This window comes from Nocardiopsis halophila DSM 44494 (genome assembly GCF_000341245.1).
Classification (GTDB): Bacteria; Actinomycetota; Actinomycetes; order Streptosporangiales; family Streptosporangiaceae; genus Nocardiopsis_A; species Nocardiopsis_A halophila.
The window spans coordinates 1-56224 of sequence record NZ_ANAD01000196.1; the positions used below are offsets into that span (position 1 = coordinate 1).

The 56224-nt window shown below is 73.0% G+C and carries 49 protein-coding genes, 5 tRNA genes and 3 pseudogenes (1 of these 57 cut by a window edge); 27 read left to right on the top strand and 30 right to left on the bottom strand.

What is annotated here, in order from left to right:
- Positions 1-282: 282 nt before the first annotated feature.
- The 3 genes from D450_RS0122200 to D450_RS0122210 form a co-directional block, all read right to left on the bottom strand.
- Positions 283-1377, bottom strand: a complete 1095-nt coding sequence (locus D450_RS0122200; protein WP_017540838.1) for a cytochrome P450 family protein — start codon at positions 1375-1377, stop codon at positions 283-285.
- Positions 1374-2711: a cytochrome P450 family protein gene (locus tag D450_RS0122205; protein ID WP_017540839.1), complete on the bottom strand. Its 1338-nt coding sequence runs from the start codon at positions 2709-2711 to the stop codon at positions 1374-1376. The genes D450_RS0122200 and D450_RS0122205 overlap by 4 nt, the downstream gene beginning before the upstream one ends.
- A 141-nt stretch (positions 2712-2852) precedes the next feature.
- Positions 2853-5099 carry a heavy metal translocating P-type ATPase gene (locus D450_RS0122210; RefSeq protein WP_017540840.1) on the bottom strand — a complete coding sequence of 749 codons (2247 nt, stop codon included), beginning with the start codon at positions 5097-5099 and terminating at the stop codon, positions 2853-2855.
- Positions 5100-5259: 160 nt separating this feature from the next.
- Between D450_RS0122210 and D450_RS0122215 the strand changes: the two genes are divergently transcribed.
- A complete protein-coding gene (locus tag D450_RS0122215; protein WP_239647491.1) occupies positions 5260-5754 on the top strand; it encodes an SRPBCC family protein in 495 nt (164 codons plus the stop codon).
- 30 nt (positions 5755-5784) lie between these two features.
- On the opposite strand, the gene D450_RS0122220 is transcribed toward D450_RS0122215, so the two are convergent.
- From D450_RS0122220 to D450_RS0122255, 8 genes are all read right to left on the bottom strand, one after another.
- The gene (locus D450_RS0122220; protein ID WP_017540842.1) at positions 5785-6384 is read right to left on the bottom strand and encodes a GNAT family N-acetyltransferase; all 600 of its coding nucleotides are present in this window, start codon (positions 6382-6384) and stop codon (positions 5785-5787) included.
- A 198-nt stretch (positions 6385-6582) separates the two neighbouring features.
- Positions 6583-8031, bottom strand: coding sequence for an alanine/glycine:cation symporter family protein (locus D450_RS0122225; protein ID WP_017540843.1), 1449 nt, complete (start codon positions 8029-8031; stop codon positions 6583-6585).
- Between the two features lie 189 nt (positions 8032-8220).
- Complete coding sequence (locus tag D450_RS0122230; RefSeq protein WP_017540844.1) at positions 8221-8544, bottom strand: GNAT family N-acetyltransferase; 324 nt, start codon at positions 8542-8544, stop codon at positions 8221-8223.
- Complete coding sequence (locus D450_RS0122235; RefSeq protein ID WP_017540845.1) at positions 8532-9497, bottom strand: DUF5996 family protein; 966 nt, start codon at positions 9495-9497, stop codon at positions 8532-8534. Before D450_RS0122235 ends, D450_RS0122230 begins: the two co-directional genes overlap by 13 nt.
- Entirely contained in the window at positions 9488-10207 is a 720-nt protein-coding gene (narI, locus tag D450_RS0122240) for a respiratory nitrate reductase subunit gamma (RefSeq protein ID WP_039820827.1), read from the bottom strand. The genes D450_RS0122235 and narI overlap by 10 nt, the downstream gene beginning before the upstream one ends.
- A 14-nt stretch (positions 10208-10221) precedes the next feature.
- Positions 10222-10869 (bottom strand): nitrate reductase molybdenum cofactor assembly chaperone, encoded by a 648-nt coding sequence (narJ, locus tag D450_RS0122245; RefSeq protein WP_017540847.1) that lies wholly within the window; start codon positions 10867-10869, stop codon positions 10222-10224.
- Positions 10869-12566 (bottom strand): nitrate reductase subunit beta, encoded by a 1698-nt coding sequence (gene narH, locus D450_RS0122250; RefSeq protein ID WP_017540848.1) that lies wholly within the window; start codon positions 12564-12566, stop codon positions 10869-10871. Before narH ends, narJ begins: the two co-directional genes overlap by 1 nt.
- A complete protein-coding gene (locus D450_RS0122255) occupies positions 12566-16219 on the bottom strand; it encodes a nitrate reductase subunit alpha (RefSeq protein ID WP_026128709.1) in 3654 nt (1217 codons plus the stop codon). The genes narH and D450_RS0122255 overlap by 1 nt, the downstream gene beginning before the upstream one ends.
- Before the next feature lie 192 nt (positions 16220-16411).
- Here D450_RS0122255 and D450_RS0122260 point away from each other — a divergent pair, with 192 nt between their 5' ends.
- Complete coding sequence (locus D450_RS0122260; RefSeq protein WP_017540850.1) at positions 16412-17617, top strand: MFS transporter; 1206 nt, start codon at positions 16412-16414, stop codon at positions 17615-17617.
- Positions 17618-17691: 74 nt separating this feature from the next.
- On the opposite strand, the gene D450_RS0122265 is transcribed toward D450_RS0122260, so the two are convergent.
- The 3 genes and pseudogenes from D450_RS0122265 to D450_RS34890 all read right to left on the bottom strand — a co-directional run.
- Positions 17692-17766, bottom strand: a tRNA-Asp gene (locus D450_RS0122265).
- 84 nt (positions 17767-17850) lie between these two features.
- On the bottom strand, positions 17851-19494 hold the full coding sequence (locus D450_RS0122270) for an ABC-F family ATP-binding cassette domain-containing protein (protein WP_017540851.1): 1644 nt from the start codon (positions 19492-19494) through the stop codon (positions 17851-17853).
- A 51-nt stretch (positions 19495-19545) separates the two neighbouring features.
- Positions 19546-19665: pseudogene (locus tag D450_RS34890) on the bottom strand (winged helix-turn-helix transcriptional regulator); the annotation flags it as partial.
- A 193-nt stretch (positions 19666-19858) separates the two neighbouring features.
- Here D450_RS34890 and D450_RS34310 point away from each other — a divergent pair.
- Both D450_RS34310 and D450_RS0122290 read left to right on the top strand, forming a co-directional pair.
- Complete coding sequence (locus tag D450_RS34310; protein ID WP_051063638.1) at positions 19859-21316, top strand: serine/threonine-protein kinase; 1458 nt, start codon at positions 19859-19861, stop codon at positions 21314-21316.
- 55 nt (positions 21317-21371) lie between these two features.
- Complete coding sequence (locus D450_RS0122290; protein ID WP_017540854.1) at positions 21372-21800, top strand: RNA-binding S4 domain-containing protein; 429 nt, start codon at positions 21372-21374, stop codon at positions 21798-21800.
- A gap of 18 nt (positions 21801-21818) precedes the next feature.
- Here D450_RS0122290 and D450_RS0122295 read toward each other — a convergent pair whose 3' ends face one another.
- Complete coding sequence (locus tag D450_RS0122295; RefSeq protein WP_017540855.1) at positions 21819-22736, bottom strand: SDR family oxidoreductase; 918 nt, start codon at positions 22734-22736, stop codon at positions 21819-21821.
- A gap of 205 nt (positions 22737-22941) precedes the next feature.
- Here D450_RS0122295 and D450_RS31960 point away from each other — a divergent pair, with 205 nt between their 5' ends.
- Positions 22942-24399: a hypothetical protein gene (locus tag D450_RS31960; RefSeq protein ID WP_051063639.1), complete on the top strand. Its 1458-nt coding sequence runs from the start codon at positions 22942-22944 to the stop codon at positions 24397-24399.
- Here the strand turns inward: D450_RS31960 and D450_RS34895 are convergent.
- Positions 24396-25331 (bottom strand): hypothetical protein, encoded by a 936-nt coding sequence (locus tag D450_RS34895; RefSeq protein ID WP_051063640.1) that lies wholly within the window; start codon positions 25329-25331, stop codon positions 24396-24398. The genes D450_RS31960 and D450_RS34895 overlap by 4 nt on opposite strands.
- A gap of 178 nt (positions 25332-25509) precedes the next feature.
- Positions 25510-26853, bottom strand: a pseudogene (locus tag D450_RS35770) (phosphodiester glycosidase family protein); the annotation flags it as partial.
- On the opposite strand from D450_RS35770, the gene D450_RS0122310 reads away from it, so the two are divergent.
- Both D450_RS0122310 and D450_RS0122315 read left to right on the top strand, forming a co-directional pair.
- Positions 26753-27418, top strand: coding sequence for an AIM24 family protein (locus tag D450_RS0122310; protein WP_017540856.1), 666 nt, complete (start codon positions 26753-26755; stop codon positions 27416-27418). The pseudogene D450_RS35770 and the gene D450_RS0122310 sit on opposite strands and share 101 nt — an antisense overlap.
- Before the next feature lie 204 nt (positions 27419-27622).
- Complete coding sequence (locus tag D450_RS0122315; RefSeq protein ID WP_017540857.1) at positions 27623-28927, top strand: M14 family metallopeptidase; 1305 nt, start codon at positions 27623-27625, stop codon at positions 28925-28927.
- 91 nt (positions 28928-29018) lie between these two features.
- On the opposite strand, the gene D450_RS0122320 is transcribed toward D450_RS0122315, so the two are convergent.
- Positions 29019-30242 (bottom strand): hypothetical protein, encoded by a 1224-nt coding sequence (locus D450_RS0122320; protein WP_017540858.1) that lies wholly within the window; start codon positions 30240-30242, stop codon positions 29019-29021.
- Between the two features lie 164 nt (positions 30243-30406).
- On the opposite strand from D450_RS0122320, the gene D450_RS0122325 reads away from it, so the two are divergent.
- Positions 30407-30718, top strand: a complete 312-nt coding sequence (locus tag D450_RS0122325; protein WP_017540859.1) for a hypothetical protein — start codon at positions 30407-30409, stop codon at positions 30716-30718.
- Between the two features lie 474 nt (positions 30719-31192).
- Entirely contained in the window at positions 31193-32320 is a 1128-nt protein-coding gene (locus D450_RS35670) for a WD40 repeat domain-containing protein (protein ID WP_394296832.1), read from the top strand.
- 56 nt (positions 32321-32376) lie between these two features.
- On the opposite strand, the gene D450_RS0122330 is transcribed toward D450_RS35670, so the two are convergent.
- The 4 genes from D450_RS0122330 to D450_RS0122345 all read right to left on the bottom strand — a co-directional run bounded on the left by D450_RS0122330 (position 32377) and on the right by D450_RS0122345 (position 34424).
- Positions 32377-32450, bottom strand: a tRNA-Phe gene (locus D450_RS0122330).
- Positions 32451-32470: 20 nt separating this feature from the next.
- Positions 32471-32545, bottom strand: a tRNA-Asp gene (locus D450_RS0122335).
- A gap of 87 nt (positions 32546-32632) precedes the next feature.
- Positions 32633-32705, bottom strand: a tRNA-Glu gene (locus tag D450_RS0122340).
- Positions 32706-32825: 120 nt separating this feature from the next.
- A complete protein-coding gene (locus tag D450_RS0122345; protein ID WP_394296833.1) occupies positions 32826-34424 on the bottom strand; it encodes a metallophosphoesterase family protein in 1599 nt (532 codons plus the stop codon).
- Positions 34425-34503: 79 nt separating this feature from the next.
- Between D450_RS0122345 and D450_RS0122350 the strand changes: the two genes are divergently transcribed.
- Complete coding sequence (locus D450_RS0122350) at positions 34504-34848, top strand: metallopeptidase family protein (protein ID WP_017540861.1); 345 nt, start codon at positions 34504-34506, stop codon at positions 34846-34848.
- Positions 34849-34982: 134 nt separating this feature from the next.
- Positions 34983-36272, top strand: a complete 1290-nt coding sequence (locus tag D450_RS0122355) for an MFS transporter (protein ID WP_017540862.1) — start codon at positions 34983-34985, stop codon at positions 36270-36272.
- 19 nt (positions 36273-36291) lie between these two features.
- Here the strand turns inward: D450_RS0122355 and D450_RS0122360 are convergent, their stop codons facing one another.
- Entirely contained in the window at positions 36292-36552 is a 261-nt protein-coding gene (locus D450_RS0122360; protein ID WP_017540863.1) for a PspC domain-containing protein, read from the bottom strand.
- Between the two features lie 178 nt (positions 36553-36730).
- Here D450_RS0122360 and D450_RS0122365 point away from each other — a divergent pair.
- Positions 36731-36803 (top strand) — tRNA-Lys (locus tag D450_RS0122365).
- A 31-nt stretch (positions 36804-36834) separates the two neighbouring features.
- Here the strand turns inward: D450_RS0122365 and D450_RS0122370 are convergent.
- Together D450_RS0122370 and D450_RS0122375 are read right to left on the bottom strand one after the other, a co-directional pair.
- A complete protein-coding gene (locus D450_RS0122370; RefSeq protein ID WP_017540864.1) occupies positions 36835-37194 on the bottom strand; it encodes an ArsR/SmtB family transcription factor in 360 nt (119 codons plus the stop codon).
- A 33-nt stretch (positions 37195-37227) separates the two neighbouring features.
- The gene (locus tag D450_RS0122375; RefSeq protein ID WP_017540865.1) at positions 37228-38595 is read right to left on the bottom strand and encodes an MFS transporter; all 1368 of its coding nucleotides are present in this window, start codon (positions 38593-38595) and stop codon (positions 37228-37230) included.
- Positions 38596-38864: 269 nt separating this feature from the next.
- Here D450_RS0122375 and D450_RS30980 point away from each other — a divergent pair, with 269 nt between their 5' ends.
- The 4 genes from D450_RS30980 to D450_RS0122395 all read left to right on the top strand — a co-directional run bounded on the left by D450_RS30980 (position 38865) and on the right by D450_RS0122395 (position 41974).
- Positions 38865-39866 (top strand): ATP-grasp domain-containing protein, encoded by a 1002-nt coding sequence (locus D450_RS30980; protein WP_051063642.1) that lies wholly within the window; start codon positions 38865-38867, stop codon positions 39864-39866.
- 234 nt (positions 39867-40100) lie between these two features.
- Complete coding sequence (locus D450_RS0122385) at positions 40101-40466, top strand: BlaI/MecI/CopY family transcriptional regulator (protein ID WP_039820833.1); 366 nt, start codon at positions 40101-40103, stop codon at positions 40464-40466.
- Positions 40463-41341 (top strand): M56 family metallopeptidase, encoded by an 879-nt coding sequence (locus D450_RS0122390; RefSeq protein ID WP_017540868.1) that lies wholly within the window; start codon positions 40463-40465, stop codon positions 41339-41341. The genes D450_RS0122385 and D450_RS0122390 overlap by 4 nt, the downstream gene beginning before the upstream one ends.
- Before the next feature lie 195 nt (positions 41342-41536).
- Positions 41537-41974, top strand: coding sequence for a universal stress protein (locus D450_RS0122395; protein WP_017540869.1), 438 nt, complete (start codon positions 41537-41539; stop codon positions 41972-41974).
- 21 nt (positions 41975-41995) lie between these two features.
- Here the strand turns inward: D450_RS0122395 and D450_RS0122400 are convergent, their stop codons facing one another.
- The gene (locus D450_RS0122400) at positions 41996-42433 is read right to left on the bottom strand and encodes a nuclear transport factor 2 family protein (protein ID WP_017540870.1); all 438 of its coding nucleotides are present in this window, start codon (positions 42431-42433) and stop codon (positions 41996-41998) included.
- A gap of 88 nt (positions 42434-42521) precedes the next feature.
- Here D450_RS0122400 and D450_RS0122405 point away from each other — a divergent pair, with 88 nt between their 5' ends.
- Positions 42522-42962, top strand: a complete 441-nt coding sequence (locus D450_RS0122405; protein ID WP_017540871.1) for a MarR family winged helix-turn-helix transcriptional regulator — start codon at positions 42522-42524, stop codon at positions 42960-42962.
- A 27-nt stretch (positions 42963-42989) separates the two neighbouring features.
- Here the strand turns inward: D450_RS0122405 and D450_RS35300 are convergent, their stop codons facing one another.
- Positions 42990-43583, bottom strand: a complete 594-nt coding sequence (locus D450_RS35300; RefSeq protein ID WP_017540872.1) for a TetR/AcrR family transcriptional regulator — start codon at positions 43581-43583, stop codon at positions 42990-42992.
- Positions 43584-43681: 98 nt separating this feature from the next.
- Here D450_RS35300 and D450_RS0122415 point away from each other — a divergent pair, with 98 nt between their 5' ends.
- The 3 genes from D450_RS0122415 (at position 43682) to D450_RS0122425 (ending at position 45191) form a co-directional block, all read left to right on the top strand.
- Positions 43682-44371, top strand: a complete 690-nt coding sequence (locus D450_RS0122415) for a nitroreductase (protein ID WP_017540873.1) — start codon at positions 43682-43684, stop codon at positions 44369-44371.
- Positions 44372-44513: 142 nt separating this feature from the next.
- Positions 44514-44768, top strand: a complete 255-nt coding sequence (locus D450_RS0122420; RefSeq protein ID WP_017540874.1) for a PLD nuclease N-terminal domain-containing protein — start codon at positions 44514-44516, stop codon at positions 44766-44768.
- Between the two features lie 63 nt (positions 44769-44831).
- Positions 44832-45191, top strand: a complete 360-nt coding sequence (locus tag D450_RS0122425; protein ID WP_026124572.1) for an MmcQ/YjbR family DNA-binding protein — start codon at positions 44832-44834, stop codon at positions 45189-45191.
- Positions 45192-45347: 156 nt separating this feature from the next.
- Here the strand turns inward: D450_RS0122425 and D450_RS34910 are convergent, their stop codons facing one another.
- The 3 genes and pseudogenes from D450_RS34910 to D450_RS0122435 form a co-directional block, all read right to left on the bottom strand.
- The gene (locus D450_RS34910; RefSeq protein ID WP_338037995.1) at positions 45348-46088 is read right to left on the bottom strand and encodes an MFS transporter; all 741 of its coding nucleotides are present in this window, start codon (positions 46086-46088) and stop codon (positions 45348-45350) included.
- A 73-nt stretch (positions 46089-46161) separates the two neighbouring features.
- Positions 46162-46581: pseudogene (locus tag D450_RS34915) on the bottom strand (MFS transporter); the annotation flags it as partial.
- Positions 46582-46655: 74 nt separating this feature from the next.
- On the bottom strand, positions 46656-47579 hold the full coding sequence (locus D450_RS0122435; protein WP_017540879.1) for a LysR family transcriptional regulator: 924 nt from the start codon (positions 47577-47579) through the stop codon (positions 46656-46658).
- Positions 47580-47950: 371 nt separating this feature from the next.
- On the opposite strand from D450_RS0122435, the gene D450_RS0122440 reads away from it, so the two are divergent.
- From D450_RS0122440 to D450_RS0122470, 7 genes are all read left to right on the top strand, one after another.
- The gene (locus tag D450_RS0122440; protein WP_017540880.1) at positions 47951-49018 is read left to right on the top strand and encodes a methyltransferase domain-containing protein; all 1068 of its coding nucleotides are present in this window, start codon (positions 47951-47953) and stop codon (positions 49016-49018) included.
- Positions 49019-49156: 138 nt separating this feature from the next.
- Entirely contained in the window at positions 49157-50176 is a 1020-nt protein-coding gene (locus D450_RS0122445; protein ID WP_017540881.1) for a LacI family DNA-binding transcriptional regulator, read from the top strand.
- Positions 50177-50330: 154 nt separating this feature from the next.
- The gene (locus D450_RS0122450; RefSeq protein WP_017540882.1) at positions 50331-51560 is read left to right on the top strand and encodes a sugar ABC transporter substrate-binding protein; all 1230 of its coding nucleotides are present in this window, start codon (positions 50331-50333) and stop codon (positions 51558-51560) included.
- A gap of 37 nt (positions 51561-51597) precedes the next feature.
- Positions 51598-52542, top strand: a complete 945-nt coding sequence (locus tag D450_RS0122455; RefSeq protein WP_017540883.1) for a carbohydrate ABC transporter permease — start codon at positions 51598-51600, stop codon at positions 52540-52542.
- Positions 52539-53357 carry a carbohydrate ABC transporter permease gene (locus tag D450_RS0122460; RefSeq protein ID WP_017540884.1) on the top strand — a complete coding sequence of 273 codons (819 nt, stop codon included), beginning with the start codon at positions 52539-52541 and terminating at the stop codon, positions 53355-53357. Before D450_RS0122455 ends, D450_RS0122460 begins: the two co-directional genes overlap by 4 nt.
- Positions 53358-53397: 40 nt before the next feature.
- Complete coding sequence (locus tag D450_RS0122465; RefSeq protein WP_017540885.1) at positions 53398-55377, top strand: glycoside hydrolase family 31 protein; 1980 nt, start codon at positions 53398-53400, stop codon at positions 55375-55377.
- A gap of 13 nt (positions 55378-55390) precedes the next feature.
- Positions 55391-56224, top strand: partial view of a glycoside hydrolase family 3 protein gene (locus D450_RS0122470; RefSeq protein ID WP_017540886.1) — the start only. 2100 nt of this gene lie beyond the right edge of the window; only the first 834 of its 2934 coding nucleotides appear in the window; the start codon lies at positions 55391-55393; its stop codon lies off the right edge, out of view.

A 56224-nucleotide genomic window follows, 5' to 3' on the forward strand; every position in this document is an offset into this window, starting at 1 on the left:
GCCGGTCGAGCAGCTCGTCGGTGCCGCGCCACACGCGGCCCATGCCGCCCGCGCCGATCAGCTCGGTGAGGCGGTAGCGCCCGGCCAGCAGGTGGCCGGGCGCGGTCTGCTCTGAACTCATGGGTGGGGCTTCCTCGGGTCCTCGCGGCCGCGGCCGCCGCGGCCGTGCCGTCACCTGGCGAGTCTAAATCCCCCGCAACGCCACGAAAGCGCACGACGAAGGACATCGTGCGCACCCGTCAGGCGGTGTCCGGTTCCGGACAGGACGCGGCCGGACCGGACTCAGGCCGGTGCCGCCCCGCCCAGGCGCACCCGCAGCGCGGCCACGCCGTTGGAGACGATCGAGGGCACCTGCTCGGGCTCGGTGTCGAGGAGCTCCATGCCGGGGAAGCGGGCGAAGAGCGCGGGCAGGGCGGTGCCCAGCTCCAGCCGGGCCAGGTTGGCCCCCAGGCAGTAGTGCGGGCCGTGCGAGAAGGACACGTGGGACTTGTCCTCACGGGTGATGTCGAAGCGGTCGGCGGTGCCGCCGTGCTGCCGGGGGTCGCGCCCGGCGGAGCCGTAGGACACCAGCAGCGCGTCGCCCTCGGGGACGGTGGTGCCGTCGATCACCAGGTCCTTGGCGGCGAAGCGGAGCGGGACGTTCTGGATGGAGGTGTTCCAGCGCAGCGTCTCCTCCACCGCGTCGCTCCACGGGCGCTCGCCGCGCACCAGCGCCTCCAGCTGGTCCCGGTGGGTCAGCAGCGCCTGCACCGCGTTGGTCAGCAGGTTCATGGTGGTCTCGAACCCGGCGCCGATGATCAGGATGAGCGTCCACACCAGCTCCGACTCGCTGAGCCGGTCGTTGTCCTCGTCGCGTGCGGCGATGAGCGCGCTGGTCATGTCCTCGCCCGGGGCGGCGCGCTTGCGCGCCACCAGGTCGGCCAGGAACCGCTGGGTGCCCTCGTGGTTCTCCAGCGCCTGCTCGGGCGTGATGGTCTGGTCGAACATCATCCCGATGCGCCGGTGCAGCTCGTCGCGGGCGCCGCCGTCCACCCCGAACAGGTCGCTGATCACCGTCATCGGCAGCGGGTAGGCGTAGTCGGCCTTGACGTCGGCGACCGGCCCGCCGGCGGCCATCGCGTCCAGCAGTTCGGCCACCAGCGCCTCGATCCGCGTGCGCATGCCCTCCACGCGGCGCGGGGTGAAGGCCTTCGAGACCAGCTTGCGGAGCCGGGTGTGGTCCTCGTCGTCGCGCGCGAGCATGTTCTCGGCGGCGACCCAGGAGATCAGCTGCCAGTCGGGGCGGATCCGCCCCTCCCGCCAGGCCCGCCAGTGGACGGGGTTCTTCTTCACATCCGGGTGGGTGACCACCTCGCGCACCGCGTCATAGCGGGTCACCGACCACGCAGCAACCTCACCAGGAAGTTCGACAGGGACGACGGCTCCGGTCTCGCGGAGCCGGGCGGCTTGGGGGTGGAGGTCTCCGGTGACGAGTCGGACGGGGTCCACGGCGTTCCTTCCTCTACCGGGGTCTGGGGGTCGAAAGCGACGGGAAGCCGCGTGAGGGCGTGGGCGAAGGGGGAGATCCTCCAGGACAGCTCCTCGGGCGCCGTGCCCAGCCGCAGCCGGGGCAGGCGCCGCAGGAGGACCTCGATGCCGGCCACGGCGATGGCCGTGGCGATGTCCTTGGCCGGGCAGCGGTGCGCGCCCACGCCCCAGGCGAGGTGGGCGCGGTTGGGCGCGTCCTCCAGGCGCTGGGCGTACTCCTCGGCGAGGAAGCGGTTGGCGGCGGCGAAGCCCAGAAGCACCGGGGTGCCCTCGGGCAGCGTGCCGCCGCCGGGGACCTCCACGTCCCGCACCGGGTACATCACCGGGTAGTTGGTGACCGGGGGCGCGCTCCACATGACGCGGTCGATCGCCTCGCCGATGCCGGTGCGCGCGCCGGCCAGGTCCTCGCTCAGCGCGCGGTCGGTGAGCAGCACCCGCACCGCGTTGGACAGCAGGGAGGCGCTGGGCTCGTGCCCGGCCCCGACCATGAGCACCAGGTGCTGCAGGACCTCCTCGTCGCTGAGCCCGGCCCGGTGCCGCATGAGGGCGCTGGTGACGTCCTCGCCCGGGTGCGCGCGCTTGCGGTCGATGTGGGCCGAGAGCACCGACTCCAGTTCGGCGTTGGCCCGCTCGGCGTCCACCCCGTCCCACATGTCGCGCAGGGCGGTGAAGAAGCGGCGGCCGGAGGAGGCGTCCATGCCGAACATGTCGTTCATGACCAGCAGCGGCAGGGGGCGGGCGAACTCCTCCATGAGTTCGGCCTCGCCGCGCGCGCAGAAGCCGTCCACGAGGCGCTCGGCGACGGCCCGCGCCTGGGCGCCGACCTTCCCGGGCTCGAAGGGCGCCAGGGAGTCGACCATTGCGCGGCGGACCCGCCGGTGCTCCTCGCCGTCGGAGAACAGCGCGTTGGGCCGGTGGCCCATCATCCCCAGCAGGGAGGAGTCGTCGGGGATGCGCCCTTCGCGCCAGTCCTTCCAGCGGCGGGCGTCCCGGCTGAACGTGCGCTCGTCGCGGCACCAGGCGGTGATGAGCGCGTAGTCGACCACCAACCGTCCCTCCACGCCGGGTTCGAGCATGACCGGGACGACCGGGCCGTGCTCCTTGCGCATGCGCGCGTAGGCGGCGTGGTGGTCGGCGTGGAAGCCGGGGTCGTAGAGCTCCAGGTGGGGGCAGCCGGTCGCCAATTCACGGTTCCGTTCGCACTCGCTCGCCGGGGGGCGCGAGGAACGGTAGCGGTCCGGGGCCCAGAACGACAGGGGCGCCCCCACGGTCCGTGACCGCGGGGGCGCGCTGTGCTGGACATTCGGGTTGCGGACGGGCCGGAATCAGGAGGGGTCCACGGCCCGGAACCGGCGCAGCCGCAGGCTGTTGCCGACCACGAAGACGCTGGAGAAGGCCATCGCCGCGCCGGCGATCATCGGGTTGAGGAGCCCGGCGGCGGCCAGCGGCAGCGCCGCGGTGTTGTAGGCGAAGGCCCAGAACAGGTTGCCCTTGATGGTGGACAGTGTGCGGCGGGAGAGCCGGATGGCGTCGGCCGCCGCCCGCAGGTCCCCGCGGACCAGGGTCAGGTCGCCGGCCTCGATGGCCACGTCGGTGCCGGTGCCCATGGCCAGCCCGAGGTCGGCCTGGGCCAGGGCGGCCGCGTCGTTGACGCCGTCGCCCACCATGGCCACCGCGCGGCCCTCGGCCTGCAGACGCCGCACCTGCTCGACCTTGTCCCGGGGCAGCACCTCGGCGACCACCCGGTCGATCCCGACCTCGGCGGCGACGGCCTCGGCCACCGCCCGGTTGTCCCCGGTGAGCAGGACCGGGGCCAGCCCCAGGCCGCGGAGGCGGCGCACCGCCTCGGCGCTGGTCGGCTTGACGGTGTCGGAGACGGTCAGCACGGCGCGTGCGGCGCCGTCCCAGGCCACGGCCACGGCGGTGCGGCCCTCGGCCTCGGCGGCCTCCTTGGCCCGGCGCAGGTCCTCGGGCAGGGACAGGGACCACTCCTCCAGCAGCGCGGTCCGGCCGACCAGGACCTTGCGGCCCTCGGCGACGCCCTGAACGCCCAGCCCCTCCTGGTTGACGAACCCCTCGGCGGCCGGCAGGTCCCCCGCGCGCCGGGCGGCGCCCTCGGCGACGGCCCGCGCGATGGGGTGCTCGGAGGCGTCCTCCAGCGCCCCGGCCAGGCGGAGCACCTGCTCCTCGTCCTCCCCCTCGGCCACGTGCACCCCGGAAAGGGACATGGTGCCGGTGGTGACGGTGCCGGTCTTGTCCAGGACGACGGTGTCGATGCGCCGGGTGGACTCCAGCACCTCCGGGCCCTTGATGAGGATGCCCATCTGGGCGCCGCGGCCGGTACCGACCATGAGCGCGGTCGGGGTGGCCAGGCCCAGGGCGCAGGGGCAGGCGATGATGAGCACCGCCACCGCCGCGGTGAACGCCGCGGCCGCCCCGGCCCCGGTGGCGAGCCAGAACGCCAGGGTCCCGGCGGCCAGCAGGATGACGACGGGGACGAACACCCCGGAGACCCGGTCGGCCAGGCGCTGGATCTCGGCCTTGCCGTTCTGCGCCTCCTCGACCATGCGGGCCATCTGCGCCAGCCGGGTGTCGGCGCCGACCCGGGTGGCGCGGACGGTGATCCGTCCGCCGGAGTTCACGGTGGCCCCGGCCACCTGGTCCCCGGGGGCCGCCTCCACCGGCACCGACTCGCCGGTGAGCATGCTCATGTCGACCGCGGAGGTGCCCTCCTCCACGACGCCGTCGGTGGCGATCTTCTCACCGGGGCGCACCACGAACAGGTCGCCCTCGGCCAGCTCCCCGATGGGCACGCGCCGCTCGGTCCCGCCGCGCAGCACCGCCACGTCCTTGGCGCCCATCTCCATCAGCGCCCTGAGGGCGGCCCCGGCGCGGCGCTTGGACCGGGCCTCGAAGTACCGCCCGAGCAGGATGAAGGAGGTGACGCCCGCGGCGACCTCCAGGTAGATGTCGGAGGCGCCGTCGCTGCGCGCGACGGTCAGCTCGAAGGGGTGGACCATGCCCGGCTCGCCTGCGGTGCCGAGGAACAGGGCGTAGAGGGACCAGAGGAAGGCGGCGAGGGTGCCCATCGACACCAGGGTGTCCATGGTGGCCGCGCCCTGCTTGAGGTTCTTCCAGGCGGCCCGGTGGAAGGGCAGCGCCCCCCACACGATGACGGGGGCCGCCAGCGTCAGCGACAGCCACTGCCAGTAGGTGAACTGCAGGACCGGGAACATCGCCATGGCGATCACCGGGACGGACAGCGCCAGGCTGACCACCGTGCGCTCGCGCAGCGGCCGTACCGGGTCGTCCCCGGCCGCGTCCGCCTCCTCGCCGCCGCTGCCGTCGGCGGCCGGGGCGGGCAGCGCCGCGCCGTACCCGGCCTTCTCCACCTGGGCGACCAGGTCCTCGGGCGCGACCCCGTCGGCGTAGGTGACCTGCGCCTTCTCGGTGGCGTAGTTGACGGTGGCGGTGACGCCGTCCATCCTGTTCAGCTTGCGCTCGATCCGGTTCGCACAGGAGGCGCAGGTCATGCCGGTGATGGCCAGTTCCACCCGATCGGTTCCGCTCATGCCGCTCTCCTGTCGTCTCCTCTACCCCTGATCATCGGGGATCACCGGGGGCCCACGCACGGCGTTCTCCCTCACCCCCATTGGTACCATACCCCCCTAGGGTATGAAAAGAACCGGGGTCCGCCCCCGGCGCCGGCGCGGCGGCGGCTACATTTCCCCCATGTACTCCCTTGAGGACCGGACGGTGGCGGTCGAGGCGCACATCTCCGCCTCCCCCGCACGGGTATGGGCCCTGGCCTCGGACATCACCGTTCCGCCGCGGTTCAGCGGCGAGCTGCAGAGCGCCGAATGGCTCGACGGAGCCGAGGGCCCCCGGGTCGGGGCGCGCTTCTCGGGCCGCAACCACAACGAGCACATGGGCGAGTGGACCACCACCAGCGAGGTGGCGGAGGCCGACGAACCGCACGCCTTCGCCTGGCACGTCCTGCTCCCCGACGGGCGCCGGGTCGCCACCTGGCGCTTCGACCTGCGCGCCGAGGACGGCGGGACCGTGCTGCGCCAGTCGATGGCCGTCGGCCCCGACCCCGGACCGATGGACGAGCTCGCGGCCGAGCGGCCCGAGCGTGCGCGCCGGATCCTGGAGAAGCGCCTGACCATGCTGGAAGAGGGCATGCGGGCCACCGTCGACGGGATCCGCGGCCTCGCCGAGGGGTGAGGCCTACCCCGGGCGGGTACCCCCGGCGTCTCACCCTTCCTTGAGGTCCAGGCGGGCGATGGGGCGCCCGCTCACGGGGTGCGGGCCGCAGCCGAACCCCGCCTTGCGGAACATGCGCACGGTTCCGGTGTACACCTCGGCGCTGGGCGCGCGCCCGCCTGCGGTGTCCACCGGGTACCCCTCCAGGACGCGCCCGCCCTCGGCGCGGGCGTACTCGATCGCGGCGTCCAGGAGGCGGGTCCCCAGCCCGTGCTTGCGCCGGCGCGGCGGGAGCCAGAAGCACACCACCGCCCACACGCCGGGCTCGTCGGGGTCGACGGGGCGCAGCGCGCGGGAGCGGGACAGGCGGATGAACGCGTCGCGCGGGGAGACCGCCACCCAGCCGCACGGCTCGGCGCCGTCGTAGGCGATCAGCCCGGGGATCCTGCCGTCGAGGGTGAGTCTTCGCAGGGTCTCCTTGTTGGTGCGCCCCCGTTCGGGCGGCGGGCAGGACAGGCTCTCGGAGAAGTCCTTGGCCCGGCGGCGGAAGAACGCGCACCAGCAGTGCCCGTAGGCGCCGGTCGGGCCGAACATGCGCTCCAGGTCGTTCCAGCGGTCCGGGGTGGCGGGCTCGATCGAGACGATGGTCATCCAGTCCCCCTGGGAACAGGCACACAGATGTGATGAAGAACACTAGCGAGTCGGGACGGTTCCGGCATCATCCCGCCGTCCGGCTTGCCATGGTTCGTCGCCTTATCCGCGCTTTGCCGGATTCCCCGGCCCCGGCGCCCCGGCGAACGCGAAGGGCGCCCCTCCGCGAGAGGGGCGCCCTGGGCGGAAGAGAGGCGGTCAGCGCAGCGTCTCGACCTCTTCGCCCTCGCCTTCCCAGCACTGCACACCGGGGATCTGCGGGATCCGGTCACGGGTGAAGACCGGGTCCACTCCCTGCTTGCGCTGGTCGGTGTAGTCGCGCAGCACCAGCACGGCGGCGCCGGCCAGCGGCGCCAGCGCCACCAGGTTGACCAGCGCCATCAGGCCCATCGTGGTGTCGGCCAGGCTCCACACCAGCGCGACCTGGCCGATGGAGCCCAGGAAGGTCGCGACCAGGAAGACGAGCTGGAACCCGAGCATCACCTGCGGCCTGCCGCTCATGAAGCGCACGTTGGCCGCGCCGTAGTAGTAGTTGCCCAGCACCGAGCTGAAGCACAGCAGCAGCAGGACGAAGGTCAGCGCGTGCACGGACCAGCCGCCCAGGCTCGCCTGCAAGGCGTCCTGGGTCATGGAGGGGCCGCGCTCCTCGCCGTAGACCGGGTCGGAGACCAGGATCAGGAACGCGGTCATGGTGCAGATGACCAGCGTGTCGAAGTACACGCCGAACGTCTGCACCAGCCCCTGCTTGGCCGGGTGGCTCACCGAGGCGCTGGCGGCGGCGTTGGGGGCCGACCCCAGGCCGGCCTCGTTGGAGAACATGCCGCGCCGGACGCCCTGCACGATCACGGTGCCCAGGGCGGCCCCGGCGACCTCGCGCAGCCCGAAGGCGCTCTCGAAGATGAGCACGAAGACGGGCACGATCTGGTCGGTGTTGAGGGCGACCACCGCCAGTGCCATGAGGATGTAGACCAGCGCCATGAAGGGCACCAGCGCCTGGGTGACGTGGGCGATCCGGCGCACGCCGCCGAAGACGACCAGCGCGGTGACCGCGACCAGGACGGCGCCGATGGCCGGGGCCAGCCAGCCGGGGACCGACGCGCCGGTCACCTCGACGGAGTTCTGGACGGCGCCGGAGATGGTGTTGGACTGCACCGCGTTGAACACGAACCCGAAGGTGATGGTGATCAGGATGGCGAAGACCACCCCGAGCCAGCGCGCGCGCAGCCCGTGCTGCATGTAGTAGGCGGGGCCGCCGCGGAACCCGGTGGAGTCGCGCACCTTGTACAGCTGCGCCAGGGTCGACTCCACGAAGCTCGCGGCGCCCACGAGCAGGGCCATGATCCACATCCAGAAGACGGCCCCGGGGCCGCCGACGGCGATCGCGCCGGCGACGCCGACGATGTTGCCGGTGCCGATGCGCGCCGCGGCCGAGATGGAGAAGGCCTGGAACGGGGAGATCGCCTTCTTGCCGTCAGGGGCGGTCTCCGGCTCTCCGCGCAGCTGGCGGACCATGTCCGGCACCAGGCGGATCTGCACGCCCGCGAGCCGCACGGTGAAGTAGAGGCTCAACAGGGCCAGCAGGGGGATGAGAAGGTACATCCAGAACGCGTCGGTGGCGCTCACCAGGAGGTCGTTTACGGTCTCCAAAACCCTGGGGCTCCTTTGCTTGCAGGGGGAGTGAGGTGGGCAACTGGCCTCAGTACCCCTGTACCGGGCGGGAACACCGGATTCCCGCACGCGTTGCCGGATGACTACCGTTCTGTGACCTCACGCCCGGTCCGCCGCCCTGATCTCCTCCGCAGGGTCACCCGTCCTGTTCGGAGGGTCAGTCGGCGGTCAGTCGGTCGCCGTGCTCTCCGGGCGCTTGTAGACCAGGTCCGCGTACTCGCGGTGGCGCTCGATCCACCCCTTGTAGAAGGGGCACAGCGGCAGCACCACCATGCCGCGCGAGCGCACGTCGTCCAGGGAGGAGCGCACGATCGCGCTCCCCACGCCGCGCCCCTCGTAGGCCGGGTCCACCTCGGTGTGGGTGAACACGACCATCTCCCCCGCCAGCAGGTACTCGGCGAATCCGGCCACCGCGTCCCCGGCGTCCGCGTCCCGCGCCTCGTAGCGCCGCCGTGCCGGGACGTCGGTGACCGTCAGGCTCACGTCTGCCACCAGTTGCTCCTCAGCTTGTCGTCGGGGTCGGTCACCCCGTCCGGGCAGGCGAGGCCCGCGGTGTCCCACCCGAGCAGCGGCGCCCCCGCCTCGTACGCCGCCTGGTAGAAGGAGAGCACCGCCGCACGCGGGTCGGCCGCCGCGCGCGCCCGGCCGTAGCGCAGCAGCGCCAGGTGCCCGTGCGCGCCGTCCAGCCACTCGGCGCCGTCGGGGAGCGGCGCCCCGGTGAGCCCCTCGGGCTCGGGCGCCGTGTAGGAGTAGAAGGCCGGCTCGGGGACCGATTCGTCGCCGAACCAGAACCCGAAGCTGACCACCTCCTCGGAGTAGGCCTCGCGGATAAGCGGCCCCGCCTCCTCGGGGTGGCGCACCGCGCCGCCCCCGAAGCGCGTGACCGCGATGTCGAAGGTGTGCCAGAAGTGGTGCACAGGGCTGGTCTTTCCCGAGTAGCCCGCGGCGAACTCCTCCAGGACCCCGCCCACCCGGCCCAGCACCCTCCAGTACCGGTTCGCCCAGAACGGGTCGTAGGCGGCGTGCTCGGTGTCCTCGGCGAACGGCCGCGCCGCGTCCGGCAGGTCGTAGGGGTAGGGGCGGGCGATCTCCACGTGCACGCCCAGGCTGTCCAGGGCGGCGAGCACCTCCCGGTAGAAGGAGGCCACGCTGTGCCCGGCCAGCGGGAACGAGGCCTCGCGCCCCTCCTCGGTGCGGGCGGTCAGCCGGTGGCGCACGAAGTCGAAGTCGACGGTGAACAGCGGGTTGCCGTCCACCACCCCCATCGGGCGCGTGGTGATCCCGGTCCCCGTCAGCCGGAAGGGCACGTGCCACCAGTGGTTGCGTCGCGGGCTGGACGCGAGCCGGATCTTGCCCACGATCTGCTCGAACCGGTGCAGCGTCTCCTTGGTCGCCGCCCACTCCTCCAGGGGCATCGACGGCAGGTCCTCCATGGTCAGCTCCATCCCCGTCGTGTCGCGCGCACCGCCGGGCCCGTGCGGCCGTCCCGCGAGCGGTAGACCACGTAGGGCCGGAAGAGGTAGAACCACGGCGCGCTGAAGGCGTGCACCAGCCGGGTGAACGGGAAGAGCGCGAACAGCGCCATCCCGACCAGGGCGTGGACCTTGAAGGCGGCGCCGGAGGCGGCCATGGCCGGCACGTCCGGGGAGAGCACCCATATGCTCCGCCACCACACCGAGACCGTGGTCCGGTAGTCCGGCTCGTGCGCACCGGTGAACTCGGCGGCCGTGGAGACCAGGGTGGTGGCCAGCCCGGCGACGATCGCCAGCACCAGGACCAGGTACATCACCTTGTCGTTGGCGGTGGTGGCGCTGAACACCGGCCCGGTGGTGCGGCGCCGCCACACCAGCAGCGCCACCCCGGCCAGGGTGCACAGCCCGGCGACGGCGCCCAGCCCCAGGGCCACGGCGTGGTAGGCGGCGTCGGAGACCCCGGCCGCTCGGGTCCACTCCCGCGGCACGACCAGGCCGACCGCGTGGCCGACGATCACCACCAGGAGGCCGAAGTGGAACAGCGGGCTGCCGATGCGCAGCAGCCGGGACTCCTGGAGCTGGGAGGAGCGGGTCGTCCAGCCGAACTGGTCGTACCGGTAGCGCCAGAGGGCACCGCCGACGAAGAGCACCAGCACGACGTAGGGCAGGACGCCCCACAGCATCAGCTCGACCGTGCTCACGGCGCTCCCACCCCCGGCATCCCCAGATCGACGGGGGTGCGCTGCGCCCCGTAGGGCTCCAGGCCCACGTCCTCGGCGGGCGGCCCCTGCTCGGCCAGGCGGCGCGCCTGGCTCCGCTGGGCCGCCGCCGGGGGCGGCAGGGTCGCCGCGACCGCGTCGAGCACCCCGGCGTAGGGCGTACCGTGCCGGTGCAGGGCCGCGCGCAGCAGCTCCAGGCCCGGTTGGAAGCGGCGCAGCAGCGCCTCGCCCCACTCGGTGTCGCCCCGGGAGGCGAACTCCAGCACCACGCACAGGTGGTCCGGCAGCTCCTGCGGTCCGGGCCGCCAGCCGCACCCGGCGTAGATCTCCTTCAGTCGGGCCAGGGCGTGCCCGCGCCTGCGCGTGTCCCCGTCGGTGTAGAAGGTCAGGTGCAGCGCCCGGCGGCGGCGCATGTCGAAGGTCTCCACGTAGTGGGCGCCCAGTTCCAGCTCCCCGGCCGCCGAGGCGTGGGCGCAGAACGCGGCCAGCCCTTCACGCGCCGGTCCGGCGGGCAGCTCCTCCACGGCCGCGCGTACCGCCGGCAGCCGCTCCAGCATGCCCCGGTCGGGGTAGTCCAGCAGCAGGGCGGCGGCGCGCCGGACCACCGCGGCGTCCCGTGCGCGCATCACCGCTCCTCCCCTCGCGGAGGGAAGAGCCCTTCGGGCCGGCCGTTTCCGTCCCAGTTCAACAGGTTCACCCGGCCCTTCAGGTCGGCACGGTCGGCGGGGGCGTCGCTGCTCTGGCGCGTCCTGAGGGCGTGGAAGGTCTCCACACTGGCCGGGTCGGGCCGCCCGGAGGCCTCCCCGAACGGAGGCGCGGGGGCGCGGCCGTGCGCCGGGCCCATCCCGCCCATGCCCGGCCCGGACTCGAAGTCCAGGCTGCACCCGATCTCCTCGATCACCCCCCGGTCGGCGTCGTCGACGCCGTAGGCGGTGGGGATGACGTAGCGGTCGTCGTACTTGGCCAGCGCAAGCAGCCGGTACAGCTCCTCGACGCGGGCGCCGGTGGTGCCGGCCTCCCGGGCGATGGACTCGTCGCGCTCCTGGCCCAGGTTGATCCGGCGCATGTAGGAGCGCACGGCGGCCAGGGTGCGCAGGGAGTGCTCGACCGGCCCCGGGTCGCCCGCGGTGAACAGTTCGGCCAGGTACTCCACGGGGATGCGCAGGGCGTCGATGGCGCCGAAGAGGTTGTGCACGTCCTCCCCGTCGTGGCCGGCGGCCCCGACCGCGTCCACCACCGGTGAGAGCGGGGGGATGTACCAGACCATGGGCAGGGTGCGGTACTCCGGGTGCAGCGGCAGGGCGATCCGGTGCCGCGCGATGAGCGCGTACACGGGCGACCTGCGGGCCGACTCCAGCCAGGCCTCGGGGATGCCGTCGCGGCGGGCCGCCTCCTGCACCTCGGGGTCGTCGGGGTCGAGGAACACCCCGAGCTGGGAGCCGTAGAGGTCCTTCTCGTCCTCGACCGCCGCGGCCGGCCCGACCCGCTCGACGTCGTAGAGGACCACGCCGAGGTAGCGCAGGCGCCCCACGCAGGTCTCCGAGCAGATGGTGGGCATGCCCACCTCGATCCGCGGATAGCACAGCGTGCACTTCTCGGCCTTGCCGGTCTTGTGGTTGAAGTAGACCTTCTTGTACGGGCAGCCGGTCACGCACATCCGCCAGCCCCGGCACTTGTCCTGGTCGACCAGGACGATGCCGTCCTCGACGCGCTTGTACATCGCCCCGCTCGGACAGCTGGCCACGCACGAGGGGTTCAGGCAGTGCTCGCAGATCCGCGGCAGGTAGAACATGAACGTCTGCTCGAACTCGAAGCGGACCTTGTCGCCGACCCGCTGCACCACCGGGTCCTGGGAGGCCAGCTCCGGGCCGCCGGCCAGGTCGTCGTCCCAGTTGGCGCTCCAGGAGACCTGCATCGGCTCGCCGGTCAGCAGCGAGCGCGGCCGGGCCACCGGGATGTCGTCGCCCAGCGGGGCGGTGATCAGGTGGCCGTAGTCGTAGGTCCAGGGCTCGTAGTAGTCGTGGACGGAGGGCATCACCGGGTTGGCGAACAGGGTGGCCAGCTTCTTGAGGCGGCCCCCGGCGCGCAGCTTGAGCCGGCCCGAGCGGGTGCGGACCCACCCGCCCTTCCACCGCTCCTGGTCCTCGTAGCGGCGCGGGTACCCCTGGCCGGGGCGGGTCTCGACGTTGTTGAACCAGGCGTACTCGACACCGCTGCGGTTGGTCCAGGCCTGCTTGCAGGTGACCGAGCAGGTGTGGCAGCCGATGCACTTGTCCAGGTTCATCACCATGGCCACTTGGGCCATGACGCGTCCGATGGCCATCAGTACTCCACCTCGCCGGTGCGCTTGCGCACGACGGTGACCTCGTCGCGCTGGTTGCCGGTCGGTCCGATGTAGTTGAAGGCGTAGCTGAACTGGGCGTAGCCGCCGATCAGGTGGGTGGGCTTGACCAGCAGACGGGTCAGGGAGTTGTGGATGCCGCCCCGGCGCCCGGTCGTCTCGGTCTTGGGCATGTCCACCACCCGCTCCTGGGCGTGGTAGATGTACACCGTCCCGGCCGGCATGCGGTGCGAGACCACCAGCCGGGCCGCGATCACCCCGTTGCGGTTGACGGCCTCGACCCAGTCGTTGTCGCGGGCGCCGATCGCCTCGGCGTCGGCCGGGCTCATCCACAGCGCCGGGCCGCCGCGGGAGAGCGTCAGCATCAGCAGGTTGTCCTGGTACTCGGAGTGGATCGACCACTTGGAGTGCGGCGTCAGGTAGCGCACGGACACCTCGCGCTCCCCTCCGGCGCCCAGGGCCGGTTCCCCGAAGAGGCGGTGCATGTCCAGCGGCGGCCGGTAGACCGGCAGCGCCTCGCCGAACTCCAGCATCCAGTCGTGGTCGACGTAGAAGTGCTGCCGCCCGGTGAGGGTGTGCCAGGGCTTGGCGTTCTCCACGTTCACGGTGAACGGCGAGTAGCGGCGGTCGGGCGCCTCCTTGCCCGACCACTCCGGGCTGGCGCCCACCGTCGTCGGGCGGGCCTGGGTGTCGCTGAAGACGACGCGGCGCTCGGCGCCGGCGTGGACGAGGTCGGAGAAGTCGGTCCCGGTCCGCTCCGCCAGCCGCTCGAACCCCTGGGCGGCCAGCCTCCCGTTGGAGGTCCCGGACAGGGCCAGGATCATCTCGCAGGCCTTGACGTCGGTGTCGAGCAGCGGCCGGCCGTCGGCCACGCCCCCCTGGACCGCGCCGTTGCGCTCGCGCAGCCACTCCACCTCGCGGTCGGGGGTGAAGGANNNNGCCGCCAGGCGCTCGGCCACCGCCGGGTAGTCGCGCTCCACCACCACCAGGTTCGGCATCGTGCGTCCGGGCACGGGGCGCTCGCCCGTGCGCTTCCAGTCCGGCACGGTGCCCCCCGGCTGGGCCATCTCCCCCGGGGTGTCGTGGGCGTGCGGGGCGGCGACCAGGTCCTCGGCGGCGCCGAGCCGGGACTCGGCGAGGCCGCTGAACACGCGCGCGAGCCCGTGGAAGGCGTCGAAGTCGGTGCGCGCCTCCCAGGGCGGGTCGATGGCCGGGGTGAAGGCGTGCACGAAGGGGTGCATGTCCGTGGTGGACAGGTCGTGCTTCTCGTACCAGGTCGCGGCCGGGAGCACGATGTCCGACATCAGCGTGGTGCTGGTCATCCGGAAGTCCAGGCTCAGCAGCAGGTCGAGCTTGCCCTGCGGCGCGGGCTCGCGCCACCGCACCTCCGCTGGGCGGTGGGCGGTCCCCGCCTCCGCGCCCTGCACCGAGGAGTCGGTGCCCAGCAGGTGGCGCGAGAAGTACTCGCTGCCCTTGGCCGAGGACCCGAGCAGGTTGGACCGCCACACGGTGAGCACGCGCGGCCAGTTCTCCGGCGCGTCGGGGTCCTCGGCGGCGAAGCGCAGCCGTCCGGCCTCCAGCTCCTCGACCGCGTACTCGGCGGGGTCCTTGCCCGCCTCGCGGGCCTGGCGGGCCAGGCGCAGCGGGTTGCGGTCGAAGGTGGGGTAGGAGGGCATCCACCCCATCCGCGCGGAGGCCGCCACCAGGTCGGCGGTGTGCCGTCCGGCCACCGAGCCCGTCCCCAGCGGGGAGGCCAGGGCGTCGGCGCCGTAGGTGTCGTAGCGCCACTGGTCGGTGTGGGTGTACCAGTAGGCGGTGCCCGCCATGAAGCGCGCGGGCCGGCCCCAGTCCATCGCCGAGGCGTAGGCGGCCCACCCCGCGCTGGTGCGGCACTTCTCCTGGCCCACGTAGTGCGCCCACCCGCCGCCGTTGACCCCCTGGCAGCCGGTGAGCAGCAGCAGCCCCAGGAACGCCCGGTACATGGTGTCGCCGTGGAACCACTGGTTGGTGCCGGCGCCCAGCACGATCATGGCGCGGCCGCCGCTGGCCTCGGCCGTGGCGGCGAACTCCCGGGCGATGCGCACCGCCCGGTCCGCCGGGACCGAGGTCAGGCCCTCCTGCCAGGCCGGCGTGCAGGGCTGGGTGGGGTCGTTGTAGCCCACCGGCCAGGTCCCCGGCAGCCCCTCGCGCCCCACCCCGTACTGGGCCATCATCAGGTCGAGGACGGTGGTGACGGTGTGCCCGCCCAGGGTGCGCACCGGGACCCCGCGGCGCATCTCGCGCCCGTGCCCGTCGGCGGTGTCGAAGCGGGGCAGCGCCACCTCGGCGGCGGGGGCGCCGGGGGCGTGGAAGGTGAGCAGCGGGGTGCGCCCGCCGGTGCGCAGGTTCCACTTGCCGGCCCCCTCCTCGCCCCACCGGTGGCCCAGGGTGCCGCCGGGGACGTAGGGCAGCCCGGTCTCCTCGTCGACCAGCAGCGGCTTCCACGCGGCGTTGGCCTCGCCGGCGGTCTCCTCCAGGTCGGCGGCGGTGAGGAACTTGCCGGGCACCCGCACCCCGTCCCGCTCCTCCAGGCGGACCAGGAAGGGCAGGTCGGTGTAGGTGCGCACGTAGGAGTCGAAGGCCGGGGTTCGCCGGTCGGCGAAGTGCTCGCGCAGGACCACGTGCCCCATGGCCAGGGCCAGTGCGCCGTCGGTGCCCGGGTGGGGCGCCACCCACTCGTCGGCGAACTTCGCGGCGTCGTTGTAGTCGGGGGCGACCACCACCACCTTCTGGCCCCGGTAGCGGGCCTCGGCCATCCAGTGGGCGTCGGGGGTGCGGGTGACCGGGACGTTGGAGCCCCACAGCACCAGGTAGGCGGCGTCCCACCAGTCGCCCGACTCCGGGACGTCGGTCTGGTCGCCGAAGACGTGCGGGGAGGCCACGGGCAGGTCGGCGTACCAGTCGTAGAACGACAGCATCGACCCGCCGATGAGATTGACGAACCGGGCCCCGACGCCGTGCGAGACCTGGGACATGGCCGGGATGGGCGAGAACCCGGCGATGCGGTCCGGGCCGTGGGCGGCGATGGTGTGCACGTGCGCCGCGGCGGCGATCTCCAGGGCCTCGTCCCAGGTGACGCGCACCAGGCCGCCCTTGCCGCGGGCCGACTGGTAGCGGCGGCGCTTGTCGGGGTCGGTGGTGATCTCGGCCCAGGCGGCCACCGGGTCGCCCAGGCGCTCGCGGGCCTCGCGGTACATGCCCACCAGCACGGCGCGGGCGTAGGGGTACCGGACCCGGGTGGGCGAGTAGGTGTACCAGGAGAAGGCGGCGCCGCGGGGGCAGCCGCGCGGCTCGTACTCGGGGCGGTCGGGGCCCACCGAGGGGTAGTCGGTGGCCTGGGTCTCCCAGGTGATGATCCCGTCTTTGACATAGACGTTCCACGAGCACGACCCGGTGCAGTTCACGCCATGCGTCGATCTCACGACTTTGTCGTGGCTCCAGCGGTCACGGTAGAACACGTCTCCCTCGCGGCCGCCCGCCTTGAACTCGGCCCGCATATCCGCGGTGGCGGGGGTCCGCGTCAGATACGTTCCGATCCGCAGCAGGAGATCCCCGGCGCTACCGGATCGACCAGCGGATTTACCGTTACTGGACATGAATCTCACCTGCCGTTTGCATTGCACCGGATTTCCCGAGACCGCGCGCCCTGGAAATGCAACCACTTCCGTCGAAGATCTCAAAGCATTTGCGCGACACGCCAGGTCCACTGGTCCCGGTCCTGCGGGGCGGCGACACCGTTCCGGCTTAGCCTGAATTCATCCGGAACCATCTCGGGGAGGGGCGTCGGCATGAACGGGACCGCGGGCAGGACCGGGGGGCGGGCGGCGGCCCGGGGCACCGCCGGGGGCAACCTCGCCCTGGCGACGGCGGCGTTCGCGCTCACGTTCTGGGCGTGGAACCTGGTGGGCCCGCTCTCCAAGACCTACACCGAGGAGCTGTCGCTCTCCCCTTCCCAGACCTCGCTCCTGGTCGCGGTCCCGGTGCTGGTGGGGTCGCTGGGCCGGATCCCGGTCGGGGCGCTGACCGACCGCATCGGCGGACGGGCGATGTTCACCGCGGTCTGCTTCATCAGCATCGTGCCGACCTTCCTCGTCGGCGTCTCCGGCGGCTCCTATCCGATGCTCCTGCTGTGGGGGTTCTTCCTGGGCATCGCCGGCACCTCCTTCGCGGTGGGCATCCCGTTCGTGAACGCCTGGCACCCGCCCGAGCGGCGCGGCTTCGCCACGGGCGTGTTCGGCGCGGGCATGGGCGGGACCGCGCTCTCGGCGCTGCTCACCCCGCACCTGGTGAAGGCGCTGGGGCTGTTCGCCACCCACCTGGCGATGTGCGCCGCCCTGGCGGCCATGGGCGCCGTCATGTGGGCGTTCAGCCGCGACGCGCCGTCGTGGACCCCGAGCACCGAGCCGGTGCTGCCCCGGATGCGCGACGCCCTGCGCCTCAAGGCGACCTGGCAGATGGCCCTGCTGTACGCCCTGGCCTTCGGCGGCTTCGTGGCCTTCACCACCTACATGCCGACGCTGCTGACCACGGCCTACGCCTTCGCCCAGACCGAGGCCGGGCTGCGCACCGCGGGCTTCGCCCTGGTGGCGGTCGTGGCCCGCCCCGTCGGGGGCGTGCTCTCGGACCGGGTCGGGCCGGTACGGGTCTGCCTGGCCTCGTTCCTGGGGACCTGCGTGTTCGCCGTCGTCCTGGCGTTCCACCCGCCCGCGGAGTTCCCGGCGGGCCTGTCCTTCGTGCTGATCGCCTTCGCCCTGGGGCTGGGGACGGGGGGCGTCTTCGCGCTCCTGGCCACGCTGGTCGAGCCCTCCCGGGTGGGCACGGCGACCGGCCTGGTGGGTGCGGCCGGCGGCCTGGGCGGCTACTTCCCGCCGCTGCTGATGGGCGGCGTCTACCAGGCCACGGGGGCCTACACCATCGGCTTCGTGCTGCTGGCGGCGGTGGCCCTGGCGGTGGCGCTGTACACCTCGCGGGCGTTCCGCACCGCCGAGTCCTGAGGGCCGGCCGGTGCCCGCACGGGGCGCGCACACGGGAAAGGCCCGGAACCGACCGGTTCCGGGCCTCCGCTGTGCGGTCCTGACGGGATTTGAACCCGCGGCCTCCACCTTGACAGGGTGGCGAGCACTCCTAACTGCTCCACAGGACCATCGACGCCGTCACACCCCTCCGGGGCGCCCCGCGTCCGCTGCACACCACTCTAGCGGGGTTTTCCAGTGCTCTGTCCCACTGCTCACGCGCGGACCCGGCGCACCCGCCCCTCGTCCCACACCGGATCGTCCGAGGCGTAGACCCCTCCGTCCGCTCCGAACACCAGGAACCGGTCGAAGGAGCGCGCGAACCAGCGGTCGTGTGTGACGGCGAGCACAGTTCCCTCGAAGCCCTCCAGAGCCGCCTCCAGGGCTTCGGCGGACTCCACGTCCAGGTTGTCGGTGGGCTCGTCCAGAAGCAGCATGGTGGCGCCCGAGAGCTCCAGCAGGAGCACCTGGAAGCGCGCCTGCTGCCCTCCGGAGAGGGAGTCGAAGCGGGTGTCGCGCCGGTGCACGAGCTCGTAGCGCTGCAGCGCCGGTGCGGCCAGGTCCAGGGGCAGGGCGTGGTCCTCTTCGAGGATCGCCGCGAGCGTGCGCCCGTTCCACTCGGGGTGGTGGTGGGTCTGGGCGAAGTGCCCGGGCACCACCCGGGCGCCGAGCCGGGCCGTTCCGGTGTGCTCCACGGCCCCCTCGTCGGCCAGCAGCCGCAGGAAGCGGGACTTTCCCGACCCGTTGGAGCCGAGCACCCCGATCCGCTCGCCGTAGAACACCTCGGCGGTGAACGGCCTCATCAGGCCGGTCAGCTCCAGGTCGGTGCAGGTGAGCGCGCGCACGCCGGTGCGCCCGCCGCGCAGGCGCATGTCGATGCGCTGGATCCTGGGCGGCTCGGGCGGCGGCCCGGCCTCCTCGAACCGGGCCAGCCGGGTCTGCGCCGCCCGGTAGCGGCTGGCCATGTCGTCGTTGTTCGCGGCCTTCTGGCGCAGCCGCCGCACCAGCGCGCTCAGCCGGGCGTGCCGCTCGTCCCAGCGGCGGCGCAGCTCGGCGAAGCGGGCGTGCCGGTCCTCGCGGGCCCGGTGGTAGCTCTCGAAGCCGCCGCCGTGCACCCACGCCGACGCGCCGGCGCCCTTGCCGCCCTCCAGGGTGACCACGTGCGTGGCGGTGGCCGCCAGCAGCTCCCGGTCGTGGCTGATGAACAGCACCGTCTTGGGGGTGGCCCGCAGCCGCTCCTCCAACTCGCGCTTTGCTCGAACATCCAGGTAGTTGTCGGGCTCGTCGAGCAGCAGCACATCGTCGGGGCCGCGCAGCAGGGCCTCCAGCACCAGGCGCTTCTGCTCGCCGCCGGAGAGCGTGCCGAGCCCGCGGCGGTGGGCGCGGGCGTAGGGCAGGCCGATCGCCTCGACGGTGCACACGTCCCAGAGCACCTCGGCCTCGTAGCCCCCGGCGTCGGACCAGTCGGACAGGGCCTGGGCGTAGCGCAGCTGCACGGCCTCGGTGTCGTCCTCCACCATGGCCGCCTCGGCGGCGTCCAGCTCCCGGCCGGCCCGCCGCACGCCCGGCGCCGACACCGACAGCAGCAGGTCCCGCACGGTCGCGTCCGCGGGCAGGGCCCCGGCCGCCCGGGAGCCGATGAACTGGCGCATCACGCCGATCCGCCCGCTGCGGGTGACGGCGCCCTCGTGCGCCTCGGCGTCCCCGGCGATGATGCTCAGCAGGGTGGTCTTGCCGCTCCCGTTGGCCCCGACGAGCACGGCCTTCATGCCGTCGCCCACCCGGAAGGAGACCTCGTCCAGCAGAGTTCCCCCGTCGGGGAGCCGGTAGGAGACGCCTGCGACGTCGATGTGGCCCATGGCGGTCAGCCTGCCAGCGCGGCGGCGGGGCGTCGAAAGGTTTTCCGGGGGTCAGGAGTGCAGCTCCTCGATGCGCTCCTTGTGCTCCTCCCCCCAGTCGCCCAGGGGTCCCGGCGCCGTGTCGAGGGAGCGGCCGAAACCGGTGAGCGAGTACTCCACGCGCGGCGGCACCGCCTCGCTCGGCGAGGGTGCGGAGCCCTCCGACGACGTCTCGGCCCTGGTCCCGCTGCTGCGGAGCTGAGGGGTAAGGCAAGTGTCGCCGTTCGGCACAGGAGGAGCGCGCCGCTACCGACGTCCTATGGAGGCAGAAGCGGAGTGAGGGGAAGGCGCGATGACGACACCTGCCGGAGGAGAAGGCGGTGGGATGCCCGAGCGGATCGGGCCCTACCGGATCACGGACCAGATCGGACGCGGCGGCCAGGGGACCGTGTACCTGGGCACCGGCCCCGACGGGGTCGAGGTGGCGGTCAAGGTGCTGTCCGGCTCCTGGGAGGGCGGAGACCTGCAGCGCGCGCGCTTCGCACGGGAGCTGGAGTCGGTGCGCCGCGTGGCGCCGTTCTGCACCGCGGCCGTGGTGGAGGCCGACGTGGAGGGCGATCCCCCCTATATCGCCAGCGAGTTCGTGCGCGGCCCCACGCTGCGCGCTGCGGTGCACAAGGAGGGGCCGCGTACCGGGGCGTCCCTGGACCGGCTGGCGGTGGCCACGGCGACCGCGCTGGTGGCGATCCACAGCGCAGGGGTGGTGCACCGGGACTTCAAACCGGCCAACGTGCTGCTGGGCCCGGACGGGCCGCGGGTCATCGACTTCGGGATCGCCCGGACCGGCGATGCGACCCTCACCCAGACCGGATCGGTGACCGGCACGCCGGCCTACATGGCGCCCGAGCAGATCCGGGGCGCGCGCGTGGGGCCGGAGGCGGACGTGTTCGCCTGGGCGGCGGTGATCGCCTTCGCCGCGTCGGGCCGGGGCCCCTTCGACGGGGACAGCGTGCACGAGGTGCTGCACCGGGTGGTCACCGAGGAGCCGGACCTGGAGGCGGTGCCCGAGCGGCTGCGGCCGCTGCTGCAGGCCTGCCTGGACAAGGACCCGGCACGGCGGCCCACCGCGGTGCGCGTCCTGGGCGCGCTGGTGGGCCGGGACCCGGGGCCGGAGGCCGAGGCGTCGTCCGAGGCGGTCACGGAGGTGCTCCGGGAGGGGGCCTCGGCGGCGGCGGGCCGCACGGTGGTCGCGACGGTCCCCCTGGCGCCCGCCCCGACGGCGCCCCTCGCCTCCGGTGGGACGGCCCCGGACGCGTCCACTGCGCCGCCCGCAGAACCGCCCACCGGGCCGACCGCGACCGCGCCCCGGGAAGCGCGGGGGCGCGGACGGCGCCGGCGGCGGCCGGCGGGCGCGGTGGTCCTGGCCGTCCTGGCGGTGCTGCTGGTCGGCGGTGCCGCGTGGGTGCTGGCCAACGGCCTCCCGCAGGCGGGGTGGTGGACCCTGCCCGACGCCGTCCCCGCGCGGGACACCGCCCCGGCCGAACAGGACCCCGGGCAGGAGCCGCAGGCCCCCGGGGAGGGCGGGGAGCCGACGCCGGAAGGAGCCGGCGACCCCGTCGGCACGCCTGAGCCGGATCCCGAAGGGACGCCGGAGGAGGCCCCGGAGGAGACGCCCGAGCAGACCCCGGACTACACGCCGGAGGAGCCGCACGGGGAGGAGCCCGAGGAGCCGAACGAGGGGACGGGCGCCCCCGCCGAACCGGAGCCCAGCGGGGCCTGGGTCCCCTCCTCCGCCGACGAGGGCCCCACGGCGGCGTGGCCGGACGGCGAGGGGAGCGCCTAGCATTCGGGGGAGGGCGCGTGCCGCCCGAGGACCGCCGAGCAGGAAGGGGCGCACCGTGTCCGACCAGCCCGCCGACGCCGACGGGCCCCCGCTGCCGCAGGGGCCGCAGAGCACCCGCATCGACAAGTGGCTCTGGGCGGTCCGGCTGGTCAAGACGCGGGCCGAGGCCGCGCAGGCCTGCCGCGGCGGGCACGTGCGGCTCAACGACCGCCCGGCCAAGCCCGCGGCCGCCGTCGGCCCCGGCGACGAGGTGCGCGTCCGGCTGCACGGCACCACCCGCGTGGTCGAGGTCGCCCACGTCCTGGAGAAGCGGGTGGGGGCGCCCATCGCCCGCCGGTGCTACGTCGACAACACGCCCGAGCCGACCGCGGCCGCGCCGCCGCAGGCGTTCGCGCCCCCGCCCCGCCGGGAACGGGGTGCCGGGCGCCCCACCAAGCGGGACCGCCGCAAGATGGAGCGCCTGTGGCGCGAGGGCCTGGGCTGACCGGCCCGGGCCGCCGGCTCACCGGTAGCCGGTGGTGTCCGCCTCCCGGCCGGCGTACTGCACCTCGGACATGTAGCGCCAGGCGTCGGGGCGGCTGCCGTCGGTGTCGGTCAGGCCGTACACCTTGGCGAGGTGGCCGCTGGAGACCGTGGTCCCGGTCCACCGGGCCGCGTCCGGGTCGGCGGCCAGGGCCGCCACGCCCCGGCCGACCAGGGCCGGCGACTCGGAGATGGCGAAGTGCGGCTCCTTGGCCACCGCGTCCCGCCAGTTCTCCTCGGACACGCCGAAGTGCTCCAGCATCGCCTCGGAGCGCAGCCATCCCGGGGTGACCGCGACCGCCGCGCCGCCGTGGTCGCGCAGCTCGTGCGCCTGGGCCTTGGCCAGGCGCTGCACCGAGGTCTTCACCAGGTCGTAGAACAGTCCGACGTCGGCGCGGTACCCGGCGTTGAACTCGGTGGTGCCGTCGGTCATCTCCACCACGAGCGCCCCGGGGCGGCGGATCATCAGCGGCAGCGCGAAGTGGCTGGTGGTCACGTGCGTGTCGATGCCCAGGCGGAGCATGCGCAGGCCCTGTTCCAGGTCGTGCTCCCACAGGCGGCGCCCGAACTCGGTGTAGACGTCGCCGCCCCACACGTCGTTCACCAGCACGTCCAGGCGGCCCTGCTCGGCGCCGATCCGCTCGACCAGCGCCTTCACCTGGTCCGGGACCAGGTGGTCCACCTGGACGGCGATACCGGTGCCCCCGGCGCCGTCCACAAGCTCGGCGGTCTCCTCGATCGTCTCCGGGCGCCCCATCTCCGAGCGCGCGGTGCGCGTGGTCCGGCCGGTGGCGTACACCGTGGCCCCCTCGCGGCCCAGCTCCACCGCGATCGCCCGGCCCGCTCCGCGCGTGGCCCCGGCGACCAGCGCGACCCGTCCCTCCAGTGGTCGGTCCATGCTCCTGATGCCCCCTTCGTCTCCGTGTTCCCTCCAGGCTCGCGGAGCTTCCTGACACCTTCTGTCAGGTCTGTCCTACGGACACGTCCGGCAGCGGAGCGGAGGGGGAAGGGGAATGTCGCCCCGGGGAGACAGGGCCTGGGGCGGAGGAGAGCGTCCCATGGGGTGAGGAGTCGGACGAAGCGGACGAACCGGAGGTGGTCCTGTGGCGGCGGCGACCGCGCCGGAGCGCATCGGCCCCTACCGCGTCACCGCGCGGCTCGGCCGCACCGTCTACCTGGCCGCGGGGCCGGACGGCGCCCCGGCCGCGGTCACGGTCGGGGCCGCGGCCGCCGCCCCCGCGCTGCGCGCGGCCTCGGGGCTGTGCACCCCGCGCCTGCTCGCCGCCGAGCCCGGCGCCGATCCCCCCTACACCGCCTCCGCGCACGTGCCCGGCCCCGACCTGGCCTCCGCGGTCGAGCGGGACGGCCCGCTGCGCGGCGCCGCCCTGGACCGGGTGGCCGTCGCCGCCGCCACCGCGCTGGCCGCGCTGCACCGGGCGGGCGCCGCGCACGGCCGCCTCACCCCGGGCGACGTGGTGCTGGGGCCGGACGGCCCGCGGGTGGTGGGCGGCGGCACGCCGTCCCCCGCCGCGTGCGCGGCCGACGTCTACGCCTGGGCCGAAGTGGTCGCCTTCGCCGCGCGCGGGCGGTTCCCGGTCGACACCGAGGACCTGGTGGCGGTGCCGGACCGGCTGCGCGGCGCCCCGGCGGACACCGCGGGCGTCCCCGGACCGCTGCGCCGGCTGGCCGACGCCTGCCTCCTCGACGACCCGGACCGGCGCCCCGCCGCCGCCGCGGTGCTGCGGGCGCTGCTCGGACTCCCCGCCGGCGGGGGCGCGGGCGAGGAGGAGGTGCTCCGCGCGGGGGCGCGTGCGGCGGACGACCCCGCGACGCGGGTCCCGGACGGGGCGCCCGTGCCGGGGCCGGCCGAGCGCATCCGGGTGGTGGAGGCGTCCGAACCCCCGTCCGTGCCCGAACCGCCGAGCCTGCCCCGGCGCCCGAACGCGCACGGAGCCGGCCGTGCGGTGACGTCCGCCCCTGCGGGCGCGGAGGCACCGCTCCCCGCGGAACGGGCGCCGAAGCGGACGCACCTGACCGACCGCGAGAGGGCGCGCAGGCGGCAGCGGTTCCTGCTGGCGGTCTCCGCCGGGTGGCTGCTCGCCATGGGCGGGCTCGCCGGTTGGGCGGTGCTGAACGGCGTGATCGGGCCCGAGGCGCCCCCGGAGCAGGCGGCGCCCGTCGCTCCCGGCGGCTCCCCCGGCCCGTCGCCCGCCGACGCCCTCCAGGGCGGCAGCACCGAGGCACGGGACGAGGCCGACGAGGGCAGGGAGCGCGCCCCTGAGCCGAGCCCGTCGCCGAGCCCGCCCGTGAGCGCTTCGCCCAGCGCCTCTCCCGGCGCCACCCCCAGCACCTCGCCGTCGCCCCAGGAGCCGCCGAGCGATCCTCCGACGGACCCGCCATCCGATCCGCCCACGGACCCGCCGAGCGACCCGCCTACGGATCCGCCCTCCGACCCGCCGAGCAATCCCCCCAGTGACCCGCCGAGCGATCCGCCGAGCGACCCGCCCAGCGACGCGCCGACAGCCCAGCCCCCGAACACGCCGAGCCCCTCGGCCCTCTAGGGAACGAGCCCCAGCTCGGCCGTGAGGTCGGAGATGACCACCCTGCCCTTGTAAGAGCGGGCGCCGTCCGTCTCAACCAGGTACACCGACTCCACGGTCAGTGGCTGCACGACGTCGTCGGGAACATCGAACTCCACCTGCCGCGGCCCCTTCCAGGCGACCCGGGGGCCGTACAGGGGATGGCGGACGCCCTCGGCGTCGACCACGGCCAGGGCGACCGTCGCCCCCTTGCCGTCGCCCTTCACCTGGAGGCCGAACCCGAACGCCGCGGGGCGCGCGGGGATCGGCTCCGGCGGGAGCGCATAGGCCGCCCTCGTCCGGGCCGACTCCGTGAAGTCGTAGCGGACCGCGACCCCGTGCCCGTGCCCTCCTTCGACCGGTCGCAGCGAGGCGTCCGCGCGTACGCCCTCGGCCGTCCACGCGTCACCGTCCTCGAAGGAGGCCAGGCTCCCGGTCGCCGAACCGATCGACACCGGCACCTCGACGCGCGCGCCACCGGCCTCGACGGTGACCTCCCCCGCCCCCTTGTCCGCCCCCGGCCACACCTCGAACCTGCCGTCCTCATGGCGCTCCACCGACACCAGGTCCGGGTCGGCCCGCACGTGGGAGTCGCCCGGCTCCACAGGAGCGCGGGTGCCGTCCGGCGCCACCCCCGCTACGACGAACGCATCGGAGTCCCCCCGCCCCGGGAAGTAGAGCCGGTCGGGCTCGGCCGCCAAGCGCTCCGGGCCGGGAAGCACCTCCAGCTCCACGCTCCCCTGCACTCCGGACGCCTCGCCCGTCACCTGTACGGTCCCCGGGGCCCCGCCCCGGAACGCGCTCCCGTGCACCGTTCCGTCCGGCGCGGACAGCCGCAGCCCTGATGGGCGCGCTCCACCGGCGACCGGGCCGAACGCCGCGTCGTGCAGGTCGGCCTCCAGGGTGCGGCGCATCCCGGAGAAGAGCCGGTGGGGGTCGTCCTGCGCGGGCGCCTCCGCACCGTGGCCGGGCCGGTGGNTCCAGCCGGGGCCGCAGCCACAGCCCGGACGGCGTGCCGTCGCCCGCCGGGGCGGTGACCACCAGGCCGTTGGGGACCTCCCGGGGCGCCTCGCCGGTGCGGTTGCGCACGCTGAGCCGCCGCCCGCCGGGGTCGCGGGCCAGCAGGGCCGACGATCCGCCGCCGTCGAGCTCGATCGCCTCGGTGGCGCCGGCCTCCCGCAGCGCCTCGGCCACCTCGCCCAGGGTGGCCCCGGGGGCGCCCGGCACCCGGCCGTCGACGGCCACCGCCACCATGCGGGTGCCGCCGGCGCCGAACCCCAGGGCGGTGCGCGGCTGGCGGGCGCCGTCGTCGGCGCCGGTGGGCCGGCCGTCCCGGAGCAGCACACGGCGGCCGCCCAGCACGGTCCGGGGCCGCTCGCCCCCGGCCTCGATCCGGTACTCGGCGGTGACCGGGTCGCCCTCGTCCAGGCCGGACAGCAGGTCGGCCCCGGCGCCCCGCCCCACCAGCACCCGTTCGCCGGCCGGGACGGGCCCCTTCCCTGCGCCCGCGCGCACCTCGCGTACGGTGCCCCGGGCCAGCACCGCCTCGGCGACCCGGTCGGCGCCGCGCACGGCCCGCGTGCGCGAGGCGGTCCCCCACTCCTCGGTGAACAGCCCCAGCCCGTCCTCGGGGATCCGGGGCGCGTTCAGTGCGTCGAGCCGGACCGCGCCGGCGGGGGTGCGCACGGTTCCGGTGAAGCGCACCTTGCGCACGGACCCGCGGCCGTCCCCGCCGATGACGGCCGCGTAACGGCGGGGCGGGGGGGGGNCGCGTAACGGCGGTCCGGTGCGGGCGAGGAGAGCGCCCTGCCCTCTTGGACGGCCGCGCCCAGGGGCGCGGAGGAGGCCCCGGCGTCGAAGAAGTCCCCGTTGAGCGCGGCGACGGTACTGCGGCCTTCGGGGACGGGGTGGGCGCCGGCCATGTCCGCCACCGGCGCGGTTCCCGCCACCGCGCCGCCGTCGATGTAGTGGACCTGCACGCCCGCGTCCAGGTCCGCGGTGAGCAGGGAGAGGGCGTGGCCCGCCTGGCCCGGGGGCCGGTCCAGGGCGAGGTCGACGCCGGGGGCCACCGGGGCGGTGCGCGGTGCGTCGGGGGCCGGGGACGCTTGAGCGGCGGGAGCGGCGGCCATGAGCACGGCCACCGTGGAGACCGCCGCCGTCCGCACCCGCGCCGCCCACCCACGAAGACTCTCCGTGATCACCATTGCGCATAACGTACACGCCTGCGCGCGGTGGGCCCGGGAGCCCCGGCGGAACCGTTGGTACGTTCGGCGCGTCCAGGGAGTCGGGGCACCGTGCCCCGGAACACGCCCTTCGGGAAGGGACGGGGTCACCCATGCGCAGTCCTCTGTTCGAGCAGGCACGCGAGAACGACCAGCCGGGCATGTCGCTCCAGAATCCGAAGATGCTCAGAGTCCGGTTCGACGGGGAGTTCATCGCCCGCCAGGGCGCGATGGTCGCCTACCAGGGCGACGTGGACTTCGCCTACAAGGGCTCGGGCGGCATGGGCCGGTTCCTCAAGAAGGCGTTCACCGGCGAGGGCGCGCCCCTGATGACGGTGAGCGGGCGGGGCGACGTGTTCCTCGCCCGCGACGCCTGGGACGTGCACCTGATCGACCTCGAAGGCGACTCCCTCACCGTCAACGGGGAGAACGTGCTGGCCTTCGAGCCCGGACTGAGCTGGGACATCCAGCGGGTGCAGGGGGCGGGCATGGCCGCCGGCGGGCTCTTCAACACCGTGTTCAGCGGGCACGGGCGCATCGCCGTCGCCTGCCACGGCTCGCCGGTGCTGCTCGACGTCGACCAGCCCACCTTCGCCGACACCGACGCCGCGGTGGCCTGGTCCACCTCGCTGACGACCGGGGTGCGGCGCACCGCCAAGGCGGGGGCGCTCATCGGGCGCGGCAGCGGCGAGGCCTTCCAGATCTCCTTCGAGGGGCGGGGCTTCGTCCTGGTGCAGGCCTCCGAAGGCGCGCCGGTGGCGCAACCGGCCTCGGGATGACCCCCGGCCGGGTGGCCGCATCCGGCCACCCGGCGCCGCCGGTCCGGGCACACGGCCCTGTCATCGCGGGTCCGGTGAGACGTCTGTTCAACGGTTGAACGGTTTTCGTCCCCGATCGTTGACCCCCGCGCGCGTGCGCACCTCCAATTGACGGGTGGACTCCGCCGACGCATGTCCCCCACACCCGTCAGGAGGCCCCGCACCATGCACGCACGCCGATCCCTCGCGGCGGCCGCAACGGCCGCCCTCCTGCTGACCACCGCCGCCGCCGGAACCGCGGCGGCCTCCCCCGCACCCGACTCCCCCGCACCCGCCTCGGCCGAGGCCCCCGGCCGGTACCTGGTCGCCGGGCCGGACACGGCCGAGGAGCGCACCGAGATCGCCGCCACCGGCGCCGCCGTGGACGAGGTGAACGAGGACAGCGTGGTCGTGACCGCCGCGCCCGGGCAGGCCGACGCGGTGGCCGGCCTCGGCCACGAGGTCACCCCGCTGCCCGGTCCCGGCCAGGACGGGCCCGGGGCGCTGGACTTCCCGCCCTCGGACTCGGACTACCACGACTACGCCGAGCTCACCGACGTCGTGGACAAGACCGTCGCCGACCACCCCGACATCGCGGCCAAGGTCAGCGTCGGCTCCTCCTACGAGGGGCGCGACCTGATGGCCGTCAAGATCACCTCCGACGTGGCCACCGACCACGACCGGCCCGAGGTGCTGTTCACCCACTCCCAGCACGCCCGTGAGCACCTGACCGTGGAGATGGCGGTCTACCTGCTGGGCATGCTCACCGACGACTACGGGACGGACCCGCGGGTGACCGAGATGGTCGACACCCGCGAGATCTGGATCCTGCCCAACCTCAACCCGGACGGCTCCGAGCACGACATCTCCGACGGGTCCTACAAGAGCTGGCGCAAGAACCGCCAGCCCAACCAGGGCTCCTGGTCGGTGGGCACCGACCTGAACCGCAACTGGGACTACAACTGGGGGTGCTGCGGCGGCTCCTCCTCGAGCCCGTCCTCGCAGACCTACCGGGGCGCCTCCCCCGAGGCGGCACCCGAGGTCCGGCAGGTGGCCGACTTCGTCCGCAGCCGCGTGGTCGGCGGCGAGCAGCAGATCACGGCCGCCATCGACTTCCACACCTACGGCGAGCTCATCCTCTGGCCCTACGGCTACACCTACGACGAGACCGGGCCCGGGATGAGCCGGGACGAGTACGACACCCATGCCGAGCTCGGCCGCCTCATGGCCGGATCGAACGGGTACACGCCGCAGCAGTCGAGCGACCTGTACATCACCGACGGGACGATCAACGACTGGCTCTGGGGCGAACAGCGGATCTTCAACTACACCTTCGAGATGTACCCCTCCAGCTACTGGGGAGGCGGGTTCTACCCCGGTGACGAGATCATCCCGCGCGAGACCTCCCGCAACCGCGAGGCGGTGCTGGACCTGCTCGGCTACGCCGACTGCCCGTACCGGGTGATCGACAAGGAAGACGAGTACTGCTGACCTGAGACCGTTCCCCTCAAGGGGGTGTTCCGCTCCTTCTTCCCCCTCGGGAGCGGAACACCCCGGTCTCATGTCCGGCTCCTCGCGGCCGTCAGCAGGAGTTGTCGGCGCTGCCGTCCCAGGTGATGTTCCGCAGAACGGTGTTGACCGCGCACGGCCTCTCGTTGAACGCGGTGTCCCGGAGGGTCAGGTTCTCGAACGTGACGTCCGAGGTGTTGGCGAACTCGCTCCGGGCCGCGATCCGGATGTCCCCCGGCCCCGCGATGGTGCCGCCTTCAGTGCCGACGGTGACGTTGTGGCAGTTCTCGATCAAGGCCGCGTTGCTTCCAGTGTCCGCGATGTCCACGCGCTCGATCACGGCGCCTCCGCTCTCGGACACGCAGAACAGACCTCTGCCGCCCCCGCGCGCGCGGACCTCGCCCACACGGATGTTGGCCGGGTAGCCGCCGTCGAGGAGACCGTTGCGGTTGGCCATCCGGAAGGCGGCGTAACCGGTGCCCGTCCCGGCCCCTTCGGCGTCGACCCGGTCGACCGAGGCGTTGACCGTGTCGTTGAGCAGGAGGCCGGAGTACCCGGTGTTCCGCGCGGTCACGGTGCCGATGTCGATGCCGTCGACGCCGTAGGTCTCCACGCCGTGGTTGTCGGTGCCGGAGACGCGGACGTCGTCGATGGAGATGTCGCGGGCCTCGCGCACCGAGTCGTCGTCGCGGCTGTCGATGCGCATCCCCAGGCCGCTGGAGAGGTGCAGGCCGACCTGGCCGAAGTGCACGTTCTGCGACGTGCGGACCCACACGCCGAAGTAGGGGGTCCCTGTCACGGACAGGTGGGGGACGGAGACGTCCCGGGCGTGCCGGATGCGCACGGCGGCGTTGTTCCCGGTCGGGGTGCCGCTCACGTCGATGGTGCCGCAGACCTCCAGGGAGGTGTGGCTGGGCAGGTCGAGGGAGGCGTCGGCGGGGATGCTGCCGGAGCCGCGGACCACGACGCCCTGCTGCTCCGTGCGGCCGGGGTCGAGGCTGTCCACGGCGGCGCGCATGGCCTCCAGCATGGCGCCGCCCTGGTAGACGACGTCGCCGCCGTTGCGGGACGTCCAGGTGTCGCCGTCGCGGACGGCCTCGGCGTGGAAGCCGCCGTCACCGCACGCGGCGGCGGGGGCGGCGGACGCCTCTCCCGCACCGGGGAGCGGGGCGGCGGCGAGGGCCGTCCCGGTGCCGATGGCCGCGGCGGCCGCGGCCAGGACGAGGGCTCCGCGCCGGGGACGGCGCAGGGCTCGGGGCCGGCGCCGTCGGTCGTGGGGGTGCTCGGTGGAACGCATGGTCGGTCCTCCTGAGAGCGGGCGGGGTGGAATCGCTCCCACCTCCGGGGGAGGACGGAAGCTAGCACGGAAAGCGCCTTCCCAAAAGGGCCGCGGCGGCGACCTCGGACGGGGCGGCGGGGACGGCGGAAGGGACGGGGCGCCCGGGGGTAGGGTTCGGGCACATGCGGGACGCCGAGGCCCCTCTGTCGCTCTTCCCCGACACGGGGGCGGACCACCTGGCCGCCCGCCTGCACGGCAGGCGCTCGGCCCTCGTCGGCGTGAACGCCACCGTGGGCGGCTCGGACGTGGTCCACGCCCTGGAGGACCTGCACCGCCTCGGCGTCCTGGTCGCGGTCCCCGCCTGCGGGGCCGCCCCCGACCCGATGCGGCTGCGGCGCAGCACCGCCCCGGTCACCTGCCGCCGCTGCCTCCGCCTCCAGGGCCCCCTACGCGTCCCCGAGGGCCAACTCCCGATCCCCGGCCTGCCCCTGTGAGGGCTCGGACCCCGGTGATGTTCCCCGACACCGGAGGGCGCAACGAACAGGCACTCTTTTCTTCCCTGCCCTACAGGCCTCAGAGCCCATGGCTCTCCAGAGCAACACCGGGGTCCGGGCGGGTGCGAACAGTGATGCCGACTCTCGCAGGGCACACGGTCAGTGTGAACTCGGAGCGAGGGGCGATCCACCATGACGGGCAAGGAAGGCAGGTGACAGTTCGTGGTCCCCGAAGACGACCGAGAAGCGGACCCGGCGCCGCCCTCAGAAGTGAATGCCTGGATCAGCGACCGAGCGCAGATCACGGGTACCAGCTTGCAGGCAGGAAACATCCATGGCGGTGTCCATGTCCATCCTCCTGCCGATTCGGCACCTCCTCGTACCTCTGCAGGAGAGGAGTCGGACGTCGTGATCCGAGTACGCAGAGGTGAGGAGGTCATCGAGTTCATCGACCCCGAGTTGGCACGGTCCTGGATGGCTGGGGAAATCGGGGGGCATCCTCGTCTCTCGGCTGAGAGGCCGACGCTCGCCCCTTCTCGTCCGGAGGGCCTGTCCTCGAGCCTGAGCGAACAGTCGGCGAAGACGGGCGCCGAGCACCCGCTTCCAGGCGCCTTGGGTGCTCCATTCGCCGGACACGGAGGGACCATCACGAGCCTCGCGTTCTCCTCAGAGGGGCGGCTGCTGGCAACTTCGAGTGAAGACGCCACGGTGCGCCTGTGGAACCCTGCGGACGGCGCCCAGGTGGGAAAGGAGTTAGCCGGTCACGAGGACGGGGTTCGAGGTGCGGCATTCTCTCCGGACCGATCGCAGATCGCGACCGCAAGCAGAGACCAATCAGTACGGGTCTGGTCCACGCGGACGTCCGAGGAGATCAGGGAGCCGCTACGCGGACACCAGGGCGCGGTCTGGGACATCGCCTTCTGTCCCCATCGGCCCTTGCTTGCGACAGCTGGGACGGACGGCACCGTCCGCGTTTGGGACCTGCTCGCTCGTACACCGGCCTTCTTAGTTCTCACCGGTCATTCGTCCGGGGTGGAGGCCGTCGCCTTCTCTGGAGACGGGCGGGTACTGGCCAGCGGCGGCTCGGATCGTACGGTTCGGCTCTGGGATCCGAGCACCGGCGCTCAGCTCCGCGCCCCGCTGACAGGACATGAAGGCCCCGTCCGTTCCATCGCGTTCTCACCGGATGGCCGACTTATTGCGACTGGCGGGTGGGAGGGGACCGTGCGCCTGTGGGACTCGGTCACCGGCGCAGCCGTGTCCCCGCCTCTGGAAGGGCACGACAACGCCGTGAGAGGCGTCACCTTCTCGCCTGACGGAGCCATACTCGCGAGTGCGAGCATGGACCGCACGATACGCCTCTGGAGCCCGGAGACCGGCACCCCCATAGGGGCACCGATGGGCCAAGACAGCGATTCGGTCCGGACGGTCGCGTTCTCGCCGGCGGGAGGTGTCCTGGCGAGTGCGACCGGGAGAGGAGTCCGCTTCTGGCAGGTTCCACCATCAGGTGGGCGCGCTGCGCACGGCATCGAGGCGCTCCTTGAAGCCCATAGGTCTGCTCCAGCACCGAGAGCCACCCGTACTTCGTCGGTGCGACGCTGACGCCAAAAAAGCCCGGGGCCTGAACGGCTCCGGGCTTCTTCGCTGGTGGATCGAGGTGGCCAGGGACGGGGTCGAACCGCCGACCTTCCGCTTTTCAGGCGGACGCTCGTACCAACTGAGCTACCTGGCCCCCGCCACTCTCGTGGCGCGCGGTCCTGACGGGATTTGAACCCGCGGCCTCCACCTTGACAGGGTGGCGAGCACTCCTAACTGCTCCACAGGACCTTGTATCCAGTTGTCGCGGCCGCCTCAGCGGCCGCTCTCCGTGTCTCTTATTGTGCCAGACCTTCAGCACTGCTTCGACCGGAGCCGTACCCCCAACCGGATTCGAACCGGCGTTACCGCCTTGAAAGGGCGGCGTCCTAGGCCACTAGACGATGGGGGCCTCGACGACGAACGAGGTCGCCAACCGCCCGCGTCGCCTGTCGTCGGGGACGCGTCAAGCATAGGGGAGATTCACCCCCAGTGCCAAAGCGTTTCATCCGCCCCGCCCTCCGGGGCCCTTCTAGATCGTCGCCCCAGGCGAACCCGGGTCGCGGCCGGGCGTGCCGCCCGACGGCGTCGGGGCCTCGGGGGAACCGGCAGGAGGAGAGCTCGGAGCCGGGGAACTCGGGGCCGGAGACGGCGGGGCCAGCGCGCGGTCGGGCTCCTCCTCGATGTGCCGTTCGATCTGGGCCGACGTCAGCCCAAGGCCGCCCAGTGTGATGTCGTCCCAGGCCTGCAGGCGCTTGGTCTCGGTGTCGATGTAGAGCACCGAGGCCTCATAGGGCTTAGGGCGGTCGACGCCGCCTTCGAGGCCGCGCAGTCCGGCGCCGCCCGTCGACCCCTGGACGAGGTAGCGGGTGCCCGCCTCGGTCAGCTCGGTCCAGCGCCGGTGGCCGTGCCCGGACAGCACCAGCGGAACCAGGCCGTCGAACGCTTCCGCCTGGGCGGGATCGTGCAGCACCGCCACGTCCACGGGCGGGTCCTCCCCTGCCGCCTGCGCGGCCTGGGCCTCGCCGATGTCCCGCAGCTCGTCGCCGTCGGGGTTGTCGGCGGTCTTGTCGGGGGTGAAGCGGGGGTCGCCGGCCCCGTAGAAGACGATGCCGCCCGCCTCCTGCGCCTCTTCGTCCAGGACCACCGCGTTGGGCTGGGCCTCGACCGCGCGCTGGGTGCCCATCGAGTCGTGGTTGCCGCGCACCCACACGTAGGGGACCTCGAGGTCGGCGATCTCGCCGGCGAACGCGTCCTCGGCGGCGCTGCCCCGGTCGGTCAGGTCGCCCGAGTCCACGACGAGGTCGACCTGGAACTGGTCCTGGATCGAGGAGATGACGTTCCAGGCCGCCGGGTTGAGGTGGATGTCGGAGACGTGGAGCACCCGGACGGTGGACTCGTCCCCTTCGTAGACCGGCAGGGTGGAGGTCACCTCGTACAGCCGCGACACGTTCCCGACCAGTGAGGCGAGCTGCTCGCGGTACTGGTCGAACCGGCTCACCACGGCCTCGGCGCTGCCCACGACCTGGGGCGCGCCGGCCAGCAGGCCCGAGTAGCGCGGCTCGGCGACGGCCGAGGGGTTGAACGTCGCCGCGGCGGACCCCCCGGCGGCGACGAAGGCGGCGAGCGCGGTGGCGGCGCTCAGCCCGGCGCGGCGCCAGTCGCGGAAGACGAGCAGGCCCACGAGCGCGGCCCCCAGGGCGGCGGAGGCCGCCGACTGCGCCATGAGCCGGATCACCCCGTCCCTGACCTCGCCGCCGATGGTCCGCCCCATCCGGTCGATCGCCTCGGGGTCCTCGAACATCTCCTCCGCGGCCGCCAGGCGGATCTCGTCGATGGAGGCCTCGAAACGCAGAGGGGAGGAATGGGTGTCGAACTCCAGGGTGCCCAGCGGGGCCACGTCCACCACGGTCTCGCCGCGCCAGCTCGGTCCGACCGACAGGCTCACGTCCGCCGGGCCGATGGGGGTGAGCACCTGCCCGCCGAGCGCGAGGCCCAGCCATCCCCCGCCCAGGCCGGCCACGACCACCGCGGCGACCCGTCCGGCCTTCAACAGGCCTTGCCGCCTCGCGGCGAGGCGGTCCCCGACCGCCGCGAGGGCCGGTCTCAAGCGAGGCAACACGGTATCCATCATGCCCATGCGCCCGGCAGAGGCAACGCCCCGAGCCCGAGGCGGCCGAGACCGCGGAGGATCACGCAGAATACGGGGTGTGGTCGAACTCAGCCGCGGCCGTTTCGAGGCCCTCGTCGCCGACGCCCTGGACACCATCCCCGAAGAGCTGACCAGCCTGATCGACAACGTGGTCATCACCGTGGAGGACGAACCGCCCGAGCCCGGGCTGCTGGGGCTCTACGAGGGGGTGCCGCTGACCGAGCGCGGCGAGTTCTACTCCGGGGTGCTCCCGGACCGGATCTCCATCTACTGGCGGGAGATCTGCGCCGTGTGCGAGACCCCGGAGCAGGTGGTGGAGGAGGTGCGCATCACCGTCGTGCACGAAGTGGCCCACCACTTCGGCATCGACGACGCGCGCCTGCACGAGCTCGGGTGGGGCTGACCGCGGCGGCGGAGCGCAACGAAAGCACGACGAATTCCGGCGAACCGCTTGCGAAATCCGGCCACCATCAGGGACTGTAGGTCATCGAATAGCGACCGAGAGTGACGCAGCAGCGCACCACGAGGGAGTCGCCGGTGGGTGATCCGCGCACGGGGCGCGAGCGGTCCGACGGGCCGTCCGATTGGAAGAGCGCCTACGCCGAGGTCGTCAGAATCCCCGAGTTCCGCACCCTGTGGCTCGCCCACGCCCTGTCCATGGCGGGCGGCTACCTGCTCAGCATCTCCGTCGTCCTGCTGGTCTACCAGCAGACCTCCTCCCCGCTGGCCGCGGGCGTGACCATCGCCCTGACCTTCATCCCGCAGATCATCGCCGGGCCGCTGCTGTCCGGCCTGTCCGACCTGCTCCCGCGCCGCCGCGTGATGCTCGCGGCCGACCTGGCGCGCGCCGCCCTGGTGTTCGGCATCGGGTTGCCGGGGCTGCCGCTCTGGGCGATCTGGGCGCTGCTGTTCTGCTCCATCCTGCCGATGGTGCCCTTCGGCGCCGCGCGGGCCGCCCTGATGGCCGAGGTGCTGCAGGGGGAGCGGTACGTGGCCGCCTCGGCGATCATCAACCTCACCTCGCACGTGGGCACCCTGGCCGGGCTGATCGCCGGCGGCTGGGTGGTGGCCGCGGTGGGGCCGAACGCGGCGGTGATGGTCAACGCCCTGACCTTCCTGGTCTCGGCGCTGCTCATCCGGATGGGGGTGCGGGCGCGACCGGCGCCGGCGGCCCCCGCCGGCGGGGCGGGGCCGGTTCCGGGGCTGTGGCGGGCCACCCGGGACGGCGCGCGGCTGGTCTTCGGCGACCCGCGGCTGCGCACTCTGGCGCTGTTCGCCTGGCTCGCCGGGTTCTACATGGTCCCCTACGGGCTCGCGGGGCCCCTGGCCGACGAGGCGGGCGCGGGGCCCGGGTCGGCGGGGCTGCTCATGGCCGGGCCGTCGCTGGGGGCGCTGGCCGGCGGCTTCGTGCTGACCCGGCTGATCGGGCCGCAGACCCGGATCCGGCTGATCGGACCGCTGGCGGTGGGCGGCTCGCTGCCGCTGCTGGCCTGGTGGGCCGATCCGCCGCTGTGGCTGATGACGGCGCTCCTGGTGGTCTCCGGCGCGCTGGCCTCCTACCAGCTGGTGGCCAACGCCGCCTTCGTCCTGTGCGTGCCGGACGAGGGCCGCGGCCTGGCGTTCGGCCTCGTGGCGGCGGGGCTGCAGGCGGCCCAGGGCGTGGGGATCGCGGTCGCCAGCCTCCTGGTGGAGGTGGCCGACATGCGCACGGTCGTCACCGGCGCTGGCCTGCTCGGCGTGGCGGGGGCCCTGGCCCTGGCCGTCCCCTGGGCCCACCTGTCCAAGGAGGCGGCCACACGGATGCGCGCCCCCGAGCCCACCGCGTGACCGCCCCGGGTCCGGCCGCTCACAGGTTCGACTGCTTGCCCTGGAAGTTGCGGATGATGTGCTCCAGTACGGACGTGTCGCTCCCCTCCTCCGGCATGATGAGCCAGGCGATGATGTAGAGCACGATCCCGCTGCCGCCGAGGAGCGTGAACACCGCGAAGGCGAGGCGGACGATGTTGGCGTCGATTCCGATGTACTGGCCGATACCGCCGCAGACACCCGTCAGCATCCTGTGCTCGGCGCTCCGGCGGAGCTGCTTCTTCTCCCAGTCGTTGCTCATACCCCCACCCTGCCCGCCGACAGGCCCCCGCACATCAGGTAGTCCCCTGGGCGTCCCCTGAACCCCGCCCCTGAGCCCCGACGGGGCTCTGCCCAGGAATCCTCAGCTGTGCATCCCCGTTGCCACTCCGGTAAAGTGACGCCCGGAGTAGTGCGCCCAGCTAAGGGCCACGCACTCAGGGCCCTTAGCTCAATTGGCAGAGCAGCGGACTTTTAATCCGCGGGTTCAGGGTTCGATCCCCTGGGGGCCCACCTTTGACGGCCGGGGGCTCGCCTGCGCGTCTCAGGCGTGCGGGGGCTCTCCGGTCACCTGGTGGTCGGCGTGGTTGAGGGCCTCGAGGATGAGGCGGCGCAGGTGGCCGTCGTTGAGCGCGTACACCACGTGCCGGCTCTCCCGGCGCGATTCGACCAGCCCGGCTAGGCGGAGTTTGGCCAAGTGCTGGCTGACCGACGTGCGCGAGGCCCCGCTGGAGCGGGCGAGCGTGCCGACGTCGGCCTCCCCCTGGGCCATCGCCCAGAGCAGGTGCAGCCGGGTCGGATCAGACAGCATCCGGAACACCGACGCCGCCGCAGCGAGGCGCTCGGTGCTGGGCGGGGCGTCGTGCGACAGGCTCGCGGCCTCCGTCTCCTCCCCGATTCCCATGCCCCGATCATAGGGGCCCGGCGGTCGGCCCCGTCAGCGGCCCGGCTGGGCATGTCCGGCGCTGCGCGGCCAGCGGGGGTGAAGGTCGTCGATGAGGTACTCGTGTTCGTGGCGCCGTCCGGAACCGGCGGTCCCGCCCTGTGCTCCGCGCAGGTGCGGGTGGCCGGGCGGCAGGTCGGCATGGGCGTGCGGCAGCGAACGCGGATCGCCCGCGGGCCAGCAGAGCAGTGCCGCCACCGCCGCGGCCAGTGTGAGCACGGAGAAGGCCGCCAGAGCGGGCGCCAGGCCGAACAGGGGTACCGCCCACCCGGCCGCGGGGTAGGTGAGCAGGAACCAGGCATGGGAGAGCGAGAACCGCGCCGCGAACAGCGCGGTTCGGTCGCCCGCCGCGCAGGAGCGCCGGAGCAGCCGCGGAGCCGGGGTCAGGATGAGCGAGGTCACCGCGCCCAGGAGCGCCCAGGCGACGAGCACGGCGGGCCAGAGCACGGCCGGCGGGGCGGCCGTCGCCGCCGCCGTGGCGGCCAGGACCGGCGCCACGAGGAAGGCGGCCGCAAGCATGGCGGCGCGGTCGCCGCGCCGCTCGACGAAGCGGGAGACCGACAGGGCCGCCAGCATGGACCCCGCGCCATAGAAGGCCAGGGCGGCGGCCACCGCGCTCTCACCGCGGCCGAGGACGTCGCGGACGATGACGACGGTGTCGACCAGCACGATCGCGGTCGCCGCCGCGACCGCGGCCTCCAGTGCGAGCAGCGCCCGCAGGCGGGGGGTGGAGAGGAGGATCCGCGCCCCGCGGGTGGCGGCGCGCCACGGTGCCGACCCGGCCGGGGCCGCCGCCTTGGGCAGCGCCGAGGCCAGCACCAGCACCGCCGAGGCGCAGAACCCGGCGGCGGTTCCGACGAACAGCCCCTGGTAGGAGGTCAGGGCCAGCAGCGCCCCGGCCATCACCGGACTGAGCAGGCTCTCCAGGTCGTAGGCCAGGCGCGACAGGGCGAGCGCCCGGGTGTAGTCGCGCTCGCGGGGCAGCACGTCCGGAAGGGCCGCCTGGTACAGCGGGGTGAAGGCGGCCGACGCCGACTGCAGGACGAGGATGAGCAGGTAGACCTGCCAGACGGCGTCCACGAACGGCAGGGACAGCGCCGCCCCGGCGCGCACCAGGTCCATGGCGACCAGGAAGGCCCGGCGGGGCAGCCGTCCGGCAACGGCTCCGATGACCGGGGAGATACCGACGTAGGCGGCCATCTTGATGGTCAGCGCCGTCCCCAGGACGGTTCCCGCCGCCCCGCCCGCCAGGTCGTAGGCCAGCAGCGCCAGCGCCACCGTCGCCAGGCCGGTGCCGGTCAGGGCGACCACCTGGGCGGTGAACAGCCGCCGGTAGGTGCCATCGCGCAGTACGTGGAGCATGTTCCCACCCGCCTCGCATCGGCCGCCGGGGCACCGCACCCCCGTGCCGCACCAACATACTCCACATGTGCGCATATGCGCACTAATTGAGCAACATTGCCTCCGTGCTCCTACTACAGAAGTAGCAGTTCGACAAGCATCGGGCCGCCGCACCCCCGCATCCGGCCGCCTTCGGCCACGCCGAGCGCCCCCGGAGGTCTTCTACTAAACATGTAGTAGACATGTCGGGGCGCACCGGCTCTCCGGCGGACGCCGAAAAGGGGGACCCCATGCGAGGGCAGCGCACGAGCATCCTGGTCACAGCGGCCGGAGCGGAAGGAACGCCCGGCAAGATCCTCAACCTCCGCGACGGCGGCTACAGGGTGGTCGCGGTCGACACCGACCCCAACGCCTCCGGCCTCTATCTCGCCGACGCCGCCTACACGGTCCCTCCGGGTTCGGACCCCGCGTTCGTCCCGGAGCTGAGGCGCATCTGCACGACGGAGGACGTCAGGGCCGCCGTCCCCCTGGTCGACGAAGAGCTCGTCCCCATCTGGGAACTCGACCGCAACGGTGTACAGATCCTCCTGCCCCGAGCAGAGCTGGTGGACCTGTGCCTGGACAAGCTCGCCTTGAACCGCCGCCTCGCCGAGGCCGGACTCCCCGTGCCGCCTGCCCGCCCGGCCGACGAGGGCCCCGCCGGGCTCGCGTACCCCATCATCGTCAAACCGCGCACGGGCAGGGGAAGCAGGGGAATCCACGTCGTGCACGACCCGGAGGGGCTCGATCGCGCTCTGCAGGCCGCCCCTCGCCCTCCGGAGCGCACCCTCCTGCAGCGCTATGTCGACGGACCCGAGTTCTCGGTGTCGGTGGTGCTCTGGCGCGACGGCGAGGTCCAGGCCGTCGTCCCCAAGCAGGTGGTCCACAAGGCGGGGTCGTCGCGCTTCGCCGTCAGCAGGCGCAACGAGGGCATCACGAAAGCCTGCCACGGCATCGCCCGGGTCCTCGGCGCCGACGGCCCGTTCAACGTCCAGCTCCGCCTGGACGCATCCGGAACCCCGCAGGTCTTCGAGATCAATCCGCGCTTCTCCGGCAGCGCCACCCTGACCGCGGCCGCCGGTCTGGACGAACTGACCGGACTGGTCGGCCAGGCACTCGGACCGGCCGGCGGCGGCCGCCTCCGCGATGAGTGGTCCGAGGGGGTGGCCATGATCCGCCACGCGACAGAGACGTTCGTCCCGGAGGCCCGGTTCGCCGAAGAGCGCCGCACGGCCACGACGGGCGAACGGTGAGTCCGACACCGCCAGGCACAGGGCGCCGCCCCTGCGCCGTCCCGTCCTCGTCGCCCGGAACACCTCAGGCTGCGGAATACGCCGACCGCGTCCGGATGAGCGGCTCCGACGTCCTCTCCCGACGGTGGACGCCGGCCGGATCCGCGTCCCGCCCTCGGACGGGCGGTGGGCGACAATGTCCGTTGAAGGGCGGTGCCGCCGAGGCCGAACGGACGATGCTCGATCGGGGTGACGATGTCACGCAGAAGGCTCGGACAGCTGGAAGCCGAGGTCCTGGCCGTGCTGGCGGGCTCCGGAGACTTCATGTCCACCAGCCAGGTGTGCTCCGAACTCGACGGCGACCCCGCCTACACAACAGTCAACACGGTGCTCCACCGGCTGCACGACAAGGGAATGGTCGAACGGCGGCTTCGGGGCCGCGCCTTCGTCCACCGCCTCGCCGTCGACGAGTCGGGGCTGGCCGCGGAGCGGATGTTCGGTCACCTGCGGGTCGCCAACGATCCCTCCAGCGTCCTCAACCAGTTCGTCCACGGGCTGAGCGAGTCCGAGGCCGCCGCACTTCGCGCGATACTGGACGGCCCACCAGAGGAGGCCACATGACTTGGCCGACCTTCGCTCCGACGATCGCACTGACCGCCCTCAGCCTGGCCCTGGGCTGGCGCCCGCTACCGCTCCACCCCGCGTGGTCGGCCCGGCTTCTGCTGGTCACCATGGTGGCCACGGCACTCGCGGCGGCGAGCACCATCGTATTCACGACGGCCGTGTTCGTCGCCGGCTTCCTTCCCGTCCATGCCGTGGCCGCTGGCGCACAAGGGCGCCTCCTCCTCGACCACGGCCCCCTGCCCGCCCACCTCGGGGCCGCGGCCTCGGCGCTGCTGGCCACCGGATCGTGGGCCGCGGCACGACTGGGAATCCGCCACCGGCGCGACCTGCGCGCGGTTCGCCAGGCGCCCTCACAGGTCACCGGCCAGGACCGCCCGATGGCCATCGCGGTTCCCGGACGCGACGGCGGAGTACTGGTCTCGCGCGGACTCATGCGGCTCCTGGACCGGGAGCAGCTGCGCGTCGTCTTCCGGCACGAACGGTCCCACCTCCGGCACCGCCACCACATCTTCAGTGCCCTGGGCGCCCTGTCGGCCGCACTGTTCCCTCCCCTGGCGGTGACCCACCGCAGTCTCCTGCTGTCCCTGGAACGATGGGCCGATGAGGACGCTGTCACCGACACCGGGGACAGGGCCCTGGTCGCCCGCACACTGGCACGGGTCGCCTTGGCCGACCCCCTCCCCGGACCCGGTCCGCACCCGGCTTTCACGGGCTCGCACATCGTCCACCGCGTCCAGGCCCTCATGGGGGCACCGCCCCCGCAGAACCGGTTCGTCGGCCCCGCCCTGCTCAGCGGCACCAGCGTCGCCTCAAGCGGAATGGCCTCCAGTTCCCTGCAGCTCCACCACCTGTCCGCCCTGATGGTCCTGTGACGCAGGGAGGCCGAGCCTGAGGACCGGGCATCAGGCCGGGCTCTTGGGCGCCCTCGGAGTGCGGCCTGTCGCCCCGGGCGCCAGGGGAGAGGGGCGCGTGGTCCCGGGCCGCACGTCGGGGTCCGCCGGGGCGATCGCCCCTGGTATCGCCGGGGAGGCGGCGCGACGATCGTGGAAGAGCCGACAGGAGGACGGATGAGCACCGATTCCACCACCGACCTTCCACGCATCGTGGTCGGCGTCGACGGTTCCCCTTCGTCGCTGAAAGCGCTCGACTGGGCTCTGGGCCAGGCCCGGGCCACGGGCGCGGCCGTCGAAGCCGTCAAGGCCTGGGACGTACCGGTCAGCTACGGGATGGAGGCGCTGGTCCTTCCGTACGAGGACCTGGCCAAGGGTGCCCGGGAGACACTGACGGCGGAGGTCGAGGAGCAGGCCGCCGGCTTCCCCTGGGAGCGCCTGTCGCAGCGGGTCGTGCGCGGGCATCCCGCCGCGGTCCTGGTCGAGCTCGCCTCTGGCGCCGATCTCCTCGTCGTGGGCAGCCATGGACACGGAGCCTTCGCCAGCGCCCTGCTCGGGTCGGTCGGCCAGCAGTGCGTCCAGCACGCCCCCTGCCCGGTCGTCGTAGTCCGCTGAGGCCGTGCGGCGGACGCAGGGTCAGGGGCGGTCCGCAGGTGCGGCCTGCCAAGTCCACATCAGGGCGATGTCCACTCTGGTGAAGCGTCGGCCCGCCGGGGTGTCCGCCGCGGTGCACCTGACTCTCAGGCCGGCGGAACGGTGCAGTCGGCCGTCGGGCCGGTGGAAGCTACACCACCTGCCCGGCCGTGGCCCGCGCCTCCCCGCCGTCCCGTCCGCCGGGCCGTCCACCGGCACGTCGCCGTGCACGTGGTGCGTCCTCTCACCGGCGGCCCGGACGCCCTCCAGGAACGCCGCCACCTCGTCGATGCCGCGCAGGACCCCGCCCTTCGGGGACCGGACCTCCACATCGTCGGCGTAGACCCGGTGCACCTCCTCGTGGCGCCCCTGGTTTAAGAGCACGGCCAGACGGGCGAAGAGCTCGGTGACCTCGGCGCGGTCGGTCGTCGTCGTGTCCACAGGTCCCACTTTCGTTGGTTGCGCCAACATTGGCGCCGCCAACCATATCCGTATTCATTGGCCCTGCCAACAGTGTTACGGTGGCCGCGTGGACGAGACCCCTGAACGCCTGGCCGGCAAGCCCAGCTGGCTCATCTCCCAGCTGTCCGTACACGTCCACCGGCTCGTGGCCGACGCCTTCTCCGCGGAAGGGGCGCGCGGGTACCACTACCGGATCCTGGCCGCCCTCGACGAGTTCGGGGCGACGAGCCAGATCCGGCTCGCCCAGCGCAGCAACATGGACCGGAGCGACGTCGTGGCCGCGATCAACGAGCTGGCCGCGCACGGCTTCGTCGAGCGCTCCCCCGACCCCGACGACCGCAGGCGCAACCTGGTCTCCCTCACCGACGCCGGGACACAGCGCCTGGAGGAGCTGGAGAAGGTGATCGAGGGGGTCCAGGAAGACCTCCTCTCCCCTCTCCCCCAGGATGAGCGGGCCGCGCTGTCACGCCTGATGGGCCGGCTCCTCGCCCACCACAGGACACGCTGAACAGAGCCCCGCGGCCGCCGCGCCCCGTCAGCCCGTGCGCGGCAGCGCACCGTCCAGGAGGACCTCCGCCGCCGCCCGTGCATGGCGCCCGTAGTCCCCCTCGCCCAGCACCATCGCGCGGCTGGCGGCTCCGTCCGCGAGCGTCACGAGTTGTTCGGCGAGCGCGGCGGGCTCGCGGCACCCCAGCTCCGTCAGCAGTTCGGTCACCGACCGCACCATCAGCAGTTTCTGTTCGCGGGCGTAGGAGTGGACCGCGCTCTGCGGATCGGGGAACTCGGCGGCGGCGTCGATGAACGGACAGCCGCGCACCGGCCCCGTGTCGTCCGCGGGAAGGCTGAACAGGGCGAGGATCCGCTCTCTGGCAGGGATGCCATCGTCGGCCAGCACACCCTCCAGGGTGCGCCCCGTCGAGGCGAGGTCCTGCAGGTGGGCGAGGACCAGGTCGCTCTTGGTCCGGAAGTGCGCGTAGAGGGTGCGCTTGGAGACCGGCGCCTGCTCGGCGACCTGCTCCATGCCGGTCGCGTTGATCCCCTGGACCGCGAACAGCCGGGCGGCGGCGGCCAGGATGCGCTCGCGCCCTCCCCGCCCCTGCCGTCGGGACGCCGTCGTCACCGTGCTCATGGGGCAAGTGTACGCATCCGTTTACTTCAGGCGAAGCGGTCGACTACACTCCTCTCGAAGTAAACGGCTACGTTTACTTAAGCCTTGAGGAGAGCCCCATGAGCGAATCGGTCTTCACCGAACTGAGCGGATACGCGGAGAGGCTGATCCGCGGCCGCCACGCGACACGCGCGTTCCGCCCCGACCCCGTTCCCGAGGACACGGTGCGCGCGATCTTCGCCCTCGCCGGAAGCGCGCCGTCCAACTCCAATGCGCAGCCGTGGCGGGTCGAGGTGGTCGGCGGCGCTCGGCGCGAACGCCTGGCGAACGCCCTGCAGGCCGCCCACGCCGAGCGGCGCACGTCGGTCGACCTCCCGTACTCCGAGGACATGTACACCCCCGTCCACCAGGAACGGCGGGCGGCTTTCGGCGCCGGGCTGTACGGAGCGCTGGGCATCGGCGCCGACGACCACGCGGCACGCGCGGCCTACGACGCAAAGAGCCTGCGCTTCTACGGGGCGCCGCACGCCGCGTTCCTGTTCGTCACCGGCGACGGCGGGGCGCGACTGGCCGCCGACGTCGGCGCCTACATGCAGACGCTGCTTCTGGCCATGGCCGCCTACGGCGTCGACAGCTGCCCACAGGGCCTGCTCAGCTTCTACGCCGACACCGTCAGAGATGAACTCGAGGTCGCCGAAGGGAGACTGCTGGTGGGCGTCTCCTTCGGCTACGCCGACGAGAACGCTCCCGTGAACCGGGTCACCACCGGGCGCGCCGACCTGGAGGCGACCACCGCCTTCCACCTCTGAGCGACCGACGTTGGGAGGTGCCCTCACGCCCACCACCGACTTCCGTTCTAGGGGAGAACCGTTCGTCCGGCTGAGGAGACGGCAGGGGGCGGGTCCCTAGCGTGAGAGGGACGTTGGATTCGAACCGATTGGACTTCCCGCAATGCCGGTCCTCGACGCCGCCCTGCCGACCGACCTTCTCGCCCAGTACGGGGGCGTCGCCCTCCTCGCCCTCACCGGGCTCGCCATGCTGGCCTACGTCGTCTTCATCGTCGCCGCCTTCCTCGGCAGCCTGACCTCGCGGCTCGACTTCGGGATGAAGCTCGTGTGGGCCGTCTTCATCATCTGCGCGCCGTTCCTCGGCGCCCTCTGCTGGTTCCTGATCGGCAGGAGGAGCGCGGCCGCCATGGCGCGATGAGGCCGGGGCCGACGAGCAGGGCCTCGTCCGCCTTCTGTGGGTCCCTTGTGGTTGTCTTCTTCCATGGGTGTTGAAATGGAACGCTTCCTTCGGCTCCTGAACGCGCTGCCCGACGTGGAGCACAAGGAGTCCGCGCAGTGGACCTCCTTCAGCGTCCATGACAAGAAGTTCGGCTACCTGTGGCCGCGCACCAGGACCGTCGGCCTGAAGCAGACGCTCTCCGAACAGCTCGCCCTCGTCGCCGAACGGCCCGACGTGTTCGAGGTCCAGTTCACCGCCGGCGGATACGGCTGGGTCGTCGTCCACCTCGACAAGATCGACCTGGACGAGCTGAGCGAACTCGTCCTGGAGGCGTGGCGGCTCTCGGCGCCTGAGCACCTGCTGGAGGACCTTCCTACTCCGGAGAGCCTCGTGGAGCACTGACCTGCTCGGCTCGCCCGGTGGGATCCGTCGGCCACCGATGCGTCCCATGGGCCCCTGATACCCGGCGGGGCAGGGCCGGGTACCAGGGGTGCGTTCGGAACAGGTCGGTCACGGGAGCCGGTCGCTTCGGCCGCGCCCGTGCGCCCGTGCGCCCGTTCAGACCTTCTGCGCGCCGGACGGCCGGGCCGCGGCGCGGGTGTGGTGCCGCGTGTCGGCCAGGCCGCACAGCAGGGCGAAGACCAGCGCACCGGCGCCGAGAAGAGCCGCCACCCAGATGGGCGAGGTGTACCCCAGCCCGGCGCTGATGGTCATTCCGCCGAGGAACGGGCCGAGGGCGTTTCCGATGTTGAAGGCGGAGATGTTGGAGGCCGACGCCAGGTTCGGTGCCCCCTCCGCCGTGGCCATGACCTTGGCCTGGACAGGCGGAATGACCGCCGCCACCGCTGCACCGAAGACGATGAACATGGCCACGGCCGCGATCTTGCTGTGCACCGCGAACAGCAGGACGAGCGAGGAGGCGGTGACCGCGGCGAGCACCCCGTACACCGCCGGCATCAGCGCCCGGTCGGCCAGTCGGCCCGCGATGGGCGTGCCGATGACCATGCCGACGCCGAAGAGGACGAGCACGATCGGGACCGCGCCGTCGGAGAAGCCGGTGACACCGGTGAGCATGGGGGCGATGTAGGTCACGACGGCGAGCGCCGGCGCCCACCCCAGGGCCGTGGCCCCGTAGGCCAGCCAGAGGCGGCCGCGCTTGAACACCGCCAACTCGCTTCGGAGGTTGGCGCCCTCCATCACCGGCGTGAAGGGGACGAGCCTGAGGACCCCGAGCAGGACGACCACGCCGATCGCGCCGACCGCCCAGAACGTGGAGCGCCAGCCCAGCGCCTGCCCCAGGGCCGTCCCCCCCGGGCACCCCGACGACGTTGGCGATGCTCAGCCCCATGAACATGATCGCGACCGCCCGGGCCTTGCGGTCCTCGGACACCACGTCGGCGGCGGCGACGGCGCCGATCCCCACATAGGCGCCTCCCACCAGCGCGGACAGCACCCGCCCGGCCAGCAGGACGCCGTAGCCGGGGGCGAGGGCGCTGATCACGCTCGAGGCGATGAACACGACCATGAGCCACACGAGCATGGTCTTGCGCGGCACACGCGTTCCCAGCGCGGCCAGCAGCGGCGCGCCCACGACCATGCCCAGCGCGTACCCGGAGACCAGCGATCCCGCGGTCGGGATGGAGATACCGAAGTCACGGGAGATCTCCGGAAGAAGGCCGGCGATGACGACCTCGGTGGTGCCGATGGCGAACGCGCCCAGCGCGAGAGCGAGCAGCGCCGCGGGCATTCGGGGCGCACTTCGCGAATGCGCCTTGGTCTGAACAGTGGACATGAGGCCACTATCGGGAACGCGTTGAACAGGAACAATGCCGAATACCGCAATGATCGGTAAGCCTGGCTTACCGATCAGCCGCGCCTCGCCGCGGCGACCTGTGAGCACTCCTGGACGAACGTGCGAATCCTGGCGTTCTCGTCCGCGGATCTCCACACGGGACCGTACTCGAGCGGGTCGGCGTCCTCCAGGGGGACGTAGGCCACGCCACGGGGGGAGTAGCGCTGCGCCACATCGGCCCCCACGGGCGAGATCCCCTTACCGGCCCCGACGAGCGCCAGGGTCTCCTGGAGCGTCGAGGCCTGCTCCCCGCGCTCGATGGGCCGGCCACTGGGGGTGCGCAGGGGCGTGTTGTGCTCCTGCCAGTACATGGGGACCTCGCCGACGCAGGCGAATACCTTGGTGTGGGCGAGGTCCTCCAGGCAGACGGATGCGCGCCGCGCGAGAGGATGCCCCGAAGGAACGGCGAGCATCCGCGGGACGGAGAATGCCACGGGACCGCACGTGAGGTCCTGCTCGTCGATGGGGAACTGGGTGACCAGCACGTCGACCTCGCCCGAACGCAGCGGAGCGATGATCCTGTAGATCTGCGTCTCGGTGATCCGGGCGTCCACGCCGGGGTGGTGCGCGGTGAACGAGCCGATCACGTCGAGGACGAACTCCCCCGCCGCGGCGCCGAGGAACCCCACGCGCAGGACTCCGTCGACGCCGCGGGCGGCGGCCTCCGCCCGTGCGATGCCGTCTTCGATACGCCGGAATCCGGGCTCGATATCCTCGTAGAGCCGCCGCCCCAAGGGGGTGAGCCGGACCCTGCGGCTGGTCCGCTCGAAGAGCGGCCCCCCGATTCCCCGTTCCGTCTTCTGGACTATCTGGCTGACTCTGGCCCGGGAAATGAAGAGGCGCTCGGCGGTCCGCCCGAAGTGCAGTTCCTCGGCGAGCGTGAGAAACACTTGGATTTCAAGCCGCTCCACGTGCGTTCCCCTCCTGAACCCCTGCATCGCCTCGGCGAATGTACCTGCACCGCCCGTGCACGCCTTCACTGAGGCACCGCTGCCGAGCCGCTATGGAGCTCGGATTCAACATGGCCGACGGAGTGAACGCCACAGTGAAGACTGCCACCACCTGGGCGTAGGCGACGATGTGATATCCCGAACCTGGAGAGGACGAAGAAGAAGGAGCCCCCACCCATCCGGCTTTACTGGAGAGCCACTGCAGCCCTTGCGCGATCCTTGCGCGAAGTCGACGGCGGCCCTGGACCGCGCACGCCGTGCCCCTGTGTCAGCCGGGCACGTGCGACCACCGTGGTCGGTACTCTTCCTGGGTGGTTCCGGGACGGTGGGAGGAAGAGCGGACGTTGGGCGTACGGCTGATGGCTCGGACACTGCGCGGGCTGGAGGAGGTCTCCGCGCGGGAGATCGAGGAGCGCGGGTTCGGCACCGTGGAGCGGCTGCGCCACCGCGAGGTCTGGTTCGCCTCTGAGGCGCCGGACGCCCGGCTGCTCGATCTGCGCACCGTGGACGACGTCTTCCTGCTCGCCGCGACGCTGGACGGGGTCGGACACACCAAGGCCGAGCTCGAACGCTTCATCGGGCCCGCGCGCTCCGCGCCCTGGAACGACCTTATGGACCTGCGCGGACAGTGCGGCGGGCCGGCGTCGGCGACGCGCATCGATGTAGTCGCCTCCTACCTCGGCAAGCGCAACTACAACCGCTACGACATCGAGGACGCCGTCGGGCTCCAGGCGGCCGAGGTGCTCGGGCTGCCCTACCGGTCCCGGCGCGAGGGACGCCCTCCTGAGGACGGGGAGCCGTTCCCGATCCGGGTCACCCTGGAGGGCCCGGAGGCCGCCCTGGCCGTGCGGCTCACCGACCGGCCGATGCACCGCCGCGCCTACAAGCAGGAATCGGTGGCCGGAACGCTCCACCCGCCGCTCGCGGCGGCAATGGCCCGCCTGGCCGACCTCGCCCCCGGCGCCCGGGTGCTGGACCCGACCTGCGGCACCGGCACGATCCTTGTCGAGTCGCAGCTGATGACCCCCGGGCTGCGCCTCCTCGGTACGGATCGCGACCCCGCGACCCTTCCCATGGCCGCGAGCAATTCCTCCGCCGCGTGCGCTCCGGAGGAGGCGCCGATCGCCTACGCGGTCGCGGACGCCGGACGCCTCCCGCTCCCCGACGGGACGGTCGACCGGGTCGTCGGCAACCCTCCCTGGGGCCTCCAGGTGGAGCCGAACGGCTCCCTGGCCCGGCGCCCCAAGCGGTACTACGGAGAGATCCAGCGGGTGCTGAAGCCGGACGACGGCCTGGCCGTGCTGCTGCTGAACGCCCCCGACGAGCACGTCCGCATTGCGGAGTCGGTCGGTCTGCGGGTCTGCGACTCCTTCACGGTGAGCCTGTTCGGCACCCATCCCTCGGTCGTGGCGATGCGGCGCCGGTGATGTACCGGTGACGCGCCGGGCGCCCCGGCGGCCCCGATGATGCACTAAGACCCCATTGCGCCCCGGACTGTGGCGTGGTTAACATCACGGGCATCGAAGCGCTTCGACACCGTCCGGAGGAGGGGGGAGGAGGTGCCCGTGTCCATCGCCGACGTCGCCCGGCACGCCGGGGTCTCGCCGAGCACCGTCTCCTACGTCCTCAGCGGCAAGCGCTCCATCTCCGAGGACACCCGCCGCAGGGTGCTGGAGAGCGTCCGCGTCCTCGGCTACCGGCCGCACGCCGGGGCCCGCGCCCTGGCCAGCAGCCGGTCCAACGTCATCGCGCTCGTCGTGCCCCTGCGCTCCGACGTGCACGTCCCCGTCGCGATGCGGTTCGCCGTGTCGGTGGTGACCCGGGCCCGCGCGCACGACCACGACGTCCTGCTCCTCACCCAGGCCGAGGGGGCCGACGGGCTGCGCCGGGTCGCCGGGTCGTCGATGGTCGACGCGATCGTGGTGATGGACGTCGAGATCGACGACGCCCGCATCCCGGTGCTGCGCGAGCTGGGCCTGCCGGCGGTGCTCATCGGTGTGCCCGCCGACACCGCCGGCCTGGCCTGCGTCGACCTGGACTTCCAGGAGGCCGGACGGCTGTGCGCGCGGCACCTGGCGGACCTGGGCCACCGGCGCCTGGCCTTCGTCGGGGAGCCGCCGGCCGTCTACGAGCGCCGCACCGGCTTCGCCGAGCGCACCCTGGCCGGGTTCCGCGAGGCCGCGCGCGAGCGGGGCGCCGAGGTGCCGGCCGTGCTGCCCTGCGAGCCGACCCGGACCGCCGCCGAGCAGGCCGCCCGGCGGCTGCTGCGCGACCACCCCGGGGTGACCGGGCTGGTGGTGCAGAACGAGTCCGCGGCCGAACCGCTGGTCGCCGCCCTGACCGCGGCAGGCCGCACGGTCCCCGGCGACCTGTCCGTGGTGGCCATCGGCGCCGACGACGTCGCCGAGGGCACCGCTCCCCCGCTCTCCTCGGTCGGGCTGCCCGCCGAGGAGCTCGCCGAACGCGCCGTCGAGCTGGCCGTACGCGGCCTCGGCGGCGACGCCCCCGCGGGCGTCACCCTGCTCCCGCCGACCCTGGTGGACCGCTCCAGCACCGCGCCGGCCCCCCGCCGCGCCAGCGCCTGACCCCTCCCCGGCCCCGATCCCCCGTCGGCTCCGACCTCCCGTTTCCCGACCGTTCCCGCCCCCGGCCGTCCCGGCCGCCCTGCGCACCCCCGGACGAACGGCACCCGCATTCCGAACGGCGTCATCGAAGCGATTCGACTCCCTGGAGGCCCCCGTGACCCGTCCCGCACCCCCGCGCCCCGTCCCCGCCCTGCTCGCCGCGGGCCTGCTCACCGCCGCGGCCGCGTGCTCCGGCGGAGGAGGGGGCGGCGACGGCGACGCCTCGACCCTGTCCTCGCTCGACTACAACATCGCCGAGCCGCAGAACACGGCCACCGAAGAGATGCTCGAGGCGTGCGCCGACGAGGCCGGCGTCACCGTCGAGCGCGAGGAGCTGCCGCGCGACCAGCTCATGCCGCGCCTGCTCCAGGGCGCGTCCCAGCAGGACCTGCCCGACCTGATGCTCATCGACAACCCCGACCTCCCCCAGGTCGCCGCCACCGGCGCGCTGGTGCCGCTTGAGGAGGCGGGCGTGACCATCGACGGCTTCTACCCCTCGGTGCTTGAGGCCGGCACCCACGACGGCACCCTGTACGGCATCGCGACGGGCGTGAACGGGCTCGCGCTGTTCTACGACACCGAGAAGCTGGACGAGGCGGGTCTGGAGCCCCCGGAGACCTGGGAGGAGCTGCGTTCCGCCGCTGGGGAACTGACCGACGGCGATACCAACGGCCTGGCCTTCTCCGCGATCGGCCACGAAGAGGGGACGTGGACCTTCGAACCGTTCTTCTGGTCCAACGGCGCTGAGCTCACCCAGGTCGACTCCCCTGAGGCCGTGGAGGCCTTGGAGCTGTGGCAGGACCTGGTGGAGGACGGGTCGGTCTCCCAATCGGCCGTCAACTGGTCCCAGGCCGATGTGAAGGACCAGTTCGTCGGCGGCAGGGCGGCGATGATGGTGAACGGCTCGTGGCAGCTCCCGGTCCTGGACGGGGAGGACGTCGAGTACGGAGTCGTCCCGCTGCCCGTGCCCGAGGCCGGGACCGATCCCGCCACGCCGATGGGCGGCGAGGTGTGGGCCGTCGCGCGCAGCGGCGGCGAGCGCGAGGCGAAGGCCGTCGAGGTGCTGCAGTGCCTGGTCGACGACGACAACATGACCGAGTGGGCCGAGCTCAACGCCTATGTGCCCGGCAAGGAGGGGCTCGCCGGAGCGCTGGCCGAGGAGGACCCCGGCATGGCGCCGTTCGTGGAGTCGGTGCCCTCCGCCCGTTCCCGGACGGCCGAGCTCGGCGCGGACTACCCGTCGGTCTCCTCAGCCCTCGCCGACGCCGTCCAGGCCGTGCTCGCGGGGGACGCGACGCCTGAGGAGGCGCTCTCCCAGGCGCAGGAGTCCGTGCCCGCCTCCTGACCCGCGCCCCGCGCTCCGACGCCACCAGGAGGCCCTCATGCAGACCCGCCGCCGGAGCGGCGCGCGCTCCCGGAGGCTCACGGGCGCCGCGTTCCTCGCGCCGCTCGTGGTGTACATCGCCGTGTTCTTCGGCTACCCGCTGGCCACCAACGCGGGGATGTCCGTCCGGGAGTACACCGCCGCGTCCTTCTACACCGGCGAGGCGCCGTTCGTGGGCCTGGCGAACTACGCCCGCCTGCTGGGCGACCCGCTCTTCGCCACGACCCTCGCCAACACCGCCCTGTTCACCGCCGGCTCGCTGGCCTTCCAGTTCGGCATCGGCCTGGCCCTGGCCGTGTTCTTCCAGCGCCGCTTCCCCCTCAACGGGCTGCTGCGCTCCCTGCTGCTGGTGCCCTGGCTGCTGCCGCTGGTGGTGTCGGGGACCGTGTGGCGCTGGATCTACGACCAGGAGTACGGGGTCCTCAACCAGGCCCTGCTCGGGCTGAGCGGCGCCGTGGAGGAGGCGACCGGCCTGGCGTTCCTGGGGTCGGGGATCGCCTGGCTCTCCAGCACCGACCTGGCCCTGGCGTCGGTGACCGCCGCCAACGTCTGGGTCGGCATCCCGTTCAACATGGTCATCCTCTACGGCGGCCTGCAGAACATCCCCCGGCAGCTCTACGAGGCGGCCGAGCTGGACGGCGCCGGCCCCTGGCAGCGCTTCCGGCACGTCACCTGGCCGTTGCTGCGGCCGGTGACCGCGGTGGTGCTGATGCTCGGCCTCGTCTACACGCTCAAGGTCTTCGACGTGATCATGGTCCTCACCCAGGGCGGGCCCGCCAACGCCTCGCACACCCTGACCACCTGGTCCTACCAGCTCTCCTTCACCGAACTGGACTTCGGGGCGGGCGCCGCCGCGGGCAACGTCCTCATCCTCATCGCCCTGGCGTTCGCCCTGGTCTACCTGCGCTCCGCCCGCACCGCCGACGAGGGGGGAGCACGATGACCCGGCCCCGGTCGCTGCGCACCACCGCCGCCGCCGTCCTCATCGTGGGCGTGCTGCTGTTCCCCCTGTACTGGATGGTGAACGCCTCCCTCCAGCCGGCGGCGGCGCTGCTGGAGACACCGCCGCGCTGGCACCCCCTGGGCGGAACGCTCGAGGGGTACCGGGAGGCGGTCGACGGGCAGGGCGGCGCGCTCCTCAACAGCACGGTCGTCGCCGTCGGCACGGTCCTGCTGACGCTCGCCGTGGCCGTCCCCGCCGCCTATGCGCTGAGCCGGTTCCCCCTCCCGGGCGGGCGGACCGTGCTCTTCGCCCTGCTGCTGGTGCAGATGATCCCGGGCATCGTCATGGCCAACTCGCTGTACGCGGTGATGAACACGGCCGGCCTGCTCGACACCTACGCGGCGATGATCCTCGCCGACTCGACGCTGGCCGTCCCGTTCGCGGTCCTCATCCTGCGCGCCTTCATGGTGACCATCCCCCGCGCGCTCACCGAGGCGGCCGAGGTCGACGGCGCAGGCCCCCTCCGGGTGCTCGTGACGGTCGTCCTCCCGGTGAGCCGGAACGCGGTGATCACCTCCGCCCTGTTCGCGTTCCTGTTCGCCTGGGCCGACTTCCTGTTCGCCGTCACCCTCAACAACGACGACGCGGTGCGCCCGGTGACCGTCGCCATCTACCGCTTCATCGGCGCGCACACCGCCGACTGGAACGGCGTCATGGCCACCGGGGTCATCGCGTCCGTCCCCGCGGCGATCCTGCTCGTCGTCGCCCAGCGCTACGTCGCCGCCGGGGTCACCGGCGGCGCCCTCAAGGACTGAGGACCGCTCACCCCGAACCGCCCAACGGAAAGGACAGCGCGTGTTCCACGAGATCGACGGGGGAATCGAATGGCGCGGCGGCCACCAGGTCGTGCGTATCGAGGCCTGGGGCGACGATGCCGTCCGCGTCCGGGCCGGCCTGCACTCCCTGATCGACGACCTTCCCGGAGCGCTGGGCCCGCGCCCGGACCACGGCGCCGAGGCGGCGGTCGAGGAGGACCGGGCCGTGCTCTCCAACGGCGCCGTCACCGTCGAGGTGAGCGGCGAGGGGATGCTGCGCTTCCTGCGCGGCGGGACCGGGGAGGAGCTGTTCGCCGAGGAACGGGCCCATTTCTGGTGGCCCGGCCCGCGCGTGTTCACCTCCACCGGGAACGGCTACTACCGCATCGAGCAGCGCTTCCGCGCCTATGAGGGCGAGCGCATCTTCGGCCTGGGCCAGCACACCCACGGCCTGTTCGACCAGAAGGGCTCCGTGGTCGACCTCGTGCAGCGCAACGCCGAGGTGTCCATCCCCTTCCTGGTGTCCTCCCGCGGGTACGGGCTGCTCTGGAACAGCCCTGCGATCGGCCGCGTCGAGCCGGCCGAGACCGGCACACGATGGGTCGCGGACAGCGCCCGGCAGATCGACTACTGGGTCACCGCGGGCCGCCCGGCCGACATCCTGTCCCGCTACGCCGACGCGACCGGACACGCACCACCGCTCCCCGAGTGGGCCTCCGGCTTCTGGCAGTGCAAGCTGCGCTACCGCACCCAGGAGGAGCTGCTGGAGGTCGCGCGCGAGTACAAGCGCCGCGGCGTCCCCCTCTCGGTGATCGTCGCGGACTTCTTCCACTGGACCCACCTGGGCGACTGGAGGTTCGACCCTGAGGAGTGGCCGGACCCCGCGGCCATGGTGCGGGAGCTGCGCGAGATGGGCACCGAGCTGATGGTGTCGGTGTGGCCGTCGGTCAGCCCGCTCAGTGAGAACTACGGGGAGATGATGCGCTCCGGCCACCTGGTCGCCACCGAGCAGGGTCCGCCGGTGCACGCCGACTGGGCGGACAAGGGCGTCGACTCCCATGTGCAGGTGTCCTTCTACGACGCCACGAACCCGGACGCGCGCCGGTACCTGTGGGACAGGGTCCGGCGGAACTACCTGGCGGCCGGCGTCCGCGTGTGGTGGCTGGACGCCTGCGAGCCGGAGATCCGGCCCGGCCACCCGGGGAACCTGCGCTTCCACGCCGGCCCGGGGAACGAGGTCGGCAACATCTACCCCGCCGAACACGCGCGGGGCTTCTACGAAGGGATGCACGCGGCGGGCGAGACCGAGGTCGTCACCCTGTGCCGCTCGGCATGGGCGGGCAGCCAGCGCTACGGCGCCGCCCTCTGGTCGGGCGACATCCCCGCGACGTTCGCCTCCCTTCAGGCGCAGATCCGCGCCGGCCTGAACACGGCGCTGTCCGGCATCCCCTGGTGGACCACCGACATCGGGGGCTTCCACGGCGGGGACCAGGACTCCCCCGAGTACCGGGAGCTCCTCGTCCGCTGGTTCCAGTACGGCGTGTTCTGCCCCCTGTTCCGCCTGCACGGCTACCGCGAACCGTTCCGGAACGAGCTGCACCCGGCCATGTCGGGCGGCCCCAATGAGATCTGGTCCTACGGCGAGGAGGTCTACGACCTCCTCCGCGACCTGGTCATGCTGCGCGAGCGGCTGCGGCCCTACGTCATGGAGCAGATGCGCACGGCTCACGAGCGGGGCCTCCCCCCGATGCGCCCGCTCTTCGTCGACCACCCGGACGACACCCGCTGCTGGGGCATCGGCGACCAGTTCATGTTCGGCCCCGACCTGCTGGTCGCCCCCGTCACCGCGTACGGCGCCCGGGAGCGGGACGTGTACCTGCCCGGCGGAACCGACTGGGCCGACCCGTGGACGGGCGAGGTCCACTCGGGCGGCCGCACCCTTCGCCTCGCCACCCCCCTGGACCGGGCCCCGGTACTGACCCGAAACGGTGCCCGGCTGCCCCTCCGTTCCCCCGTCTGAAGGAGGAAGTCCTGTGGCCCTCTCCATCCCCCGCCCGCGCGGCCTCACGGCCGCGCTGGCGGCGGCGGTGATCGCGCTCCCGCTCGGGGCCGCGCCCGCCGCCGCCGACGACCCCCCGTTCCGCGATCCCGACCTTCCCCTCCAGCAGCGTGTCGACGACCTCCTCGGGCGGCTGACCACCGATGAGAAGGTCTCGCTCCTGCACCAGTACCAACCCGCCGTCCCCAGGCTGGGGATGGAGCCGTTCCGCACCGGAAGCGAAGCGCTGCACGGGGTCGCCTGGCTCGGTGAGGCCACGGTGTTCCCGCAGGCCGTCGGGCTCGGGGCGACGTGGGACACCGGACTCGTCGAACGCGTCGGCGACGTCACCGGTACCGAGATGCGGGGCTTCCACGCCCAGGACCCCGAGGCCCACGGCCTCAACGTGTGGGCCCCGGTCGCCGACCCGCTGCGCGACCCGCGCTGGGGCCGCAACGAGGAGGGCTACTCCGAGGAGCCCCTGCTGGTCGGCGCGATGGCGGACGCCTACGCAGGCGGCCTCCGCGGCGACGACGACTTCTACCTGAAAACGGCTCCGTCGCTCAAGCACTTCGCCGGATACGGCATCGAGGAACAGCGCGACGTGACCTCGGTGACGGTGCCCCCGCGCACGCTGCACGAGTTCGTCCACCCCTCGTTCCGGCCCGCGATCGCGTCCGGGAACGCGACCGGCGTGATGGCCTCCTACAACCTCGTCAACGGGCGCCCCGCGCACCTGACCCCGCTGCTGGACGACGTGCGCTCCTGGAGCGACGAGGACCTCATGGTGGTCAGCGACGCCTACGCCCCGACCAACGTCGTCGAGAGC

Excerpts from the sequence above, each read along its gene's own strand:
- D450_RS0122210 (WP_017540840.1), bottom strand. The coding sequence starts at position 5,099 with ATGAGCGGAACCGATCGGGTGGAACTGGCCATCACCGGCATGACCTGC.
- D450_RS0122215 (WP_239647491.1), top strand. The coding sequence starts at position 5,260 with ATGTACTCCCTTGAGGACCGGACGGTGGCGGTCGAGGCGCACATCTCC.
- D450_RS0122220 (WP_017540842.1), bottom strand. The coding sequence starts at position 6,384 with ATGACCATCGTCTCGATCGAGCCCGCCACCCCGGACCGCTGGAACGAC.
- D450_RS0122235 (WP_017540845.1), bottom strand. The coding sequence starts at position 9,497 with ATGGAGCTGACCATGGAGGACCTGCCGTCGATGCCCCTGGAGGAGTGG.
- narI (WP_039820827.1), bottom strand. The coding sequence starts at position 10,207 with ATGCTGTGGGGCGTCCTGCCCTACGTCGTGCTGGTGCTCTTCGTCGGC.
- narJ (WP_017540847.1), bottom strand. The coding sequence starts at position 10,869 with ATGCGCGCACGGGACGCCGCGGTGGTCCGGCGCGCCGCCGCCCTGCTG.
- narH (WP_017540848.1), bottom strand. The coding sequence starts at position 12,566 with ATGGCCATCGGACGCGTCATGGCCCAAGTGGCCATGGTGATGAACCTG.
- D450_RS0122260 (WP_017540850.1), top strand. The coding sequence starts at position 16,412 with ATGAACGGGACCGCGGGCAGGACCGGGGGGCGGGCGGCGGCCCGGGGC.
- D450_RS0122270 (WP_017540851.1), bottom strand. The coding sequence starts at position 19,494 with ATGGGCCACATCGACGTCGCAGGCGTCTCCTACCGGCTCCCCGACGGG.
- D450_RS34310 (WP_051063638.1), top strand. The coding sequence starts at position 19,859 with ATGCCCGAGCGGATCGGGCCCTACCGGATCACGGACCAGATCGGACGC.
- D450_RS0122295 (WP_017540855.1), bottom strand. The coding sequence starts at position 22,736 with ATGGACCGACCACTGGAGGGACGGGTCGCGCTGGTCGCCGGGGCCACG.
- D450_RS34895 (WP_051063640.1), bottom strand. The coding sequence starts at position 25,331 with ATGCGCCGCACCCTGGAGGCCGACCTGCACGACGCGGCGTTCGGCCCG.
- D450_RS0122310 (WP_017540856.1), top strand. The coding sequence starts at position 26,753 with ATGCGCAGTCCTCTGTTCGAGCAGGCACGCGAGAACGACCAGCCGGGC.
- D450_RS0122315 (WP_017540857.1), top strand. The coding sequence starts at position 27,623 with ATGCACGCACGCCGATCCCTCGCGGCGGCCGCAACGGCCGCCCTCCTG.
- D450_RS0122320 (WP_017540858.1), bottom strand. The coding sequence starts at position 30,242 with ATGCGTTCCACCGAGCACCCCCACGACCGACGGCGCCGGCCCCGAGCC.
- D450_RS0122325 (WP_017540859.1), top strand. The coding sequence starts at position 30,407 with ATGCGGGACGCCGAGGCCCCTCTGTCGCTCTTCCCCGACACGGGGGCG.
- D450_RS35670 (WP_394296832.1), top strand. The coding sequence starts at position 31,193 with ATGGCTGGGGAAATCGGGGGGCATCCTCGTCTCTCGGCTGAGAGGCCG.
- D450_RS0122345 (WP_394296833.1), bottom strand. The coding sequence starts at position 34,424 with ATGGATACCGTGTTGCCTCGCTTGAGACCGGCCCTCGCGGCGGTCGGG.
- D450_RS0122360 (WP_017540863.1), bottom strand. The coding sequence starts at position 36,552 with ATGAGCAACGACTGGGAGAAGAAGCAGCTCCGCCGGAGCGCCGAGCAC.
- D450_RS0122370 (WP_017540864.1), bottom strand. The coding sequence starts at position 37,194 with ATGGGAATCGGGGAGGAGACGGAGGCCGCGAGCCTGTCGCACGACGCC.
- D450_RS0122375 (WP_017540865.1), bottom strand. The coding sequence starts at position 38,595 with ATGCTCCACGTACTGCGCGATGGCACCTACCGGCGGCTGTTCACCGCC.
- D450_RS30980 (WP_051063642.1), top strand. The coding sequence starts at position 38,865 with ATGCGAGGGCAGCGCACGAGCATCCTGGTCACAGCGGCCGGAGCGGAA.
- D450_RS0122385 (WP_039820833.1), top strand. The coding sequence starts at position 40,101 with ATGTCACGCAGAAGGCTCGGACAGCTGGAAGCCGAGGTCCTGGCCGTG.
- D450_RS0122390 (WP_017540868.1), top strand. The coding sequence starts at position 40,463 with ATGACTTGGCCGACCTTCGCTCCGACGATCGCACTGACCGCCCTCAGC.
- D450_RS0122395 (WP_017540869.1), top strand. The coding sequence starts at position 41,537 with ATGAGCACCGATTCCACCACCGACCTTCCACGCATCGTGGTCGGCGTC.
- D450_RS35300 (WP_017540872.1), bottom strand. The coding sequence starts at position 43,583 with ATGAGCACGGTGACGACGGCGTCCCGACGGCAGGGGCGGGGAGGGCGC.
- D450_RS0122415 (WP_017540873.1), top strand. The coding sequence starts at position 43,682 with ATGAGCGAATCGGTCTTCACCGAACTGAGCGGATACGCGGAGAGGCTG.
- D450_RS0122420 (WP_017540874.1), top strand. The coding sequence starts at position 44,514 with ATGCCGGTCCTCGACGCCGCCCTGCCGACCGACCTTCTCGCCCAGTAC.
- D450_RS0122425 (WP_026124572.1), top strand. The coding sequence starts at position 44,832 with ATGGGTGTTGAAATGGAACGCTTCCTTCGGCTCCTGAACGCGCTGCCC.
- D450_RS0122435 (WP_017540879.1), bottom strand. The coding sequence starts at position 47,579 with ATGCAGGGGTTCAGGAGGGGAACGCACGTGGAGCGGCTTGAAATCCAA.
- D450_RS0122440 (WP_017540880.1), top strand. The coding sequence starts at position 47,951 with ATGGCTCGGACACTGCGCGGGCTGGAGGAGGTCTCCGCGCGGGAGATC.
- D450_RS0122455 (WP_017540883.1), top strand. The coding sequence starts at position 51,598 with ATGCAGACCCGCCGCCGGAGCGGCGCGCGCTCCCGGAGGCTCACGGGC.
- D450_RS0122460 (WP_017540884.1), top strand. The coding sequence starts at position 52,539 with ATGACCCGGCCCCGGTCGCTGCGCACCACCGCCGCCGCCGTCCTCATC.